Genomic DNA, 56913 nt, shown 5'->3' with positions numbered 1-56913 from the left:
CCGGGACGACCGAGGCCACATGGTCGATGTGGCCATGGGTGAGGACGACCGCGACGGGCTTGAGCCGATGCTTCCTGAGCGCTTCCTCGACTCCCTGGGCGGCCTGATGGCCCGGGTCGATGATCACGCACTCCTCACCGGCGGCGGGGGCGACGAGATAACAGTTCGTCCCCCAGGCCCCGGCGGGGAACCCGGCAATGAGCACGATCGTCCTTCGTTGTGTCGATACGGGTGGGGATAAGGATCCCTGCGTCAGTGGTCAGAGCCTACCGGCGCTGCCGAATCCTCAGCGAACCCATATACGGTACGGGGCACACGCAGGCGGTCGGCTCACAAGACGCACGCGTCCCAGTCGACGTACGAGACGCATGAGGAGAGAATCCGGTGGTCACCCAGGAACAGCGGAAGCGGCAGCTCGCGCGGGAGAAGTTCTTGCGGCAGCAGCAGCGGCGTACGTCCGCTCGACGCAAGGCGCGCATGCGCAACTCGGTGATCGCGTCGGTGCTCGGCGTGATCGTGATCGGAAGTGTCGCGCTCTACACGACCGGCGTCCTGAAGAACGACGACGACAAGTCCAACGCGAGCGCGGCCGTGACGCCCACGCCCAGCGCCTCGGCGACGAAGAAGGCGCCGGACCCGTGCGCGAAGCCGGCGGCCGGCAAGATCAAGACGGAGACCTGGAAGAAGGAGCCGGCGATCACGATCGACAAGTCGGCGAAGTACACGATGAAGCTCGCGACGACCTGCGGTGACATCGACATCGCGCTCAAGACGTCGGCCGCGCCGCACACCGTGAACTCGTTCGACTTCCTTGCCGGCAAGGGCTTCTTCGACCACACGAAGTGCCACCGGCTCACCACCAGCGGCATCTACGTGCTGCAGTGCGGCGACCCGACGGGCGCGGGCAGCGGCGGCCCCGGTTACACGATCCCGGACGAAAACCTGAAGGACACCAGCCTCAAGGGCGGGAACTACCCGGCGGGCACGGTGGCGATGGCGAACACCGGTCAGAAGCACACCGGCGGCAGCCAGTTCTTCCTCGTCTACAAGGACAGCCAGCTCCCGGCCAGTTACACCCCGTTCGGGACCATCTCGGCCTCCGGGATGAAGGTCCTGAACAAGATCGCGGCCGCTGGTGAGAGCACGGGCGCGGGCGACGGAGCACCGAACGCGACGGTCGTGATCAACAAGGCGACCGTCACCAAATCCTGACCGTCAACAGCGAAATTTCGGTCGCGCGGGATGCGGACAGGCAACCCGCCGGTCGCCTATGTTGGCCGTGACGAAACTGTGGACGATGCCCGGGGGCACAGAGGCCCTGTGCAGGCATCATGTGGAGGAGGCGCTGTGAGCAGCGACCCGTGGGGACGCGTCGACGAGACGGGGACCGTGTACGTGCGTACGGCCGACGGCGAGCAGGTCGTCGGTTCCTGGCAGGCCGGCTCCCCCGAGGAGGCGCTGGCCTACTTCGAGCGCAAGTACGAAGGCCTGGTTGTCGAGATCGGCCTCCTCGAAAAGCGCGTGAAGACCACCGACCTGTCGGCGAAGGACGCGCAGGCCGCCGTCGACCATCTCCGTGAGCAGGTCGTCGCCCACCACGCGGTGGGCGACCTGGCGGCGCTGGGCGTCCGGCTGGACAAGCTGGTGGAGACCGTCGAGGCGCGCCGCGAGGAGCGCAAGCAGCAGCGTGCCAAGCAGTCCGACGAGGCCCGGCACTCCAAGGAGGCGCTGGTCGTCGAGGCGGAGGAGCTGGCTCAGTCCGACCAGTGGCGGGCGGCCGGTGAGCGGCTGCGCGCGCTGGTGGACACCTGGAAGGGTCTGCCGCGCCTGGACCGCAAGTCGGACGACGAGCTGTGGCACCGCTTCTCGCACGCTCGGTCGGCCTTCTCCAAGCGCCGCAAGGCGCACTTCGCGTCGCTGGACGCGCAGCGCGAGGACGCCCGCAAGATCAAGGAGAAGCTGGTCGCCGAGGCCGAGGGTCTGTCGGCCTCGACGGACTGGGGTCCCACGGCCGCGCGCTACCGCGAGCTGATGGCCGACTGGAAGGCGGCGGGCCGCGCCCAGCGCGAGCACGAGGACGATCTGTGGAACCGCTTCCGCGGCGCCCAGGACGTCTTCTTCGCCGCCCGCAGCTCGGTCTTCGCCGAGCGGGACGCCGAGCAGACGGAGAACCTGAAGCTCAAGGAGGAGCTGGCCGAGGAGGCCGAGAAGCTCCTGCCGGTCACCGACCTGAAGGCGGCCCGTGCGGCCTTCCGCTCGATCAACGAGCGCTGGGAGGCCATCGGCCATGTGCCGCGTGACTCCCGCCCGAAGGTCGAGGGCCGGATGCACACGATCGAGCGGGCCCTCCAGGAGTCCGAGGAGACCGAGTGGCGCCGGACGAACCCGGAGGCACGCGCGCGTGCCGAGGGTCTGACCGGCCAGCTCCAGGCCGCCGTGGACAAACTCACGGGCCAGATCGAGCAGGCACGCGCGCAGGGCAACACCTCCCGCGCCGACAAGCTCCAGCGCGAGCTGGAGGGCCGCCAGGCCCTGCTGGAGCAGGCCCTGAAGGGCCTCCAGGAGTTCGGCGGCTGACCGGTTGGGCACGCATGCAGAAGGGGCTCCCGTACGCACCGTACGGGAGCCCCTTCTGTATATGCCCTACGTCTTGTTGCGCGCCGACGTCACGCGGTAGACGTCGTAGACCCCCTCGACGCCCCTGACGGCCTTCAGGACGTGGCCCAGGTGCTTGGGGTCGCCCATCTCGAAGGTGAAACGGGAGGTGGCCACGCGGTCGCGGGAGGTCTGGACGGCCGCGGAGAGGATGTTGACGTGCTGGTCGGACAGGACGCGGGTGACGTCCGAGAGGAGCCGGGAGCGGTCCAGGGCCTCCACCTGGATGGCGACCAGGAAGACCGAGGACTGGGTGGGCGCCCACTCGACTTCCAGGATGCGCTCGGGCTCGCGGGACAGTGACTCCACGTTGACGCAGTCGCTGCGGTGAACCGATACACCGCTACCCCGCGTGACGAAACCGATGATGGGGTCGCCGGGGACGGGCGTACAACAGCGGGCCAGTTTGACCCACACATCGTCGACGCCCTTGACGACGACACCGGGGTCGGCGTTCGACCGGCGCTTGCGCCCCCGGCCGTGCGCCGGCGGCACGCTCTCGTCGATCTCCTCGGTGGCCGCCTCCTCGCCGCCGAGCGCCTGCACCAGCTTCTGTACGACGTTCTGCGCGGCGACATGCCCTTCGCCGATCGCCGCGTACAGCGAGGAGATGTCCGGGTAGCGCATCTCGTGCGCGAGCGTGACCAGGGAGTCGCCGGTGAGGATGCGCTGGATCGGCAGGTTCTGTTTGCGCATCGCGCGGGCGATGGCGTCCTTGCCCTGCTCGATCGCCTCGTCCCGGCGTTCCTTGGAGAACCAGGCTCTGATCTTGTTGCGGGCGCGCGGCGACTTCACGAAGCCGAGCCAGTCGCGGGAGGGGCCCGCGCCGGGTGCCTTGGAGGTGAAGACCTCCACCAAGTCGCCGTTGTCCAGGGTGGATTCGAGCGGTACGAGGCGCCCGTTGACCCGTGCTCCTATGGTCCGGTGGCCGACCTCGGTGTGCACCGCGTACGAGAAGTCCACCGGGGTGGCGCCCGCCGGCAGCGCTATCACGTCGCCCTTGGGCGTGAAGACGAAGACCTCGTTGCGGGACAGGTCGAAGCGCAGGGACTCCAGGAACTCGCCCGGGTCCTCGGTCTCCTTCTGCCAGTCGAGCAACTGGCGCAGCCACGCCATGTCGTTGAGGTGGTCGTCCTTGCCGGTGGTCCTGGGCGTCTCCGCGCGCACCTTGGAGGTGCCGGCGACGGCCTCCTGCTTGTACTTCCAGTGCGCGGCGATGCCGTACTCCGCGCGACGGTGCATGTCGAACGTGCGGATCTGGAGCTCAACGGGCTTGCCGTTGGGGCCGATCACCGTGGTGTGGAGCGACTGGTACATGTTGAACTTGGGCATCGCGATGTAGTCCTTGAACCGGCCGGGGACCGGGTTCCATCGCGCGTGCACCGTGCCGAGGGCGGCGTAGCAGTCGCGGACGGTGTCCACGAGGACGCGGATGCCGACCAGGTCGTAGATCTCCGCGAAGTCGCGGCCGCGGACGATCATCTTCTGGTAGACGCTGTAGTAGTGCTTCGGGCGGCCGGTGACGGTCGCCTTGATGCGGGCGGCGCGCAGGTCGGTCTGGACCTCGTCGGTCACTATGGCCAGGTACTCGTCACGCTTCGGTGCCCGCTCGGCCACCAGCCGGACGATCTCGTCGTACATCTTGGGGTAGAGGATCGCGAAGGCGAGGTCCTCCAGTTCCCACTTGATGGTGTTCATGCCCAGGCGATGGGCGAGCGGCGCGTAGATCTCCAGGGTCTCGCGCGCCTTCTTCTCCTGCTTCTCGCGCTTGAGGTAGCGCATGGTGCGCATGTTGTGCAGGCGGTCGGCGAGCTTGATGACCAGGACGCGCGGGTCCTTGGCCATCGCTACGACCATCTTGCGCACGGTCTCGGCCTGCGCGGCCTCGCCGAACTTGACCTTGTCCAGCTTGGTCACGCCGTCGACGAGGAGGGCCACGGAGTCGCCGAAGTCGCGGCGGAGCTGGTCGAGGCCGTACTCGGTGTCCTCGACGGTGTCGTGCAGCAGGCCGGCCATGAGGGTCGCCGGGTCCATGCCGAGTTCGGCAAGGATCGTCGTAACGGCGAGCGGGTGCGTGATGTACGGGTCACCGCTCTTGCGCTTCTGGCCGCGGTGCCAGCGCTCGGCGACCTGATAGGCGCTCTCGACCTGGCGGAGGGTGGCCGTCTCGATCTTCGGGTCGTTGCTGCGCACTATCCGCAGCAGGGGCTCCAGGACCGGGTTGTACGGGTTGGAGCGCTGGACGCCGAGGCGGGCCAGGCGGGCGCGGACGCGGTTGGAGGAGCCGCCCCCGGTGCGAGCGGGCTGGCCGGCCGTGGGACGGGGCGCGGGAGGAGTGGCCGCCGGGCGCTCGGCCGGGGCCGGCTTGGGGCGCGCGGGCTCGGCCGCCTTGTCGGCGGGCGCCGACCGGTCGTGCTCCGTCGCCGGGCGCGGTTCGGCCGGTGCGGTGCTCGCGGCTGCGGTGCTCGCGCTCGTGGCGGGCTCCGCCGCGGGGCCCGGGGTGGGCTCGGGCTTGGCGGCGGTCAGGGGCTGGGCCTCGTCTGCCAAGAGGACTCCTCGTGCGCGATCCGGGTCCCCCGGTCAGGCTCCGGAGTGCCCATGGTAGCGATCCCGGGCTCCGGGCTCGCCTTCAGGCCGATGTGAGGGCCGTCTACGGGTGGAACGCGAGGGGCTGCCGCAGGATTCCGCGGGGCGGCTCCGGGGCGATCAGAGGGTGTCCTGCGGGTGACGGGGCGGGGACGGGCGGCAACAGCGCCGGGCGGACTCCCGTGCCGGTGTCCGGCCGCCGGGGCGGGCTGCGGGTACCGGCGCACCGGGAGGACCGGCGCCACAAGGCCCGCAATGCGCCGACGGCCCGCCCGGTCCCGCCAGGGCGATCTGAAGATGTGCCGCGGATGACGAGGCAGGAACCAGCGGCGACAGCGCCGACCGGACTCCCATGCCGGTGTCCAGACGCCGGCACGGGCTCCAGATACCGACGCACGCGGAGGACCGGCACCACAAGGTCCGCGACGCGCCGACAGCCCAACCGATCCCACCACGGCGATCTGAAGATGTGCCGCGGATGACAAGGCAGGAACCAGCAGCGACAGCGCCGGCCGGACTCCCATGCCGGTGCCCAGGCGCCGGCACGGGCTGTATCGGAAGGGCCGACGCCGCACAGTCCGCGAGGCGCTGTGGCGGCCTGCCCGGGTCTTGGGATGCGATCGCGGTCCGTAGGGCGGTCGCCGCGCGAGCGCGTAGGGCGGTCGCCGCGCGAGCGCGTAGGGCGGTCGCCGCGCGAGCGTTCCCACTGTGTCGCCCCTACGCGAACGGCCGTCCCGGTGAGACCGGGACGGCCGTTCGTGGTGAACATCTGCTGACCTGCTCAGAGCTTGAGCAGCGCCTCCAGGGGAGCGCCTTGGAGGGTCGGCTCCAGCCTTGCCCGGCCGCCCAGGAAACCCAGCTCCATGAGGACGGCGACGCCCGCGATCTCGGCGCCCGCCCTGCGGATCAGCTGGAGGGACGCCTCGGCGGTGCCGCCGGTGGCCAGGACGTCGTCGACGACCAGGACGCGGTCACCGGCGTTCAGGTCCTCGGCGTGCACCTCGATCTCGGCGGAGCCGTACTCCAGGTCGTACGCCTGGCTGAGGGTCGCTCCGGGGAGCTTGCCCGCCTTGCGCACGGGGATGAAGCCGACGCCCGCGCGGACGGCCACCGGGGCGCCGAGGATGAAGCCACGGGCCTCCAGGCCCACGACCTTCGTCGCACCGGTGCTGACGACGATCTCGGCGAGCGCGTCCGTGAGCGCCGTGAACGCGGCCGGGTCCGCCAGGAGCGGGGTGATGTCCTTGAACATCACCCCGGGCTCCGGGTAGTCGGCCACATCGCGGATACGGCTGAGCAGCAGCGCCGTGATGTCTACGAGTTCCGTCATCGGCGCTTCCCCGAAGGACGCCCACGGCCGCGGTTGCGGGACGCCGGCTGGGTGCGCGGGCCCACGACGGCTGCCGCGTCCTCGGGCTCGTCGTCGTAGTCGTCGTCCGAACGGTCGGTGACCTGGGACTCCGCGGGCTCGCCCTGCGCGGCGGCCTGGGCACGCTTGGCGAGGACGCGCTTCTTGAGCGCCTTGATCTGCGGCTCGGCCTCCTTGAGGTCGGCGACGAGCGGCGTGGCGATGAAGATCGAGGAGTACGCACCGGCCGCGAGGCCGACGAACAGCGACAGCGAGATGTCGTTGAGCACACCCGCGCCAAGGAAGCCGCCGCCGATGAACAGCAGGGCCCCGACCGGCAGCAGCGCGACGACCGTGGTGTTGATGGAACGCACCAGGGTGCCGTTGATCGACCGGTTGGCGATGTCGCTGTAGGTCCACCGGGTCTGCTTGGTGATGTCCTTGGTCTGCTCCTTGAGGCTGTCGAAGACGACGACCGTGTCGTAGAGCGAGTAACCGAGGATGGTCAGCAGACCGATCACCGTGCCGGGCGTGACCTCGAAGCCGACGAGGGCGTAGATGCCGATGGTGATGGTGATGTCGTGGATCAGGGCGACGAGCGCGGCCAGGGCCATGCGCCACTCGAAGGCGATCGCCAGATAGATCACGACCAGCACCATGAAGATCGCCAGGCCCTCCCAGGCCTTGTTGGCGACCTGGTCACCCCAGCTGGGACCGACCAGGTCCGCGGCGATGCTCTCGGAGCTGACGTCAAGGTCCTTCGCCAGCTTCGTCTTGATGCTGTCGGACTTGTCGGTGTCGATGCCCGCGATCTGGATGCGCAGGCTGCCGTCGCCCAGCTTCTGGACGACCGCGTCGTGACCCGAGGCGTCCTCGGCGTACTTCTCGGCCTGGGTCACCGAGGCACTCATGCCCTTGGGCGTGGTGAAGGCGGCGCCGCCCTGGAACTCGATGCCCATGTTCAGGCCGCGCACCGTCAGGCCGAGGATGGCCGTGATGGTGATCAGGATCGAGATGCCGTACCAGATCTTGCGATTGCCGACGAAGTCGTACCCGACCTCGCCACGGTGCAGTCGGGCGCCGAGGTTGCCGAGCTTCGACATCTCACGCCTCCTTCGGGTCGACAGGGCCCGCGGCAGAACCGGCGGGGCGGCGGGTGCGGCGCAGCGGCGGCTTGGCGCCCAGCGCCTTCGGGTCGATGCCGGACCACTTGTGGCCGTCCGCGAAGAACTTCCTGCGGGCGAGGATGGTCATCAGCGGCTTGGTGAAGAGGAAGACGACGACCACGTCGAGCACGGTGGTCAGACCGAGGGTGAACGCGAAGCCCTGGACCTTGCCGACGGTGACGATGAACAGCACCGCGGCGGCGAGGAACGACACGAAGTCGGAGACCAGGATGGTGCGCCGGGCGCGGGGCCAGGCCCGCTCGACGGACGGGCGCAGCGAGCGGCCCTCGCGGATCTCGTCCCGGATGCGTTCGAAGAACACGATGAACGAGTCCGCGGTGATACCGATCGCGACGATCGCACCGCAGACGGCCGGCAGGTTCAGCGCGAAGCCGATGCCCGGGCCGAGCAACGCCATGATCACGTAGGTGAGGATCGCGGAGACCAGCAGCGAGGGGATCGCGATGACCGACAGACCGCGGTAGAAGATCAGCAGGTAGAGGACGACCAGCGCGAGGCCGATCGCGCCCGCGATCAGACCGGCGTGCAGCTGCTCACCGCCGAGGGCCGCGGTCACGGTGGTGACGCTGTCCTCCTTGAAGGTCAGCGGCAGGGCGCCGTACGACAGCATGTTGGCGAGGCTCTGGGCCTCTTCCTGGGTGAAGCTGCCGGAGATCTCCGCGCTGCCGCCGGTGATCGACGAGCTGACGGAGGGGCTGGAGACGACCTGGCCGTCGAGGACGATGCCGAACTCGTTCTGCGGGCTGGTGTTCTTCGCCAGTTCACCGGTGACCTTGGCGAACTTGTCGCCGCCCTTGCCGGTGAAGTCCATGGTGACCTGCCAGCCGGCGGCGGTCGTCGTGTTCAGGACGGCCGCGGCCTTCTTGACGTCGGTGCCGTCCACGGCGGCGGGGCCGAGCACGTACTTGTACCAGACGCCCGAGACCTGGCCGCAGGCCACGGTCGCGTCGCCGGCCTTGGCGGTCTTGCCCGCGGTGTTCTGGACCGACTTCTTGGAGCAGTCGAGCGCGGTGTACTGGGCCTCCAGCTTGGCGGCCGCCGCGCTGGCGGCCGCGCTGCTGTCCGCCGACGGGGTGGCGCTGGCCGAGGCGCTGGGGCTCGCCGACGAGGTGGAGTCGGCCTTCAGCGCGTCGCTGGCGGCACGGCCCTGAGAGGTGGCGGTGGCCGTCGGGGTCGCGGAGCCGGTCTTCGACGAGGAGGCGCTCGCCTTGGAGCTGGGCGTGCTCGACGGGCTGCTGGAGGCGCTGCCGGACCCGCTCGGTGACGGGGTCGCCGTCGCGGCGCCCGTGGAGGCCTCCGTGGCCAGGACCGGGCGGAAGTACAGCTTGGCGGTCGTACCGACCTGCTGCCGCGCCTCCTCCGAGTTCGTGCCCTTGGGGATGTTGACGATGATGTTCCTGGAGCCCTGGGTCTGGACCTCGGCCTCCGAGACACCAAGACCATTGACACGGCGGTTCATGATGTCGACCGCGGTGTCCATGTTGGTCTTGTTGATCGACGATGCCTCGCCGGGCTGGGCCACCGCCCGCAGGGTGATGCTCGTGCCGCCGGCCAGGTCGATGCCGAGACGCGGAGTGGTGTGCCCGGATGCGAACATGCCCCCGGTGAGCGCCACGATGGCGATCAGGATGAGGGCCAGCGAGCGCCACGGCTTGCTCTGGGCGCTCGCGCTGCGGCCCCTCTTAGGTGCTGCCACCTTCTCGTACTCCCTCTCGGGCCGCTCCACGCCGGGTCAGCGCGGCTACGGCCATGACATGGTGTCGGGATCCCGTGCGAGCGACGCACGTACCCGGGTGCGCGGGGCGCGAGCGGGTCGCGCCGCGCTCCCGGGACGTTACTACTTCGCGTCGGTGTCGCCGTCGGACTTCTTCGGCTCTTCTTCCGTCTTCGCCTCGGCGGGCTTCGCCGGCTCCTCGGTGGCGTCGGCCGGCTCGTCGGCCGCGTCCTTCTTGCCGAGGTCGATGGGCTTGTCGTCGGAAGAGTCGGCGGCGGGCTCGTCGGTGTCGGTGAGGGAGGAGGCGTCGTCCGGGACGATGTCGGCATCGTCCTTCAGGTCGTGCTCGATGCCGTGGACGATGCGGTTGTACTCGTCGTCGGTGAGGACGGCGCCGATCGCGTTCTTCGCGAAGAGAAGTTCGATGCCCGGGCCGGCGTCGAGGAGAACCGTCTCCTCGTTGACTTCCTTGACCGTCGCGTACACGCCCCCGATCGTGCGGACGCCGGTGCCGGGCTGCATGTCACTACGCATCGACGCGGCCGCCTGCTGCTTGCGCTTGGCAGAGCGGGTCATCAGGAACATGGCCCCGATGAGCACGATGAAGGGGAGAATGGTCACGATATTCACGGGACGGAATTTCCTTCGCACGACCGCGGCGGTGAGCGGCCTGGTGGATGGGGGTGGTCGGCGCCGCCCACAAAGGCGGCATCGGCGGAGTCTAAGCGAGTCCACGCTGATGGAACAACGCTCAGCATGGCACCGGGGTTCCTGACCCGGCCAGTGCCCCCGTCGTCACGCCCCGAACAGGTCCCCTTGTCCGTTTCCCCCGGTTGACGAGCGGGGCGGGGTGAGGCCCAGATGCGCCCACGCGGCGGGGGTGGCGACGCGTCCGCGCGGGGTGCGGGCCAGTAGTCCCTCCCGTACGAGGAAGGGTTCGGCGACCTCTTCGACGGTCTCGCGCTCCTCCCCCACGGCAACGGCGAGCGTGGACAGGCCCACCGGTCCGCCGCCGAACAGCTTGAGCAGGGCTTCGAGGACACCGCGGTCGAGCCGGTCGAGGCCGCGTCCGTCGACCTCGTAGACCTTGAGCGCGGCCCCGGCGATGTCTTGGGTGATGAACCCGTCGGCCTTGACCTGCGCGTAGTCCCGGACGCGGCGCAGCAGCCGGTTGGCGATGCGGGGGGTGCCGCGCGAACGTCCGGCGATCTCGGCGGCGCCGGCGGGGTCGATCTCCACGTCGAGGAGGTTCGCCGAGCGGTGGATGACGCGCTCCAGCTCGGTGGGTTCGTAGAACTCCATGTGCGCGGTGAAGCCGAAGCGGTCGCGCAGCGGGGGTGGCAGCAGTCCCGCGCGCGTGGTGGCGCCGACCAGGGTGAACGGCGGCAGTTCGAGCGGGATCGCGGTGGCGCCGGGGCCCTTGCCGACGATGACGTCGACGCGGAAGTCCTCCATCGCCATGTAGAGCATCTCTTCGGCGGGCCGGGACATGCGGTGGATCTCGTCGAGGAAGAGGACCTCGCCCTCCTGGAGGGAGGAGAGGATCGCGGCGAGGTCTCCGGCGTGCTGGATGGCGGGGCCGCTGGTGATGCGGATCGGGGCTTCCATCTCGGCCGCGATGATCATCGACAGGGTGGTCTTGCCGAGGCCGGGGGCACCGGAGAGCAGCACGTGGTCGGCGGTGGCGCCACGCGCGCGTGCGGCGCGCAGCACCAGGTCGAGCTGCTCGCGGACCTTCTCCTGGCCGATGAACTCGCCCAGGTCCTTGGGGCGCAGGGCGGCCTCTACGGCCTGGTCCTCGCGGTCGGCGACCGAGCCCACCAGCCGCTCGGCGGCGGTCTCGTCGGTCGTGTCGTCCCAGTTCACTGACGGTTCTCCTAGCGGGCGCGGTTCAGGGTCTGGAGGGCCGCCTTCAGCAACTGCCCCACCTGCGGCGCCCCTTCGGCGGCCTCGGCCTGCGGTGCTACTGCGGCCACGGCCTCGTCGGCCTCGCGGGTGGCGTACCCGAGGCCGATGAGCGCGGCGTGCAGCTGATCGCGCCAGCCGCTGGTGACCGGGGCGCCGATCGCCGGAGCGGACCCCACCGGGGCGCCGAGCCGGTCCTTGAACTCCAGCAGCAGCTTCTGCGCGCCCTTCTTGCCGATGCCCGGGACCGCCATGAGCGCCTTCTCGTCCCCGGCGGCCACCGCTCGACGCAGCGCGTCCGGGGTGTGCACCGCGAGCATCGCCTGCGCGAGCCGGGGGCCGACACCGGTCGCGGTCTGGAGCAGCTCGAAGATCTGACGTTCGTCGTCGTCCACGAAGCCGTACAGGGTGAGCGAGTCCTCGCGGACGACGAGCGAGGTGGCGAGCTTGGCGGGCTTGCCGAGGCGGAGCGTGGACAAGGTGTTCGGCGTGCACTGGACGGCCATGCCGACACCGCCGATCTCGACCACCGCGGCATCGGGGGCGAGTGCGGCGACCGTGCCACTGACAAAGGCGATCATGCGGTACGGCCTTTCGATGCGTGCGGGGTCTTCGGTGCTTGAGGGGCTTGCGTGGCCTGCGGTGCTTTGCGTACGCCGGCCGCGTGTTGGGCGACCGCCTGTTGCAACCGGTGCTGGGCGACGGCCTGTTGGAGGCGGTTGGTCGCGGGGCCCCGCCAGATGTGGCAGATGGCGAGCGCGAGGGCGTCGGCCGCGTCGGCGGGCTTCGGGGGCGCGTCGAGCCGGAGCAGCCGGGTGACCATCGCGCCGACCTGGGCCTTGTCGGCGCGGCCACTGCCGGTGACGGCGGCCTTGACCTCGCTGGGCGTGTGCAGGGCGACGGGGATGCCGCGCCGGGCGGCACAGAGCATGGCCACGGCGCTGGCCTGGGCGGTGCCCATCACCGTGCGCACGTTGTGCTGGCTGAACACCCGCTCCACGGCGACGAATTCGGGCCGGTGTTCGTCCAGCCACGCTTCGATGCCCTGCTCGATGGCGACGAGGCGCAGCCCCAACTCGGCGTCCGACGGGGTCCGTACGACACCGACGCCGACCATGGTGAGCGGCCGGCCCGCGACGCCTTCGACCACTCCGACACCACATCGGGTCAGTCCGGGGTCGACACCCAGTACCCGCACTCCAACCCCCTCTTTGCGGCTAGACCGCCGCCGCTCTCGCGGACCTGGCTGAGCACCGTCGGGGTTCCTCAATTGATGATTGCGGTCCGCGGTCGGTGATCTTTGACTTCCGCCAGGCTATCCGCTGCCACCGACAACGGCGGCGGGCCGACGGGACGTGTCCCGTCGGCCCGCTGAAATCCCGCTCAGCTCGCGGCAGCGCTACGCGTCGACCTTCTCCATGACCTCGTCGCTGACGTCGAAGTTGGCGAAGACGTTCTGCACGTCGTCGCTGTCCTCCAGGGCGTCGATCAGCTTGAAGATCTTGCGGGCGCCGTCCTCGTCGAGCTCGACCTGCATGGTCGGGACGAAGTTGGCGTCGGCGGAGTCGTAGTCGATGCCGGCGTCCTGGAGCGCGGTGCGGACCGCGACCAGGTCGGTTGCCTCGGAGACGACCTCGAAGGACTCACCGAGGTCGTTGACCTCTTCGGCGCCCGCGTCGAGCACGGCACCGAGGACGTCGTCCTCGCCCAGCTCGCCCTTGGGGACGATCACGACACCCTTGCGGTGGAAGAGGTACGAGACGGAGCCGGGGTCGGCCATGTTCCCGCCGTTGCGGGTCATGGCGACGCGCACGTCCGAGGCGGCGCGGTTGCGGTTGTCGGTGAGGCACTCGATGAGCACGGCGACACCGTTCGGGCCGTAACCCTCGTACATGATCGTCTCGTAGTCGGCGCCACCGGCTTCGAGACCGGCGCCGCGCTTGACCGCGGAGTCGATGTTCTTGTTCGGGACCGAGCTCTTCTTGGCCTTCTGGATGGCGTCGAACAGCGTCGGGTTGCCGGACACGTCGGCGCCACCGGTTCGGGCCGCGACCTCGATGTTCTTGATCATCTTCGCGAAGAGCTTGCCGCGCTTGGCGTCGATCACGGCCTTCTTGTGCTTCGTCGTAGCCCATTTAGAGTGGCCGGACATCTGCCTGTCTCCTTCGCGTAACCCAACTCTTTACGAACCCCAGAGATCCTACTAGGACCCCGGAGTCAGGTTCGCGCGCACCATGTCGACGAACAGGGAGTGCACGCGGTGGTCGCCGGTCAGTTCCGGGTGGAACGACGTGGCGAGCGCGTTGCCCTGGCGGACCGCGACGATGTGGCCCTCGTGTTCGGCGAGGACCTCGGTCTCGGCACCGACGGACTCGACCCAGGGGGCGCGGATGAAGACGCCCTCCACAGGATCGCCCTCGATGCCCCGGACGTCGACAGCTGCTTCGAAGGACTCGTTCTGACGTCCGAAGGCGTTGCGGCGCACGATCATGTCGATGCCGCCGATCGTCTCCTGACCCGAGCGCGGGTCGAGGATCTTGTCGGCGAGCATGATCAGGCCGGCGCAGGTGCCGTAGACGGGCATTCCGGCACGCACGCGTGTGCGCAGCGGGTCCATCACTCCGAAGAGGACGGCCAGCTTGGAGATGGTGGTCGACTCACCCCCGGGGATGACGAGGCCGTCCACCTCGGCGAGTTCCTCGGGGCGCCTGACCTGCCTGGCCACGGCGTCGGCCGCGGCCAGGGCGATCAGGTGTTCCCGTACGTCGCCCTGGAGGGCCAGGACGCCGATGACAGGGGCTGAAGACACATCCGCCATGGGTGGTTACCAGCCGCGGTTGGCGTAGCGCTCGGTCTCGGGGAGGGTGTCGCAGTTGATGCCGACCATGGCCTCGCCGAGGTTGCGGGACGCGTCCGCGATGATCTTCGGGTCGTCGTAGAAGGTGGTCGCCTTCACGATGGCGGCGGCGCGCTTGGCCGGGTCGCCGGACTTGAAGATGCCGGAGCCGACGAAGACGCCCTCGGCGCCGAGCTGGCGCATCAGCGCGGCGTCGGCGGGGGTCGCGACGCCACCGGCGGAGAACAGCACCACCGGGAGCTTGCCGAGTTCGGCGACCTCGCGGACGATCTCGTACGGGGCGCGCAGCTCCTTGGCGGCGGCGTACAGCTCGTTGTTGTCGAAGCCGCGCAGCTTGGCGATCTCGTTCTTGATCTGACGCAGGTGGCGGACCGCCTCGACGACGTTGCCGGTGCCGGCCTCGCCCTTGGAGCGGATCATCGCGGCGCCCTCGGCGATGCGGCGCAGGGCCTCGCCCAGGTTGGTGGCACCGCAGACGAAGGGGGTCGTGAAGGCCCACTTGTCGGAGTGGTTGACCTCGTCGGCCGGGGTGAGGACCTCGGACTCGTCGATGTAGTCGACGCCGAGGGACTGGAGGACCTGGGCCTCGACGAAGTGGCCGATGCGGGACTTGGCCATGACCGGGATGGAGACCGCCTCGATGATCTCCTCGATCATCGTCGGGTCGGACATCCGGGCCACGCCGCCGTCCTTGCGGATGTCGGCGGGGACCCGCTCCAGGGCCATGACGGCCACGGCACCGGCGTCCTCGGCGATCTTCGCCTGCTCGGCGTTGACCACGTCCATGATCACACCGCCCTTGAGCTGCTCGGCCATACCGCGCTTCACACGCGCGGTGCCGGTCTCGGGAGTCTGGGCGGAGCTGGGGGTGCTGGACACGGGGTGACCTCACTCGGTGAAAGAGGGTTGCTGCACTACCGAGGAAACGTCAGAGATGCAGGCCACAGCAAGGGCCAATGGGTAGGCGGTGGATCGTTTTCGAACCGGTGTGCCTCACGGCTGTGGTCTACGCGGCCCGGTCCACCAGTGCCGCCGGTGGCTCGTCGTCCATCTCGAAGGCCATCGGGAAGGGGGCGTGCCCGGCCAGCCGGAACCAGCGGACCTTGCGGTGCCGGCGCAGGGCGCGGGCGGCGCGTACGGCGTCGTTGTGGAAGCGCCGGGCCATGGGCACCCGCCGTACCGCCTCGGTGAGCTCGTGGGCCGCCGCCTCTCCCCCGGGTGCCTCGCGGACGCCCTCGACCTGTGGGGCCTCCGCGAAGACGGCGCGCAGGGCCTGGCTCAACTCGCTCTCGGCGACCTCCCGTTGCTCCTCCTCGGCCTGCCGGGCGGCGTGTGCGGCCTCGTAGAGGACGATCGAGGCGGCCGGGTCCAGGACGCCGGAGGTGGCCAGTTCCTGGGTCACCGAGGCGCGGCGCAGGAGTTGGGCGTCGAGTGCCGCGCGGGCCGCGTCGATCCGGGCGTGCAGCCGGTCGAGCCGTCCCGCGGTCCAGCTCAGGTACAGGCCGATCGCCACGACGGCGACGAGGATCCAGATCAGGGTTGGCGTCACGGGCGGCAAGCCTACGGGGCCGTTCCACTTGGGTTGACCGAGTCTCGTGCGGGGTGTTGGTGGGGTAGCCGGTGTTGGTGTTCTGGGGGCTGCCGCCCCCAGGCCCCCGCTTCGGCCTGGACGGCCTCGTCCTCAAACGCCGGACGGGCTGGAAATACCCGCCCGCATCAAGAAGTTGGCGCTCCTCAGTCTCGCGCCAGCCCGAACCTCGCCCGCAACCCCGTCCGTTCGTCCGTCGCCACCGCTGCCGCGCCCGCCGTCACCGTCTCGTAGACCGACAGGATGTCCGCGCCGACCGTCGACCAGTCGAAGCGCCGTACGTGGGCGCTCCCGCTCCGCCGCAGCTCCGCCAGCCGCTCGGGGTCACCCAGGAGTCGTACGGCCGCCTCGGCGAGGGCGTCCGCGTCCTCGTTGGGGAACAGCTCGCCGGCGACACCCTGGTCGAGCACCTGGGCGAAGGCGGGGAGGTCGGCGGCGAGGACCGGGGCGCCTGCCGACATGGCCTCCACGAGGATGATGCCGAAGCTCTCGCCGCCGGTGTTGGGGGCTACGTAGAGGTCGATGCTGCGCAGGAAGCGGGCCTTGTCGTCGTCGCTGATCATGCCGAGGAACTCGACGCGTGAACGCAGTTCCTTGGGGAGCGATTCGACGGCCTCCTCCTCGTCGCCGCGACCGGCGACCAGGAGTCGGGCGTTCGGGCGCTCGGCGATGATCTTCGGGAGGGCGTTCATCAGCACCGGGAGACCCTTGCGGGGCTCGTCGATGCGCCCTATGAAGCCGATCGTCTCGCCCTGCCATTCCGGCTTGGGTTCGGCTCGGGCGAAGAAGTCGACGTCGACGCCGTTCGGGATGACGACCGCGTCGCCGCCGAGGTGTTCGACGAGCGTGCGGCGGGCGTACTCGCTCACGGCGATCCGCGCGCTGATCTTCTCCAGGGCGGCCTGGAGGATCGCGTACGCGGCGATCATCGCCCGCGAGCGCGGGTTCGAGGTGTGGAAGGTGGCGACGATCGGGCCCTGCGCGGCCCAGCAGGCGAGCAGGCCCAGGGACGGCGAGGTCGGTTCGTGGATGTGGATGACGTCGAACTCGCCGTCGTGCAGCCAGCGTCGGACCCGGGCGGCGGACAGGAAGCCGAAGTTCAGGCGGGCCACCGAGCCGTTGTACGGCACCGGGACCGCGCGGCCGGCCGAGACGACGTACGGCGGCAGCGGGGTGTCGTCGTCGGCCGGGGCCAGGACGGAGACCTCGTGGCCGAGCCGGATGAAGTACTCGGCGAGGTCTCTGATGTGGAACTGGACGCCGCCAGGGACGTCCCAGGAGTAGGGGCAGACGATGCCGATCCTCACGAGGGCCCCTTCGTGGGGTCGAGATCCGCGAGCCACAAGCGCTGAAGCATGTGCCAGTCCTCCGGGTGGTCGGCGATGCCGGTGGCGAAAGCGTCTGCCAGCGCCTGTGTGATGACAGACGTCTTCTCGGCCCGGTCACCTGACTCGGGTACCTCGACCGGCGGGTGGACCCGGCCCTTCATGACCGGTGAGTCGTCGTACCAGAGGGTCACGGGGAGCAGGAGTGCGCCGGTCTGCTGGGCCAGGAGGGCCGGGCCGGCGGGCATCCTGGTGGTCTCGCCGAAGAACTTGACCTCGACGCCCGAGGCGGACAGGTCGCGTTCGGCGACCAGGCAGACCAGGCCGCCGTCGCGCAGGCGGCGGGCGAGCGTGCCGAAGGCGGTGCCGCCGCTGTGCGGGAGGACCTCCATGCCGAGGCCCTCGCGGTAGGCGACGAAGCGGTCGTAGAGCGTCTCCGGCTTGAGGCGTTCGGCCACCGTGGTGAACGGGGTCGCCAGCTTGGTGGTGACCCAGGCGCCGGCGAGGTCCCAGTTGGCCATGTGGGGCAGCGCGAGGATGACACCGCGGTCGGAGGCGATGCCGTCGATCAGGTGGTGCACGTCCTTGCAGTCGAAGCCCTCCCGGATCCGCTCGGCGCTCCAGGCCGGGAGCCGGAAGGACTCCATCCAGTAGCGCAGGTACGACCGCATGCCCGCGCGCGAGAGCTCGGCGAGCCGCTCGGGGCTCGCGTCGGGCACCACGCGCGCGTAGTTGCTCTCCAGCCGCTGTACGCCCTTGCCGCGCCGTTTCCAGGCGAGGTCGGCGACGGTGCGGCCGAGCCGGACGGCGGCCGGCTCGGGGAGCTTCTTGACGGCGCTCCAGCCGAGGCCGTAGAGCGCGTCCGTCAGCCGCTCCTGGGCACCGCTCACGGAGTCGCCCCGCTGCTGTGCTGTTCCGGGGCCTCCTGGGCCGCCGTGGCGTCGGCCTCCGCGGCCTCCCGGCGGACCGTGACGACCCGCTGGATCAGCGTGACCAGGCTGCCGACGGCGACGATCCACAGGGCGATGGGCAGCAGCCACTGGATGCCCGGGACGCCGAACTTGTGCAGTCCGGCGAGACCGCACGCCACGAGTGAGATCACGAGCCGCTCGGCCCGCTCGACCAGGCCGTTGACGGCGACCGGCAGGCCGATCGACTCGCCGCGCGCCTTGGTGTACGACACGACCTGGCCGCTGGCCAGGCAGAAGATCGAGACGGCGCACAGGGCGATGTTGTCGCCGCCGCCCGCGTACCAGAGGGCCAGGCCGCCGAAGACCGCGCTGTCGGCCACCCGGTCGAGCGTGGAGTCCAGGAAGGCGCCCCAGCGGCTGGAGCGGCCCAGCTGGCGGGCCATGTTGCCGTCGACGAGGTCCGAGAACACGAACAGCGTGATCACGACCGTGCCCCAGAAGAACTCGCCCATGGGATAGAAGACCAGCGCGCCCGCGACCACTCCGGCGGTGCCGAGGAGGGTGACCGTGTCGGGGCTGACGCCCCGGCGGATCAGAAATGCGGCGAACGGCGTGAGGACACGCGTGAAGAATGCACGCGCGTACTTGTTCAGCATGGCCTTCCCGAGGGTCGGTGTCGCCGCGCGGCCCCTGCTGGCCACCGGCTGGCCCATCGTAGCCACGCGCGCGCGTGGGCGACGGCCGGGCACCCGCGTGCCCATGTCTTGAATGGCTGCGGCACGACGCGATGCCATCGGTGTCACGGCCGGATCGCGTCCCGTGTATGGACGCACCGTGACGGGAGTGGAAAGCTCGAACCACCGCGGGCGTCATCGGAGCCGCCACCGCACGCGGCTGCGTGTGTCCGCGCCCACAGTGACCTCACCGTGTACGGGAGGCAAGGCCATGGGCGACAAGGCGAACGCACACCCCGGAGCCGCCGGCAGGGCTACAGCGGCCGACCACCCCGCGTCCATACGGAATGTGGTGCTGGTCGGCCACTCCGGATCGGGCAAGACGACTCTGGTGGAGGCCCTCGCGCTGACCGCGGGGGCGGTGAACCGGGCGGGCCGCGTGGAGGACGGCGGCACCGTCTCCGACTACGACGAGATCGAGCACCGGCAGCAGCGCTCGGTGCAGCTCTCCCTGGTGCCCGTCGACTGGGACGGGTACAAGGTCAATCTTCTCGACACCCCCGGGTACGCCGATTTCGTCGGCGAGTTGAGGGCCGGTCTGCGAGCGGCGGACGCGGCCCTCTTCGTCGTCTCGGCCTCCGACGGCGTGGACGGCTCGACCCGGATGGTGTGGGAGGAGTGCGCGGCGGTCGGCATGCCGCGCGCGATCGTCATCACGCATCTGGAATCGGCGCGCGCGGACTTCGAGTCGATGACCCGGTACTGCGCGGAGGCCTTCGGCGCGGACGACCCCGACGCCGTACTCCCCCTGTATCTGCCGTTGCACGGGTCGCCGGGCCCGGACGGGCACGCGCCCGTGACGGGTCTGGTCGGGCTGCTGTCGCAGAAGGTGTTCGACTACGCGTCCGGGGAGCGCAAGGAGTCGGAGCCCGGGCCCGAGCAGCTGCCGCGGATCGAGGAGGCCCGCAACCGGCTCATCGAGGGGATCATCGCGGAGAGCGAGGACGAGACCCTCATGGACCGCTATCTCGGCGGCGAGGAGATCGACGTCAAGACGCTCATCGGCGACCTGGAGCGGGCCGTCGCACGCGGGGTCTTCTTTCCCGTTCTGGCGGCCGCTCCCGCCGCCGAGGGCGCCCGACAGGGTCTCGGCACCGCCGAGCTCCTGGAGCTGATCACAGGCGGCTTCCCGACCCCGCTGGAGCGCGCGGCGCCCGGGGTCACCACGGTCGACGGCAGGGCGCGGGAGCTCAAGCCGTGCGACCCGAACGGCCCGCTGGTCGCCGAGGTCGTGAAGACCGCCTCCGACCCGTACGTCGGACGCGTCTCCCTGGTGCGCGTCTTCTCCGGGACGCTACGGCCCGACGCGACCGTCCATGTCTCCGGGCACGGGCTCGCCGACCGCGGGCACGAGGACCACGATGTCGACGAACGCGTCGGCGCCCTGTCCGCGCCCTTCGGGAAGCAGCAACGGGCGCTCACGCACTGCATCGCGGGCGACCTCGCGTGCGTGGCGAAGCTGGGCCGCGCGGAGACCGGGGACACGCTTTCGGCCAAGGACGACCCGCTGCTCATGGAGCCCTGGGAGATGCCCGATCCGTTGCTGCCGCTCGCCATCCAGGCGCACAGCAAGGCCGACGAGGACAAGCTCTCGCAGGGCCTGAGCAGGCTCGTCGCCGAGGACCCGACCATGCGCCTGGAGCAGAACCAGGACACCCACCAGGTCGTCCTGTGGTGCCTCGGCGAGGCCCACGCGGACGTCGCCCTGGAACGGCTGCGCAGCCGCTACGGCGTCCAGGTCGACGTCGTCCCGCACAAGGTCTCCCTACGGGAGACGTTCGCCGCCAAGTCGCAGGGGCGCGGCCGGCACGTCAAACAGTCCGGCGGGCACGGGCAGTTCGCGATCTGCGAGATCGAGGTCGAGCCGCTTCCGGGCGGCACGGGCATCGAGTTCGTGGACAAGGTCATCGGCGGCGCGGTACCGCGGCAGTTCATCCCGTCGGTGGAGAAGGGCGTAAGGGCCCAGGCGGCAAGGGGAGTTGCGGCCGGCCATCCGCTTCTCGACGTACGGATCACACTCCTGGACGGCAAGGCGCACTCGGTGGACTCCTCGGACGCCGCGTTCCAGACGGCCGGCGCGCTCGCCCTGCGGGAGGCCGCCATCGACGCGAAGATCCATCTCCTGGAACCGGTGGCCGAGGTGACCGTGCTGGTCGGCGACGACTACGTGGGCGCGGTGATGAGCGACCTGTCCGGGCGGCGCGGCCGGGTGCTCGGCACCGAGCAGACGACCGGCGGGCGCACCCTGATCCGCGCCGAGGTGCCGGAGATCGAGATCGGCCGCTACGCCGTGGACCTCCGCTCCCTCTCGCACGGCACCGCACGCTTCAACCGCACGTACGCCCGCCACGAACCGATGCCTCCGCAGATCGCCGAACGGATCCGCGAAGAGGCGGGCGACGCCTAGCAGTTGATGCCGAGGGGCTCACTTGTGGCGTGCGACGACCCACAAGTGGCTCAAACGGAACGCTTTCCTCCGGGTCGGCGGGCGGCTTCGGTCGTCCGCTGACGAATGTCAGTGGCTGCCGATACGCTGATGACCTGATCAACAGGTGTGCGGAGCACGGAAGTCGGGAAAGCCGCAGAAGCGGGAACAGCGGCGATCGGGGGCGGGAATGACCGTTGACAGCGGTTACGCGGACATCTTCGGACCACAGGTGCCGCGTACCGGCGACGAGGGGCAGACGGCGACCTTCGCGCTGGCCTCGGCGGCCTACCGGGACAACCCGGTGGCCGACATCAAGAAGGCCGACAACGAATGGCACCAGACGGCCGTCAACGAGGGCCGCAAGTGGGCGACGATCTTCCGCCCCAATCTCGGTGAGGCGTTCTCCGGCGCCCTGGTGGCCCGCATGCTCAGCCCCGGACGCAAGCCGCTCATCCAGTCGTTCGGCACCGAACCGCAGTCCGTCGTCGAGCACGCCCTGGCGGCCAACAACATCCGCCGCGCGCGGGACAACAGGCTGTCCATGATCATGGTGCTGTGCGGCCTGCTGTTCCTGCCCGGGCTGATCGTCTGGCTGCTGGTCTTCCAGCTGCGCAGCCTGATCGACAAGCGCACCCAGACGAACAAGAGGGCCGGCGCGATCGCCACGACCCTGCTCGTCGCCGTGGGCGCGGTCGCCGTGATCTTCCTGGTCAAGATGCCCTTCGCGGGCTTCTGGTCCTGGTACGCACGCGCGTGCGTCATCCTCCCCGTGGTCGGCTGGCTGTGGGCCAAGCAGGTCTGCGAGAACACCGCGAAGGATCTGCGCGGGCGCTGGGACAGCCTGCTGTCCGGCAGCAGCGTCGGCGCCAAGGTCCCCGAGGCGGTGCCGACCAGCCCCGGCGAGACCCAGGCCGAGCAGCTCCGCCAGTCCCTGGCCACGCTCAGCGCCGAGCAGCAGTCCAACTCCATCTTCTACGCGGGCCCCAAGGGCATCCTCGGTATGGGCACCCGCTGGGGCAGCTGGCAGCTCGCCGAGGACCTGATCGCGCGGGACGCCAACCGGGAGATCCACCCCTTCCGCAGCTGGGACGTCATCCGCAACATCCACGACGACCTGCGCATGCTGGAGCGGAACACGATCAACACCGGCGGCTTCCCGAAGGCGTCCATACGCCACTGGGTCGTCACGCCGATCGGCGAGGGCGCCAAGGCCGTGTCCCGGCCTGGAGGCACGGACGTCGACGCGTACCAGGTCAAGACGCACGCGATACAGGACATCTGCAACAAGCAGCAGTTCGGCGCCGGCGACCGGCACTACCTGGGCGTCCAATGGACCCTCTGGGAAGGGCAGTTGGTCATCACGATGATGATCACGGTCACCGTGCTGCACAAGACGCTGCGCATCGAGATCACCGGGCACGCCCTGGGTCCTGTGAACTCGCTGTTCACCGGCAAGCCCGAGGCCCCCTCGAAGGACGTCCAGAAGACCCTCAAGCCATGGGAGACCCGCAAGGTCAAGCTCCCGCTCGTCCCCGCCGACGAGGTCGTACGCCTTGCCGTCCGCGCCCCGATCACCTGGTATCCGCCACTGCTGAACTGGCTCGGCGGTTCCATATCCCTGCCCGAGCCGTTCGGCCTGCGGCACGCCTGGGCCGACCAGCCCTGGCGTCACCGCTTCATGGCGGACGACGCGCTCCGCGCCGCGACACCGGTCCTGCGCGTGGTCCACGCCGCCGCGATCCGCGTCCTCGACGAGAACGGCGTGGACACGGAGAAGTTCGGCAACCGCTCGTCGTTCCTCAGCACGAACGTGCAGGACGCGTCACCAAGGAAGGCCGACCTCTACGACGCGTAGGCCTCCGGCGGTTGAGCGGGTCGCGTGCGGGTCGTCGGGGCCGGCCTCTGGGGGCTGCGCCCCCAGACCCCCGCTGTCGGCCTGAACGGCCTCGTCCTCAAGCGCCGGACAGGCTGGATGATGCCGGCCCGAAGGTCAAGCCCCGGAATTCAAGCCCCGTGGCTCACGCCGTGGGCCAAGCGTCGGCGAGCATCTTCCGTGTGTCCGCGAGGAGTTGGGGCAGCACCTTCGTGTGGCCGACCACCGGCATGAAGTTCGTGTCGCCGCCCCAGCGCGGGACGATGTGCTGGTGGAGGTGGGCGGCGATACCCGCGCCCGCCACGCTCCCCTGGTTCATGCCGATGTTGAAGCCGTGGGCGCCGGAAGCGGAACGCAGGGCCGTCATCGCCTGCTTGGTGAGGGCCGCCAGCTCCACGGTCTCCGCGTCCGTCAGGTCGGTGTAGTCCGCGACGTGACGGTAGGGCACGACCATCAGATGGCCGCCGTTGTACGGGTACAGATTGAGCACCCCGTACACCAGCTCACCGCGCCTGACGATCAGCCCGTCCTCGTCCGATTTGGCCGGAATCGAGCAGAAGGGGCAACCGTCGTCGGCCCCGGGGCCGGTCGGCTTGTTCTCGCCCTGGATGTAGGCCATCCGGTGGGGCGTCCAGAGGCGCTGGAACGCGTCCGGCGTGCCCACTCCGATCTGCTGCTCCGGCTCACTCGTCATGCAAGGAAGCATATGGCTTCGCCCGTTCGCGGCGTGTCGCCGGGGTTGCGCGAAACCCCTCCCGCGCCAAGCTGGGCCGATGGACGACGACAGCCGCAAGGCCCGCTGGGAGCAGCGCACGGAGGTCCCCCTCGCCATGGCGTCCCTGGTCTTCCTCGCCGCGTACGCGGTCCGCATCCTGGCCCACGGCCTGCCGGACACCTGCCAGGACCTCTGCCTCGCCGTGCTGTTCGCCGCCTGGGCCCTCTTCGCCGTCGACTACGCGGTCCGCTGGCGACTGAGCCGCCAAGGGCTGCGCTTCGTCCGCACGCACTGGCTGGACACGCTGGTCCTGCTCCTGCCCCTGCTGCGACCGCTGCGCGTCGTCAGGGTCTACGAGGCCGTGCAGCGACGGCACGGACAGCCCCGACTCGCCCTGCACGCGCGCGTGATCGTCTACGCCGGCCTGTCCACCGTCCTGCTGGGCTTCGCCGGCGCCCTCTCCGTCTACCACGAGGAACACGCGGCCCCGGGCGCGACGATAAGGACGTTCGGCGACGCCGTGTGGTGGACCTGCGCGACCTTCGCGACCGTCGGCTACGGCGACGTCGCCCCCGTCACCCCGCTCGGCCGCCTGATCGCCGTAGGCATGATGGCCATCGGCCTGGCCCTGCTCGGCGCGGTCACCGGAACCTTCGCCTCCTGGCTCCTCCAGGTCTTCACGCGGGAGGACGACGAGAGGCCCCCGGGGATCTGAACTCCCCGAGGGCCTCCCGAACGACAACAGACTCAGACCTGCGCCCGATCCGCCACGACCTGCTCGATCTTCGCGATGGCGTCGTCGAACGCGATGCCGTTCTCCTGCGAGCCGTCGCGGTAACGGAAGGACACCGTCCCGCCGTTCATGTCCTCGTCGCCGACGATGACCATGAACGGGACCTTCTGCTTCTGCGCGTTGCGGATCTTCTTCTGCATACGGTCCGAGGACGAGTCGACCTCGACGCGCAGCCCCTTCTTCTTCGCCGCCACGGCGAACTTCTCCAGGTACTCGACGTGCCCGTCCCCGATCGGGATACCGACCGCCTGCACCGGCGCCAGCCACGCCGGGAACGCACCCGCGTAGTGCTCAAGCAGCACCGCGAAGAACCGCTCGATGGACCCGAACAGCGCCCGGTGGATCATGACCGGCCGCTGCTTGGAACCGTCAGGACCGGTGTACTCCAGGTCGAACCGCTCCGGCAGGTTGAAGTCCAGCTGGACCGTGGACATCTGCCAGGTCCGCCCGATCGCGTCCTTCGTCTGGACGGAGATCTTCGGCCCGTAGAACGCGGCGCCACCCGGGTCCGGAACGAGCGGCAGCCCCTGCTTCTCGGCGACCTGGCGCAGCGTCTCGGTGGCCTCTTCCCAGACCTCGTCCGAGCCGACGAACTTCTCCGGGTCCTTGGTCGACAGCTCCAGGTAGAAGTCCGTCAGGCCGTAGTCCCGCAGCAGGTTGAGGACGAAGGTGAGCGTCTTGTCCAGCTCGTCGGCCATCTGCTCGCGCGTGCAGTAGATGTGCGCGTCGTCCTGCGTGAAGCCCCGCGCACGGGTCAACCCGTGCACGACGCCCGACTTCTCGTACCGGTACACGGTCCCGAACTCGAAGAGGCGCAGCGGCAGTTCACGGTACGAGCGGCCGCGCGCGTCGAAGATCAGGTTGTGCATCGGGCAGTTCATGGGCTTGAGGTAGTAGTCCACGCCCTCGTCGAGCTGCATGGGCGGGTACATGCCGTCGGCGTACCAGTCCAGGTGCCCGGACGTCTCGAAGAGCTTCCCCTTCGTCGCGTGCGGGGTGTAGACGAACTCGTAGCCCTCCTCCTCGTGCCGGCGCCGCGAGTAGTCCTCCATGACCCGGCGGACGACGCCGCCCTTGGGGTGGAAGACGGCCAGGCCGGAGCCGATCTGCTCCGGGATGGAGAACAGGTCCAGCTCGCTGCCCAGCTTGCGGTGGTCGCGCTTCTCGGCCTCGACCAGGAAGTCGAGGTGCGCCTTCAGCTCCTCCTTCGAGGGCCAGGCGGTGCCGTAGATGCGCTGGAGCATGGGGTTCTTCTCGCTGCCGCGCCAGTAGGCGGCCGCGTTGCGCATCAGCTTGAACGCCGGGATGTTGCGCGTGGTGGGCAGGTGCGGGCCTCGGCAGAGGTCCTTCCAGCACAGGTCGCCGGTCTTGGCGTCGAGGTTGTCGTAGATCGTCAGCTCGCCGCCGCCGACCTCGACGTCCGCGCCGTCGTCGGTGGACGCGGAGCCCTTGATGCCGATGAGTTCGAGCTTGTACGGCTCGTCCGCCAACTCCTCGCGGGCGTCCTCGTCGGTGACGACACGGCGCGAGAACTTCTGCCCCCGCTTCTGGATCTCCTGCATCTTCTTCTCGATGGCCTTGAGATCCTCGGGCGTGAACGGCCGCTCGACGTCGAAGTCGTAGTAGAAGCCGTCCTTGACCGGCGGGCCGATGCCGAGCTTGGCCTCGGGGAACAGCTCCTGCACGGCCTGCGCCATGACGTGCGCGGTGGAGTGGCGCAGGATGTTGAGGCCGTCGGTGGAGGAGATCTCGACGGGCTCGACCGCCTCCCCGTCCTTCACCTCGTACGCCAGGTCCTTCAGCTCCCCGGCCACGCGCGCGGCGATGATCGAGCGCTCGCCGGCGAAGAGCTCCGCGGCCGTGGTGCCCGTCGTCACCGTGCGCTCTTCCCGCTCGGAATCGCGTTGGATGATCACACGGACGTCTGACACGGGTCTCTCCTGACTACAGGGTGGATGCGGCGCCATACCGTGAGCGCGCGCAATAGGGGATCGTACCGACCCTAAGGGGCCCACCGCGAAACGGTTGCCGCACTCCCCCTCCCTCAGTCCTCCTCCCCGCTGCACGCCTCCTCGAAGAAGTCGAGATTCTCCTGGAGGGACTTCATCAGCCGGTCCCGCTCCGCCTCGTCCACCTGCACGGGTACGACCCCGGAGGCGCCGGTGAGCCGACGGAACCCGCCCCGGCTCTCCAGCCGCCCGTGCACCCGCACCGGCAGCCCGACGAGGTGGGCGTGCCCCGCTATCCGGTACGACTCCTCGTCCAGGGTCATCCGGACGTGCCCGACCTCGGCACCGGCGATCACCTGCATCCGTACCGTGCCCTCACCGCGCGGCCCCGACCTGCGCATCCGCACCACCGAGCCGGTGATCCGCACGGGCATGGCCGGTTCCTCGCGCAGATAGCGGGCCCCGGCCGCGCGCAGCACGGGCAGGTCGCCCGGCGAGAACTCGACGGCCTCGGCGGGCGCGGCACACCCCTCGGGGACACCCGCGCCGGGCGCCCACTCGACGGCGATCCGGGCACCCTCGGTGCCGCGCACGAGCGCGACGACGGCTTCGGTCAACTCCCGGCTGACGCCCGCTTCTACGGCCCCGTCGAAGGCGTCCATGCCGCCGGTGGCCCGCTCGTAGTCGATGGCCTCGCGGGTGGCGTAGAGGGCCTGGTGGAGGCGTACGGCGAGGGCGCGGCCGGTGTCGACGGGAACGAACGCGGTGAGTTGACGGCCGCCGGGTGCCGAGCCGACGAGGACGTGTTCCAGGGACGCGGCGGCGGGGCGGCGGTGGCGGGCGCCGTAGTAGCCGGCACGCGCGCGGGTGGCGAGTGCGGCGGCGAGCAGCATCTGGCGGGCGGCGGCGCGGAGTTGCTCTTCCACGGTCCAGGACGCGGCCCCTGCCGGTCCGGTCGGGATGTCGCGCCACCAGCGGATCTCGTCGCTCGGTACGGCGAGGCCGACGAGGACCTCGCGGGCGGAGGGGGTGTTGCTGCGGGCGAGCGCGTCGAGCGCCTCGCCGAGGAGGTCGTCGCTGTCGGGGAAGGCCCGGCTCTCGGGGACCAGCAGGCTGGTCCCCGAGCCGCCGGGCCCGGGTGGGGTCCAGCGGCCGTACCGTCCGGGCGCTCCGCCGCGCCGCTGCCAGCCGTGCCGGCGCAGCAGGGCGCCGAGGACGGCGGGGTCGACCTGGTCGGGCTCGGGGGGCCGTTCCCATGAGGTGGGGTCCTCGGGATGCGGTCGTACCGTCCGCAGGTGTTCCTCGACCGAGCGGTGCCTCATGGCCTGCCTCCCGTCCCGACCCGCGTCATGATCTCGCACAGCGCCCGGTCGTCGAAGATGCGCGAGGTCGGTATCCGCACGGTGGTCCGGGTCCTGCCGGTGATCGCGTGACCGGCGAGGTTGACCCAGTAGCAGCAGTGCCGCAGATCGAGCCGGTCGTGGCTGGCGCGCAGCCAGTCGTCCTGGGAACGCGGGACGAGCATCACGACCAGGATCTTGTGCACCGAGACCGGTGTGCGGGCGAGCTTGCGCAGATGGTCGTTGTCGAGCGTGAAGGAGAAGGAACGTCCCGGTGGATTCGGCGGGATCTGGTAAGTGCACTTGAGCTGCACCTTTATCGTGACCTCGTCGTCCACCGTGTGGCCGGGCGAGCCGTGACTGACGTGCCAGTCGATGCCGTTGTCCGGAAAGGGTTGCGACAGCGAGCAGCCGGCCGCGGCGGCGACGGCGTGCAGATAGCCCACCTGCAGTGTCTCCATGCAGGCGGTGGTGGCGAGCGATCCGCGCTGGGGTGCCGTCCGTTCGGGCAGCAGCCCGCCCCGCTCGGGCTGCGCTATCACCATGGCCAACAGCCTTCCAAGTTCAGGTGAATTGCTGTGCTGAATGCCTGATCGGGTCGCTGAACTGCAAAGACCCGCACTCCTGTTGTGTCCTTCCGGCGTACGGCGCAAACAGCCCGGGTATCACCAAACAGGCAGAAGACGGTACGTCAGCTGCCGTGGGTGAACGAGGAGTTGTGTACGTATGACGTGCTGGTACGAGGGCCCGTTGGCCGCGTTCGACACGGAGACCACGGGCGTGGATGTGGAGACCGACCGGATCGTGTCGGCCGCGATCGTCGTCCAGGACGCCCCCGGTACCCGTCCCCGGGTGGCCCGGTGGCTGGTGAACCCGGGGGTGCCGGTGCCCGCCGGGGCGACGGCGATCCATGGACTGACGGATGAGCATCTTCAGCGCAACGGCCGCTGGCCTGCGCCGGTGATGCACGAGATAGCCGACGAGCTGGCCGAACAGGCCGCGATGGGACGCCCGTTGGTGGTCATGAACGCACCGTTCGACCTGACCCTGCTGGACCGCGAACTGCGCCGCCACCGCGCGTGCTCGCTGGACCACTGGTTCGAGTCGACGGTGCTACAGATCCTGGACCCCCGGGTCCTGGACAAACACCTGGACCGCTACCGCAAGGGCCGCCGCACCCTCACCGACCTGTGCGCGCACTACGGCGTCACGCTGGACGGCGCCCACGACGCGGGCGCGGACGCGCTGGCCTCCCTGGAGGTCGTACGGGCCCTGGGCCGCCGCTTCGCCACCCGCCTGGAACGCCTGACCCCGGCCGAGCTGCACACCCTGCAGTCGACGTGGCACGCGGCCCAAGCACGCGGCCTCCAGGCGTGGTTCGCGCGCAGCGGCACCCCGGAGTCGGTGGACCAGTCCTGGCCACTGCGCCCGGGCCTGACGGCGGAGGCCGCATAAGCGGTCGGCACGTCGGCGCACAAAAAAGCCGGTCCGCTGCTGCGGACCGGCCTTTCCCGGTGGGCGATACTGGGTTCGAACCAGTGACCTCTTCGGTGTGAACGAAGCGCTCTCCCACTGAGCTAATCGCCCGGGAACGCACCGAACAATACAGGCCCCCGCCGGTTTCCTTCAAACCGCTTCCGTCAGACCGCTGCCAGGTGTGCGAGGAGCCCGCGCCGTCCGGCCCGCATCATCAGCGCGTGGTTGACACGGAACACCGGCCGCCCGGGTACGGCGAACCGCCTGAGCGACGGCCGGTTCAGGTCGACCTCCTGGTCGTAGCGGGCGAGCGTGCCGGGGCCGTCGGCCGTGAGCGTCCACCGCGCCCAGCCCACCAGGTCACCGGTCATCGCGATCTCCAGGACCCCGGCGGCCGGGTCGCGGCGCACTGCGCGCGCGGTGAAGGTCAAGACGTACGGCAGGCTCGCGCGGATGCGGATGACGCCGGTCGTGTCGTCGATCCGCTCGACCTCGCGCACCTGCGGCCACCAGCGGGGATAGTCCTCGGCCCGTTCCAGGAACGGGTACACGACGGCGGGCGGCGCGGGCAGGGACCACCGGGCGCGGAAGCGGTAATGGGTCCAGTCCATGGCGGGAGTCTGCCCGGTCAGGGGGCCGTCTCCCGATACCTGAGTACGTTTTGAGTACGTGCGCTCATGTCGTACCGCGTGACGGGCAGCACACTCCGAGACATGACCCACATCCCGCCTCCGGCCGTCGAGTTGCGGATCCTGGACGCCGAGCTGCACCAACTGGACGCCCGCCGCGCGCAGTTGCTGCACCGGCGCGCCTGGCTGCTGACCGTGCTCCAGCCGGCCCGGCCCGCGCCCATGACACCGGCGTTCGCCGCACCGCCCCGGCGTGAGGCCACCGCACCGAGCGTGCAGAACGTGCTGCTCCTGCTCGGCGCCACCCTGCTCACCCTCGCGGCGATCGCGTTCACGCTGGTCAGTTGGGGGAGCATGGGGATCGCGGGCCGGGCGCTGGTGCTCGGCGGGGTGACCCTGGCGACGCTCGGCGCACCCGTCGCGATGCTGCGCCGGGGCCTGCGCTCCACGGCCGAGTCGCTCGCGGGCCTCGGTCTCGTCCTGACGGTGCTGGACGCGTACGCGCTGCACGAGGTCGCCTTCCCCGACGGGGACGGCACGACGTTCGCGGCAGCGGCGACGACCCTGCTGGCCGCGCTGTGGGCGGCGTACGGCATCGGCGTGGCGGCGCTCCCGAGCCCGGCCGTCACCCGCACGGAGCCGACCACCGCGCGCACGCTCCTTCTGCCTCTCCCCTCGGCGCTCGTGGTCGCCCAACTCCCCTTGCTTCTCTGGGTGGTGGCGGCCGGTGGGGGCATCCGCACGGTCACGGCCGCGATGCTGGTGACCGCCGTGATGGACATGATGATCGCGCTCCGGGTCTCCCCGAAGGCCGTGCGCTTCGTCGCCGTCGGCGGAGCGTTCGGTCTGGGCGGCCTGGGCGTGCTGACGGCCGGCCTGATCTCCTTGTCCGCGGCCGGCCCGGGCGCCGCCGCCCGTGCGACGGCGCTCCTGGTGCTCGCGGCGGCGAGTGCGTTCGCCGCCGCGTGGCTCGTCCCGGGCCCGGGGCTGCGGACGGGTGCGGCCACGACGGGCGGCCTGCTCGTGGTCGCCACGCTCGGTGGCGTGCTCCGGGTTCCGTTGTCCTACGACTGGGCGGTTCTGGGCTATCTGGCCTGCGGGATGGGCCTGTTGGCGCTCCGCCGGGGCTCGCTGCCCGAGCCGGTGCGCCGCGGACTCGGCCTGGCCTCCGTCGGCGTACAGGGGATCGCGCTGCTGTTGACCCTGCCGGCCGTCGTCACCACCCTGTTCGGCCCGGCCGCGTGGGTCTCCCGCATCTGGTCCGGCGCGCCGGACGACGCGCGTGCCGCGGCGACGGTGGACATCCCGTGGCCGATGCACGAGACCACCGCTCCCCTGGTGCTCATCGCGGTCGCCGCGGTGCTGGCCCTCGCGGTCCGCAACACCGCGTGGCGGCCCCGGGCCCTGACCGCCGCCCTGTCCCTGGCGTGGGTGACGGCGATGATCGTCCCGACCGCACTGCAACTTCCTTACTCTGTCGGCCTGTTGGTGGACGGGCTCATCGTGGTGGCCCTGCTCTCGCTCACGCACCGCATCGCCACCGCCCTCGCTCTGTTCACCTCCCTCGTTCTCGCCGCCCTCGCACTTGCCTCCGAACCGGCCACGCTCGCCGTACTCGCCTCGCTGACCGCCCTGTTGGCGGGTGCGGCCCGGCGCGGGCGCCTCGCGCCGGTCTCCGCCGGCTTCTCCCTGGGCTACGCAACTGCCCTCGCCTGCGCGGCGGGTGCCGCCCTCGACTGGCAGCCGCAGCACATCGCGTTGCTGGTGCTCGCCGTACCGGTGACGGCCGCCCTGCTGGCCTCGCGCCTCACCGATCCGGTGACGACGCTGGTGGTCGAGATCTCGGGTGCCGTCGCGGGCGTACTGGCGATCGGTCTCGCGGGTGCCGAACTGCCCGTCCTGGCCCTGGTGTTGGCCCTCTGCGGAGTGATCGCGGCGGGCACGGCGCTACGGCCCGAGCGCAGGGGCGTCGGCTACGCGTCCGCCGCCCTGTTCGTCCTCGCCACCTGGGTACGGCTGTCCACGTGCAACGTCGGCAGCCCGGAGGCGTACACGCTGGCCGTGACCGTCCCGGCGCTGCTGGTGGGCGTGCTGCGCAGGCACCGCGACCCGAACGCCTCGTCCTGGACGGCCTACGGCCCCGGGCTCGCCGCCACGCTCGTCCCGAGCCTCCTCGCGGCCTGGGCCGACGCGCACTGGACCCGCCCACTGCTGCTGGGCGCAGCCGCCCTGCTGGTCACACTGATCGGCGCGCGGCACCGCCTCCAGGCACCGCTCCTCCTCGGCGGCGGCACCCTCGTGCTGGACACCCTGCACGAACTCGCCCCGTACCTCGCCCAGGCCGTCGGCGCCCTGCCCCGCTGGGCACCGCCCGCCCTCGCCGGAGTCCTACTGCTCGCACTCGGCGCGACGTACGAGCAGCGGATCCGGGACGCCCGGCGCGTGCGGGAGGTGCTGGGAAAGATGAACTAGCCCTGCGCTAGGGCATCTTGTCGCCGAGCAACGCCAGGTTCTCGATGGCGGCGAGGCCGTACAGCGCGGTGTCGTTCGAGGACACCCACGCGGCCTCGCTGCCCGGGACGAGCGTCACCGGGCCGGTCAGCGGCTCCGTCTTCCACGGGGACGACTCCATGTAACCGTCGGAGCTGTAGAACTTCGTCCAGGCCCGCTTGGCGAGCGTGGCGTCGTCGAGTTGTACGGCGGCGTAGGCGTCGAGGCGTGAGTGGCCCTGGAAGAGCAGCAGGGTGCCGAAGTTGGAGCCGTAGCGTGCCGCCTGTTCCGTCTTGGAGGCGTTGAAGTAGCGGCAGTAATCCATGTACACCTCCTTGAACTTGGGCATGTCGACGAGGTGAATCAGCTCCGCGCACAGCTCGTTGAGGCCGAAGACCGCCGAGAGGTGCGAGACGGAGACGACGGGCGCGGAGGCGACGGCGAACTTGCCGGTGTCGAGGTCGTACAGCCCGCTCCCCTGCACAAATCCGTTGGGCTGGGCGGCGATTGTCTCCATGGTCGACAGGACGCGCGCCTTGGCCTTCTCCCATTTCGGCCCCCTGCGCTCCCACTCGGTCAGCCACGCCGACACCAACCCGCTCCAGTCCGTGCCGAATCCGATCGACAGGGCGTGCCGGTCGGGGGTGTACGGCTCGGTGCGGATCTTGCGGATCGGGTCGAGGACGAGGAACGTCTCGTCGGAGTCGACGTTCGCCGCCATGAGGTCACCGACGCGTTCGTCGGCGGTGAGGAAGTAGTAGTAGCGCCGGTAGGTGGTGTTGGCGATGCGCTGCTGCTTGGCGCTGTCGGCGTAGTGCTGGACGCCGTGCCGGGTGCCCAGGCCGGCCCATTCGCCGAGGTGGTAGACGTCGACCTCGCCGGTGTGCCGGGTGAGCGACTCGGCGAAGCGGAAGATGTCCGAGCGGCCCGAGCGGATGTACGCGAACCAGAGCCAGATGTCCGGCGACAGCTCGGAGTTGTCCCAGGCGTAGCCGCCGACGTCGTACCGCCACTGGTGCCGCACGGTGTCGTAGGAGTGCATGAAGTCGCCGTAGTCCCAGAAGCCGTACCAACGGCGCTGAGCCACCTGGTCCTTGTAGTAGCCGAAGAGGAAGTCGAGGTGGTCCTCGATCTTCGCCTTGGCGGTGGTGGAGCGGTCGGGCTCGGAGTAGAGGCCTGGACCGAACACCTTGGACTTGATCAACTGCTGCGGTGGGGCGGCGAGTTGCGGCAACACCCGTACCGCTTCGACCTGTTGGGCGAGGGTCTCCGGTGTCGGCGTCGACTCGTCGGCCCAGAAGAGGAGTTCGGAGGTGCGGGCGATGCCGTACGGGGTGCCGAACTCGGGTTCGTAGTCCTCGTAGGTGATTTCGAGGCCTTCGAGCTGCTTGGCGTACGTGTCCTGGCCCATGCCGTCGTGGTAGAAGCGCAGGTCCATCGGCTGGGCCTCGGGCGACCAGAGCCAGAGGGTGACCTCGGCCTCGTCGGTGTGGGCGTCGCGGATGTCGAGCTGCGCGGGGAACTTCTCCCAGAAGTCCCGCAGCCCGAAGGAGAATCCGCCGCTGGCCCCGCCGACGTACCCGAATCCGGAGGCGTGTCCGCCACCGCCGGCGGGGATCCAGCCGTAGCCCTTCGTGGTGCGCTTGCGCAGGGTGAAGCCGTCGGCGGAGAGCTGGGCGAGGGTGTAGTCGCCCCACTTGGGGATGTACTGGAGGCGGCTCGTGACGCGCTGGTCCCAGGTCGACGGGTCGGCCAGTTTCCGGCCCGCGTACTGGGCCGCCTGGACGGTCGCGCCCGGGTCACGACGCAGGCCCGTGATGCCCTGAACCGCCTCGCGCAGCAGGCCGGTTCCTTCGCCGCCGATGCGGACGTGCCGGTCGTAGGCCGCGTCCCGCATCGGCACGGTGAAGCGGACGCCGAGCCCGCGGATGAAGTCGCCGCTCGCCTTGCCCGGTTCCACCGTGCCGTCGAAGGTGATCGTGTGGACCATGCGAAAGGAGTCGGCGCCCGCGTAGAAGTAGAGGCGGATCGAGAACGGCAGCCAACTCCGGCCGCCCTTGCGGTGTTTGCCGTCGATGCGGACGACGGCACGGACCGGCCCGTCCTGTTCGACGGTGACCTCGCCGATCACCCCGTCGAAGCGCTCGGTCTTCACCGCGCCCTGGTCCTCGTCCTCCATCTCGGGCTGGCGGATGAGGACGAGTCGGCCGTTCTTGGCGATCTCCGTGCCGCCCCGGGTGACCGACTTGATGAGGGTGGAGCCGTTCTTGCCGATCTTCGCGGTGATGACCCCGGTCGAGATGTCGATGGTGCCGCCGCTCTTGTCGACGGTGACCTTCTTGGCGGGGTCGGCCGCGTCCCCAGCGGTGAGGGTGAGCTTGCCGGAGCCCGAACTCACCGCGTGCGCCGTCCACTTGAGCGATCCGTCCGGCCAGTACGCGATCGGCCAGGACTGCACCGGCACGGCCGTACCCTCGGCGTCCGTCAGCGCGAAGGTCTGGTCCTCCTGGTAGGTGCCCATCGGCCACGGCACCCCGACCGTCGAACCGGGCGCGGCGCCGAGACCGCCGTCCTCCAGCCAGTCGAGGGTCACCGGGTCGCCGTCGGCCGCGACGGCTCTGGGTGCGGCCTGGGCATCCTTCGCTCCTAGCGCCCAGCTGAACTGCGCGGCGGCTCCGGCGACGGCGGCCGCCTTGAGCAGGGACCTGCGGGGAATGGGAGACATGACCTGTCCTTTCCGTGCGGGAAGCTTTCTTCAAATCCGTCTGGTCAGGGGCATGACAGATGGAGGTGCGACGCCGGAAGCGCGCCGACCTGATGCGAGGACACCGCCCGTCAGCGGTGCCGGTACCGCTCCTCCACGGCGACGGCCGCGGCGGCGACGGCTCCCAGCACGGGGACCGCCAACGGTGCGATGAGCAGGGCGGAACAGCCGACGAGGACCAGCCCGCCGACGAGCAGGAAGGAACCGGCGGGGTCGAGCACCGTACGGCGGCCGGCCTCGGCGAGCAGCGCCCGCCAGGTGTCCCCCGGCACCCAGACCGCCGCCGCCCGCATCCCGGCGACGACGGTCCCGAGCAACGCGAACACCCCGACGGCACCGACGAGTTGCCCACCGGGCAGCCCGGCGCGCACGGCCTGGACGTCCACCCATACGGCGGCCACCGCACCCCACCCGGTCACCCCGACGACCCACCCCCGGCGCACCGCCACCCGGAAGTCCGCGACGAACTCCCGCCAGCCTCCGCCCACATGACCGGTGCGTCGCCTCAAGTGCCGCGCCCCGGCGGCGAAGGCGGCGGGATAGGTGACAACTCCCGCCGACGCGACGGCGATCCACACCCCGGTGAGCAGACATTCGGCGAAGACCCCGAACCGCTCGGCGAAGACCGACTCCCTGCGTGCCTTCACGCGTGCTTCGGCCACCGTCTCAGCCCTTCAGTCCGGAGGTCGCCATACCGTCGATCAGGTACCGCTGGAAGGCGAGGAAGAACAGCAGCACCGGTAGCAGCGCGACGAGGGACATGGCGATCATGCCGCCGTAGTTCGCGGCCACGCCGTCGGAGTCGCGGAACATCATCAGGCCCAGTGAAACGGTGTATTTTCCGGGCTCGTTGAGGTAGATCAGCGGGCCCATGAAGTCGTTCCAGGCGTTGATGAAGGTGAAGATCGCGCTGGTGATGAGCGCGGGCCGGCACAGCGGCAGCACGATCGACCAGTAGATGCGCAGGTGCCCGCAGCCGTCGAGCCGGGCTGCCTCGTCCAGTTCCTTCGGCAGGTTGCGCATGAACTGCACCATGAGGAAGACGAAGAAGGCCTCGGTCGCCAGGTACTTGCCGAGCAGCAACGGGACGTAGGTGTTGACCAGTTGGAGCTTCTGGAACATCACGTACTGCGGGATCAGCAGCACGTGGTACGGCAGCAGGAGTGTGCCGATCATGAGGGAGAAGAGCAGGTTGCGGCCCGCGAACCGGATGCGGGCGAAGGCGTAGGCCGTCAGGGAGCAGGAGATGAGGATGCCGAGGACCGAACCGAGGGCGTAGAAAAGGGAGTTCTGGAAGAACGTCCAGATCGAGATGTCGGCGATGCCCTTGGCCAGGCCCTTGAAGTTGGCGAGGATCGGGTGCCCGGGGAAGAGTTGCAGGCTGTTGATGACGTCCTTGCTCGGCTTGAACGAGGCGCCGATGACCCAGACGACCGGGTAGAGGACGACGGCGAGGACGGCCAGCGCACCCACGTGCCAGACGAGCGAGCCGGTGCGCTTGCGGCCCAGCCCCGGGGACTTCGGGACAACGGTGGCACTCATGGAACGGCTCATCGGACGTCCTCCTCGTAGTGCACCCACTTCTTCTGCGACCAGAAGAGAACGGCCGTCACGAGCGCCACGGCGAGCAGCAGCATCCAGGCCATCGCGGACGCGAAGCCCATCTGGGCGTTCTTGAAGCCCTGTTGGTAGAGGTAACAGGTGTAGACGAGCGTGGCGTCGGCCGGTCCGCACTGGGAGTTGGAGACGACGTACGCGGAGCCGAAGATCTGGAAGGAGTGGATGGCCTCAAGGAGCACGTTGAAGAACAGCACCGGGGAGATCATCGGCAGCGTGATGTTCCAGAACCGGCGGAAGGGCCCGGCCCCGTCCATCGCGGCGGCTTCGTACAGCTCCCTCGGTACCTGCTTGAGCCCGGCGAGGAAGATGACCATCGGTGCGCCGAACTGCCAGACGGTGAGCGCGACCAGGGAGTAGAGGATCCAGTCGGGGTCACCGACCCAGCCGCCGACATGGGAGCCGAACAACGACTGCGTACGGTCCACGACGGCGCCGTCGGAGAAGAGCGTCCGCCAGACGAAGCCGATCGAGACGCTCGCGCCGATGAGCGAGGGGGCGTAGAAGGCGGCCCGGTAGAGGGCCTGGCCCCGGCGGCTCTGGGCGAGCAGCATGGCGACGCCGAGGGCGAGGAGCAGTTTCAGCGGGGTGCCGATGACGACGTATTTGGCCGTCACCTCGACCGACTTCTGCCACCTCGGGTCGTCGAACATCCGGGTGAAGTTGTCGAAGCCGATCCACTTCGGGCTGTCGAAGAGGTTGTAGTCGGTGAACGCGAAGTAGAGGGAGGCGACCATGGGGCCGGCGGTCAGCAGCAGGAAGCCGGCGATCCACGGGGACATGAAGAGGTAGCCGGCGAGGTTCTCGTGGCGCCCCCGCCGCTTCTTGGCGGCGGGGGTGGCGGAGCGGGTCTGCCGGGTGGCGGGCGGAGCGTCGTCGACGAGCGTCACGGCGGTTCCCATCAGGCGGAGAAGGCGGCCTGCGCCTCGGAGAAGAACTGCTTCACCGCGTCGGCGACCTTGGTCTTGCCCAGCGCCATGTCCCCGCCGATGCGGAGGAAGGCGGACTCGGCGGTGTCGGCGCCGGACGGGTGCGGGGTGATCGTCCCGAGGACACCGGCCTTGGCGGTGTCCACCTCGTACTGGGCGATCTCCTTCTGGACCGTGTCGGTCGGCTTGAACGCGTCGTACTGGTCGGTGGTCGCGAGGATGCCCCGGTCGTAGCCCATGATCTTGCCGACCGAGGGGTCATGGACCATGAAGTCGATGAACTGGGCGACTTCCTTCGGGTGCTTGGTGCGCGCGGAGCCGCTGAGCATCAGGGAGGCGAGGTACTGGCCGGTGTCCTTGCCGTCGGTGGTGGGGATCGGCGCGAGGCCGTAGTCGCTGGTGCCCTCCGCCGTGTAGCGGACGGTGAAGTTGTCCCAGGTGAATTCCGAGGCGCCGTGTCCGGCCGAGAGTGAGGACTTGGGGGTGTCCTGGGCGACGACCTTCGGGGAGGTGACGATGCCGGCCTTCACCCGGCCGTATCCGTCCGTCCACCACTCCGTCAGGTCCGACTCCTCGAAACCGAGGCCGTCCTTGGTGAAGAACGCCTTGCCGTTCTGCCGGAGGTAGAGGTCGTACAGGTACATGATGCTGAAGTAGCCCGTGTCCCCGGGGACTCCGGTCTTGTCGTGGATCGTCTTGAGGGCCTTGAAGTACTCGTCCCAGGTCCAGCCCGCCGCGGGGTCGACGCCCGCCTTCGCGTAGACCTTCTTGTCGATGACCAGCGCCATGGTGTTCGAACCGACCGGAACACCGAGCTGCTTGCCGTCGACCTCGCCGACCTTCACTACGCCCGCGCGGAAGTGATCGAGGCTCAGATTTCCCGCGTCGATCTGTGACCTGAGATCGAGCAGGACGCCTCTCTTGTCGTACTTCCGAAGAAATCCCACGGCGTTCTGGAATACGTCCGGTGGATTTCCGCCCGCGGCCTGCGTCTGGAACTTCTCCCAGAAAGAGGGATAGTCCTGAAAGTCCGTCTTCACCTTGATCTTCGGATACTTCTTCTCGAAGAGCGCGATGGACTGATTGATCTTTTTCGCCCGTTCCTCGGCACCCCACCACGAGTAACGGATCGTCACATTCCCGTCCGCGGACGTGCCGTCGCTCCCGCCGCATCCCGTCGCGGCCACCCCCAGCGTGACCGCCGAGACTCCGGCGGCCTTCAGGACCGTACGCCTCTCCACATTCGTGCGGGTTCCCATGATGGGCCCTCCCCGTAGCGTCGTTGCCACCTGCATGAATCGTTTCAAGTAAGCGCTTGCTGGCACAAGGTACGGAGGCCCTCGGGGTGCGTCAATGATTCGGACAGGATTTTCTTGTGAACCGGCTGAGCGCTACGACGGCCCCGCCGGACACGTTGCGGAAGCGACGGGACGGACACCGCAGGTGAGGCACGCGTGACCGGCCGGCCGAACAGGAAGCGGCCCGCCGCGCTCGGCTGCCGGGCGGCCGAAAAACGCCTGGGCGGCGGGGAGTCGACGGCGCGAACCGCTGACCGAACGACGACGGCCCGCCTGTGTGATCACAGGCGGGCCGTCGGTCCGGGTGGGCGATACTGGGTTCGAACCAGTGACCTCTTCGGTGTGAACGAAGCGCTCTCCCACTGAGCTAATCGCCCGGGCGCACGGAGAACATTACCCCATGTCAGCGGGTGCCCCGACCAGCGCCGGAAGGCCCCCAGAGGCCGTCAGCGGGTCACTGGTCCTTGATCTTCCAGGGCATCACGACGCCGAACTTCCAGATATAGATGCCGACCAGGGCGATCACGATCACCAGGCCGATCGAGGTCAGGACGATGTTGCGGCGGCGTACGGCCGGGTCGAGTGCGCGCTGTGCCGCCTCGGTGACCTTGCGTTTCGTCCAGCGGAGCACCAGCTGGGCCCAGACGAACTCGGTCGCCCAGATCGCCATGCCGCCGAAGATCACGACCCAGCCGGGTCCCGGCAGCGGCAGCATGATGATGCCGGCGACCACGACCGCGAGGCCGATGACGAAGACGCCGACCTGCCAGCTCAGGTGCAGCGCACGGCGTGCCTTGATGAATTCCGGCGCCTTGGAACCGAGCCCCTGCCCGTCCCGCGCCCCGTCCGCCCGCGTCTCGTCGGCCGCCCCGTCCGACGCCACGACAACCTCACCCGGCTCGTCACTCCCCGTATTCATACGGACAAACCCTACCCGAGGGAAACCAGTCACCGGAATGGCCCCACGGACCGATCGAGCCCTCGGCCGGAAGAGTTACGTAAAGGCACGCAAAACACTCAGAGGGGTTTACAACGGCACCGTAGGTGGCATGTCGATTTCGCCGACGTGCGAATCCCCGAGCGCACACTGAGCGAAAGGCCCTGGCGCTTATGAACACCACGGTCAGCTGCGAGCTGCACCTGCGCCTCGTTGTGTCGAGCGAGTCATCCCTGCCTGTCCCCGCAGGCCTGAGGTACGACACGGCCGACCCCTACGCCGTGCACGCCACCTTCCACACCGGAGCCGAGGAGACCGTCGAGTGGGTGTTCGCCCGCGACCTTCTCGCGGAGGGCCTCCACCGGCCCACCGGTACCGGCGACGTCCGTGTCTGGCCATCCCGTAGTCACGGTCAGGGCGTCGTCTGCATCGCACTGAGTTCTCCCGAGGGCGAAGCCCTGCTGGAGGCTCCCGCGCGGGCCCTGGAGTCCTTCCTGAAGCGGACGGACGCCGCTGTGCCACCTGGCACGGAGCATCGGCACTTCGACCTGGATCAGGAGCTGTCGCACATCCTGGCGGAGAGCTAGAGCTAGGTCCCACCAAGCCGCCCGGCGCCGTCCGAACTCGGGGAGACGGCTCGGGCACAGACAACCGCATAGGGCATACACCGGCGCCGTCGCCGCGATTCGTCGCGGGGGCGGCGCCGGTGCGCGTGGCACCCGCTCGCGCGACCTTCCGTGCTCCCGGCCGCGCGACTCTCCGTGGTCACGTCCGGGAGCACTCTCCCCGGTCCGGGGAACCGTGAGGGGCACCGTCCCGTTCTTAGAGACAGGGGGCCGCCCTCCGGGAAGCCACTACCATCGGCCAGCATCGGCGGGCGCCCGCCCGACCCCCAGGCCAGGGAGCGAAACGTGCTGATCACCCACGACACCCGGTGCGCCCTCGACACCGTGGTCGATCTGGTGAACACCGCACCGGAGGACGCCGCGGCGCCGGACGGACTGCAGGATGTCGCGCTGCTCGCGGATTTCGTACGAAACCACGAGATCAGCGATGTCGGGGCGCTGTCGGAGTTCGACCTCTCCGCCGTGCGCAAGATCCGCGGCCGGTTCACCGCGGTCTTCTCGGCCCCGGACCCCCGGACCGCCGCCGGGCTGATCAACGACCTGATCGCCGCCGCGGGCACCACACCCCGGCTCACGGACCACGACGGCTACGACTGGCACGTGCACTACTTCGCGCCCGGTGCCTCGGTCGCCGACCATCTCGCCGCCGACTGCGGGATGGCGCTCGCGTTCTTCGTGGTGGCCGGCGAGGAGGAGCGGCTGCGCCGCTGCGAGGCCCCCGACTGTCGGCGCGCCTTCGTCGACCTCTCCCGGAACCGCTCCCGCAGGTACTGCGACAGCCGGACCTGCGGGAACAGGCTGCACGTGGCCGCGTACCGGGCACGGCGCAAGGAAGCGGCAGGCTGACGCCCGGCACGAAGGAATCAGCGCGGAGGAATCGATGAGTTCGTGGCCCCCGGCGGGTGACGTCGGGGACCACGAGTACGGCTCACAGCATCAGCAGGTCGTGCAGCGAGGCCATGAGCAGCAGACACCCGATCACCGCTAGGAAGATCATCAGCGGTGGCTGGGAAAGGGCGAAAAGGCACCCGCGCGGCTCGTCCTTCGGCGGCGCGGCGTCGCTCTGTGTCGTGTCCAGCATCTCGCCGCGATGATGACGCAGCGGAGACCCCCGACGCGATCAACACGCCCGATAAGAGAGGGAGTTCGCCGAATTCCGTGTTGTCCGTTTCGGGTCGCGTCGAGTCCTGAACGCTTACCGGCGGACCCGGCTCACTCTGTGTCGTTTCAGTCCCGGTCCCGTCCGACCGTCATATGCCGTGCTTCTTGAGGATGGCCTCGATGTCGCTGAAGTCCTCCCCGCTCTGCGCACGGGGCGCGGCCGCGGGGCGGGTCGCCGGACGCTTGGCCGGTCCCAGGGAGGGTGCGGAGGCCGCCGGAGCCACCGCGTCCGCCTGTGTGGAGCCTCGGGCCGCCTTGCGTTCCTTGCGGGTGCCCCCACCGCCACGCCGGCGCTCCACGGCACGCGTGCCCGTGAAGAGTAGCCAGGCGCCACCCAGCACCACGAAACCCGCCCAGGCCGTAGGACTGAACGCGGTGTCGGCCGCCCAGCCGACGACCCCGGTCATCACCAGGCCGACCGGCACCAGCGAATACGCGGCGATACGGGCGGCGGAGAGAAAACGCTTCCGATACGCCGTGACCGCCGCGATGCCCAGGCCGGCCGCGGAGACGGCGGAACAGACGGTCTCGGCAATCATCCGGTCCTCCAGGCATCGTTCGGTCGGCAGATCTCGGTCGCGCCCGGTCCGGTCGGGCACGCTCGCTTCATGCAGGCGCCGGTCGGGCACGTTTCAGGTCGGGCAGCGTGCGGTCGATCGGGCAGCGTGCACTTCGTCCCTTCCATCCTGCACCGTCCGGTCCCCGGGAGGCCATGCCCCGGTAGGACATCAGGGACATCTCCGGGTCGCATCCTCCCCAGGTGCCGGTCGGCGTCGTACGGATGCGGCCCCTAGGTGACGGTCGGTGTCGTCCGCGCACGGCCCGTGGTCCCGGTTGGGAGAGGTGCGGCCGGGCTGGGAGACTGGGCGCATGAGTGACCTCCCCTCCGTGCGCACCCCCGTCCTCGACGTCTGGTGCGAGCTCCAGTGCCCGGACTGCGACACCGCCCTGGACGATGTACGCGCCCTGCGGGCCCGCTACGGCGACCGGCTGGAGGTACGGCTGCGGCACTTCCCGCTGGAGAAGCACAAGCACGCCTTCGCCGCCGCGCAGGCCGCCGAGGAGGCCGTAGAGCAGGGGCGGGGCTGGGACTACGTCGAGGCCGTGCTCGGCCGGGTCGCGGAGCTGGACCGTAGGGGAGAACCCTTCCTGGTCGAGGTGGCCGGTGAACTCGGTCTGGACGCCGAGGAGTTCGACACCGCCCTGATCGACGGCCGGCACATCCTGATCGTCGACGCGGACCAGGCCGAGGGCAAGGCCATCGGTGTCACCGGCACCCCGACGTACGTCATCGGCGGCGAGCTTCTCGACGGCGGCAAGAGCCAGGAAGGGCTCCGCGCCCGCATCGAGGAGATCGCCGACCGGTTGCTCGCCGGGGGTGAGTGAGCCTCGGAGAAGAGACGCTCAGAGCAGGCTCTTGTACAGGTGGTGGGTGACCGCCTCGTAGCCGAGTGACTCGTAGAGCCGCTCGGCCGGGGTGTTGCCCGCGAAGACGTTCAGCCGGATCGTCGGCAGACCCAGCGCGATGCCTTGTGCCTCGGCCAGGAGCATCAGGGTGCGGCCGTGGCCCCTGCCCCGATGGCGCGCGTCGGCCTCGACCTTGTAGACGAAGGCCTTGCCGTCACGGGGGCCCGTCCAGAGCGTGCCCACCACCTCCCCTTCGTGCTCCAGGACGCGGAAGGCCATGTTCGCGGTGGCGAGTCCGTCGGGCAGCAAGGCGGCGTTGCCCTCCACGGCCCTGGTCCGGGCCGCGGCCTCGGGTACCCCGCGCTCGACCAGGCTCCGCACGACGGACTCCCTGTCCGCCGCCTGCCAGGGGGCGAACTCGTCCTCGGTCATCGGCAGTGCCCGACTCCCCGCGGGCAGTTCGGGCGCGGTGTCACCGAGGGACTTCTCCATGTGGCGGTTGCGGACGACGTAGCCGAGGTTGGTCGCCATCTTTAGCGCCACCTCTGCCGCCGCGGGCACGGATGCCTCGATCCGCTCACAGCCCCAGCCCCGCGCCACCTCCTCGGCGGCGAGTGCGGCCACGGTGCCCCGGCCGCGCCGACCGTCCTGCTCTTCGATACGCAGGTCCAGGATCTGAGCCACCGAGTCGCCGAAGAACGGACTCGTGCCGAGGTGTATCGAGCCGACGGGACGGCTGTTCACACACACCTGGTAGCGGCGTGAACGTGTCCCGTCGGCCTCGCGCTGAAGCGGCTCGGTCGGCCGCAGGGTCGTGGTCATCAGGTGTGTTCTACCCGACTCCGAGCCCCGGGTCAGCCTCTTAAAAGAGGCCTTTATGGATCAAGGTCGTCGCCCGACCGCTCGTCGAACACGCGCATGGCCTTGGCGGTCACCGGCCCTGCCGCGCCCGGGAGTTGACGCTCGTCGACCAGGTCAACGGCCTGTACGTCCCGCAGCGAGGACGTCAGGAAGACCTCGTCGGCGCGTTCCAGGACGTCCAGCGGCAGGTCGGTCTCCTTGGCGCCGGTCCAATCGACGGTCAGGGCGCGGGTGATGCCGGCGAGGCAGCCGGAGGTGACCGGCGGGGTGTGGATCTCGCCGTCCAGGACGACGAAGACGTTCGACCCTGTGCCCTCGCAGAGTTGGCCGACCGTGTTGGCGAACAGGGCCTCGGAGGCGCCGTGTTGGTGGGCGCGGGCGAGGGCGACGACGTTCTCGGCGTAGGACGTCGTCTTGAGGCCGGTGAGGGCGCCGCGTTCGTTGCGGGTCCAGGGAACCGTGACGGCGGCCGTGGAGTCGGGTCGGCGCTTCGCCTCGCCGAGGGCGACCACGAGGGTCGGGCCGTGCTCGCCGCGGTCGGAGCCGAGGGGGCCGTGGCCGCCGGTGTACGTGATGCGGAGCCGGCCGAGCGGCATCGGGTTGGCGTCGAGGACGGCCGCGCAGCCGCGGCGGACCTCGTCCAGGTCGGGGTCGGGCAGCCCCAGGCCACGCGCGGAGCGGGTCAGCCGGTCGAGATGGCGGGTCAGCGCGAACGTCCTGCCGTCCGTCGCCTTCACCGTCTCGAAAATGCCGTCGCCCACGGTCAGTCCGTGGTCGAAGACGGAGACACGGGCGGACTCGGTGTCCTGCAACCCGCCGTCGAGCCAGATCTTCATGAAAGAGCCTCTCCGCTCACCTCGTACGCGCCCGACGCTATCGCGAGCAGCCGTGACGCCTTCAGCTCGGTCTCCCGCCACTCGCCCTCGGGGTCCGAGCCCCAGGTGATGCCCGCGCCGGTGCCGAAGCGGAGCGTGCCGTCGGAGCGGTCGATCCAGAAGGTGCGGATGCCGACGGCCAGTTCGCCGGTCCCCCGGTCCGCGTCGACCCAGCCGATGCCTCCGCAGTAGGGGCCCCGGGGCGCGGTCTCCAGGGCGTCGATGATGCGCAGCGCACTGGACTTGGGCGCGCCGGTGACACTCCCGGGCGGGAAAGTGGCGGCGAGCAGCTCCGGCCAACCGGCAGCGGCGGGCAGCTCACCTCGTACCGTCGACACGAGGTGGACCAGCCCCGGATGCTTCTCCACCACGCACAGGTCCGGGACGGTCACCGTTCCCGTGGCGCAGACGCGGCCGAGGTCGTTGCGGACCAGGTCCACGATCATCACGTTCTCGGCGTAGTCCTTCTGCAACAGGTCCGCCTCCGTCCGCCCGGTGCCCTTGATCGGGCCCGACTCGACGACCTGGCGGGTGCGGCGCAGGAAGAGTTCGGGGGAGGCGGTGGCTGTCTCGACGCCGTGGTCGGGCAAGCGGATCGTTCCTGCGTAGGGCGCCGGGTTACCGCGTGCGAGCAGGGCGGTGAGGGCGTCCACGTCGGCGTCGGGGGCGACCGGTGCGGACAGGACGCGGCACAGGTTGGCCTGGTAGACCTCGCCGGCCGCGATGTGGTCCCGGATGCGGCGGACGCCGGCGGTGTAGGCGGCGCGGTCGAGGGAGGAGGTCCAGGCCTCGGTTGCGGGGGCGTGCCAGGCGCCGGGGACGGGTGCCGGGACCGGTTCGTGTCGTACGTCGCGGAAGCGCGCGCAGGTCAGACGGCCCTCGAAGTCGGCCGCGACCGCCCAGAAGCCGGTGGAGTCCAGGGCCGCGGGATCGCTGGTGACGTCGAGGAGACCGGTGGCGACACGGTCGCCGAAACGGGCGAGAGGGGTGAGGCGGGACACGCCGTCGAGTCTATGGCGGGTGTCTCACAGGTTGCCCGGCCATGTCACCGCGGGTGCCCTGACCGTGTGTTCCCGTAGTCGCAGGCCAGCACGCTGCACAAACGCGTTTTTGTGCTGGCCCGGGAATCCGCTAGAGTTCAACTCGTCGCCGCGACGCGCAAGCCGAGCGGAAACGACAAGCGGACGTAGCTCAGTTGGTAGAGCGCAACCTTGCCAAGGTTGAGGTCGCCAGTTCGAACCTGGTCGTCCGCTCGCAGGAACGTGGGGGATCTTCCCGAACCCCCGCACTCCTGGTGGAGTGGCCGAGAGGCGAGGCAACGGCCTGCAAAGCCGTCTACACGGGTTCAAATCCCGTCTCCACCTCCAAGGACGATTAGCTCAGCGGGAGAGCGCTTCCCTGACACGGAAGAGGTCACTGGTTCAATCCCAGTATCGTCCACTGGTCCGCAAGGATCCCCGCGCGATTAGCTCAGCGGGAGAGCGCTTCCCTGACACGGAAGAGGTCACTGGTTCAATCCCAGTATCGCGCACGCAGCACCACCCATGATCTTCGGATCGTGGTCCCGAGGACGATTAGCTCAGCGGGAGAGCGCTTCCCTGACACGGAAGAGGTCACTGGTTCAATCCCAGTATCGTCCACACACCGAAGCCCCCGGCGCTCACCGCGTCCGGGGGCTTCTTCGTGGGCCAGTGCGTACCGGTCAGCTGGAGAACAGCATGTGGCCGAAGCTCTTGTGCCGGTTGTGGCCGCCGTGACCGCCGTAGTGGCCACCGCCGTGACCGCCGCCGTGCGGGGCGCCCCAGGCGGGCGCGGGCGGGGCGGGGTAGGCCTGCGGAGCGGGGTAGGCCTGCGGGCCCGGAGGCGGCGGGGCGGGCTGCTGCCACTGGGACTCCACGCGGGTCAGCGCCTCCAGCTCGCCGTAGTCGAGGAAGATCCCACGGCAGTTGCTGCACTGCTCGATCTGAACGCCGTTGCGATTGTACGTCTGCATCTGCGCGTGACACTTCGGACACTGCATGCTCGGCTCAACTCCTCGCCCGTTGGTGCTTCTTCGTGTTTCCCCAGGACAGACTCCGTCCGACCCCGGTCGGTTGCACCCTACTTCGCGGATCCGGGCGCCAACTCGGCCGGTACGGAACCCATTCGGTCACACGCGTCCACGACGGCCCGCTCCACCTCGTCCAGCGGGCGGTCCGCCGTGACCGCCTTGACGATCGCCAGGGCGGCGGTCTGGACGGTGAGCGCGCGGGCCGGGACGTCCAGGGCGGGCCAGGGGTCGCCGTCCGCGGGGACGGCCGGGCCGCCCGCCTCGCGGTACGCGGTCAGGAAGCGGGTCCACTCGTCCGGCGGGAGCAGGCCGCAGGCGTACCAGGCGGCGGGGCGGGCGAGGTCCCAGCCGGGGACTCCTACGCCCATGTCGTCGACGTCGATCAGCAGCCAGGGGCCGTCGGGGGCCGGGTGGCGGACGAGTTGGCCGAGGTGCAGGTCGCCGTGGCAGAGGGTGGTGGTGTCGGGCTGGGGGGCCTCCGCGCGGGCCCAGGCGGGGAGCCACGTCCACGCGCGGAGGACGGAGGCGGCTGCGGGGTGCGGGCCGGCCTCGCGGAGCCGGGTGATCGCTCGGACGGCCTTGAGAGGGCCTCGCATGGGTGGGAGCGGGATGGGGGGTGGGGTGCGGTGGAGGTGGGCGAGGAGGGTGGCCGCCGCTTCCCAGGGTGCCGCGTCCGGGTCGTCCGGGTCTACGGGGGTGCCGTACGGCCAGCACGTCACCAGGCGGTCGTGCAGGTGGAGGGGGGTGGGGTCGAGTGGGGGCAGGAGGATGCCGGGGAGCCGGTCGGCCGTGGTGAGGCGGGCGGTGAGGTCGGTGGGGTCCGTGTGCGGGGCGTGGGCCTTGGCGACGGTGTCCTCGTGGCGGACGACTGTGCCGTCGGGGCGGTCCGTGAGGGTGGTGGTCGCTCCGCAGGGGCAGGGGGTGGTTCGCGCGTGGGCCGTGGTCCTGGCTCGGGCGGTGAGGTCGGAGAGCAAGGGGGTGGCGGTCACGGGGCTTCCTGGGGGCGGGCGATGAGTCTCGGCGCGAGCGTACGCGGGGGTGGGGTTCTACGGCGGGTTCGGGCGGCCTGTGCGGGTGGGTGGGCCGAGGGGTTTTCGCCCCCGCCGCCCCTACCCGTCCCATCCTCCAGGGGCTGCCGCCCCTTCGACCCCGCCTGGGGCTGCGCCCCAGACCCCCTTCGGCCTGAACGGCCTCGTCCTCAGACGCCGGACGGGCTGGGGTGGCGGCCTGCGCTGAAAAGTGGACGCCGGACGGGCTGGCTGAGGGCGCCGACCGGCACCGGGAAGGATCCGGCAAAAGGGCAAAGCAAAGCCGGCGCAGCTCCCCAGCTGCGCCGGCTTTTTTTGCCGTCCGCCGCACCCCCGTCCCCACGGGGTTTCATGGGTTGATGTCCCCGCCCGGACCGCTCTTCCGGGCCTGGGGTCGCCGCTCAGCGCCCCAGCATCACTCCCACGGACGACGCCTGTGTGGCCACGGTCTCCCAGCCGTCGAAGACGACGAGGAGCAGGACCGCCAGGGGAAGTGCCATCAAGGTCGCCACCAGTGGGTGGCGACGGCCCGTGCGGCGGGTGCGGAACGCCGCGTTGTACGCCTTGCGTCCCTCTTCGCGGATCAATGCCCGCGGTGCCGTATGGGCCATGGTCCCTCTCCTGACCGTGCTCCGTTGACCTAGCTCAGTTGTCGTTGGCAGCGGCGGGTGTCTGACCTCGGGGGACGAGTGCTGCACCCGCCGCTTGACCTCAAATCTAGGCGTGCGGCGGGTGCGGGTCGTCATGCCCTCGTACCGATTGGCGGGCCTCCCGGAGGATGAGCGATGACCTGCGGAGTACTCCCCTGGGTGGAGACCGGGTCCTACGTCTCGGGGTCTTCCCGGAGGGGTAGTCCGGTGTGCCCCGCTTTCTCTGAGCTGTCCTCGCGCGGGACCGGCTGCTCGACCAGGGCGAGGACCCTGGTCGCCATGAAGCGGGCGGTGCGGACGACGGAGCCACTGCGGGTGACTTCGCTCACTTCTACGACACCTCGTCGTACCGCTGTCTCCACCCGACGGCCCGCCCTGCTCGCCACCACCTCGTAGGTACGTGTTGTGTCGCCGGCGTCCACCACTATCTCGACGCGATCACCCTTCACGCGCTCAATCCCCCTTCTGTGATGGTTGGTTGGGGTCCGAGGTGATGTGAAGTCCTGCTGCTCGCAACGCCTCTGACCACTCTTCAAGTTTCCCACCCGGCACTGACAATCCGTCGGTTCGAGAGGGCGCGGCCTTTGCGCGCGGGCGCCCGTGGAAACGTAAGCTGTCGCTCGTCACACGGACCGGGCAGCGGGGATGAACATGGCGATGATGCGCCTGAGGCGCGAGGACCCGCGCGTCGTCGGCTCGTTCAGGCTTCACAGACGGCTCGGCGCGGGCGGAATGGGTGTCGTCTATCTGGGCTCCGACCGCAAGGGTCAGCGGGTCGCACTGAAGGTCATCCGGCCGGATCTGGCGGAGGACCAGGAGTTCCGTTCACGGTTCGCGCGCGAGGTCGGGGCCGCCCGGCGGATTCGCGGTGGGTGCACCGCTCGGCTGGTAGCCGCGGATCTTGAGGCTGATCGGCCGTGGTTCGCCACTCAGTACGTGCCCGGGCCGTCCCTGCATGACAAGGTCGCCGACGAGGGGGCACTCGGTGCGGCCGAGGTCGCCGCCATCGGGGCCGCTCTGTCCGAGGGGCTCGTCGCCGTCCACGAGGCCGGGGTCGTCCACCGGGATCTCAAGCCGTCGAACATCCTCCTCTCCCCCAAGGGTCCGCGGATCATCGACTTCGGTATCGCCTGGGCGACCGGGGCGTCGACGCTCACGCATGTCGGTACGGCGGTCGGTTCGCCCGGGTTCCTCGCGCCCGAGCAGGTGCGGGGGGCCGCGGTCACTCCGGCCACCGATGTGTTCTCGCTCGGGGCCACGCTCGCTTACGCCTCGACCTCCGACTCGCCTTTCGGGCACGGCAGTTCCGAGGTGATGCTGTACCGCGTGGTGCACGAGGAGGCGCAGCTGCACGGGGTGCCGGACGCGCTCGCGCCGCTCGTCCGCGCGTGCCTCGCCAAGGACCCCGAGGAGCGGCCCAGCACGCTCCAACTGTCCTTGCGGCTCAAGGAGATCGCCGCGCGCGAGGCTCAGGGGATGGCCGACGTCCGGCCGCCGGGGCCGCGTGCCGCGGAGGCGGATCGGCCTACCGGGCGGCTCACCGACAGCTATCCGGAGCAGCAGCGCACCCAGAGCCAGCGGCGTCCGCAGAGTCCTCAGGGTTCTCAGGGGACGCCGGCGCCTCGTGGTGCCGCGCCGTCGTCCCGGGGTGGCGGTGGTCCGTCGCGGGGCGGTGGTAGTCCGTCGCGTGGGGGTGGGGTGCCGTCCCGGGCCGGTCAGGCGCGGCCGACTCCGGCCGGGCGGAACAACACCCGGTCCGGCAGCGGGAGTCGTCCCGCGCCTCGCAGTGGTGCCGGGCGGTCGGGGCCGCGGACCACGGGGACCGGGCGGCGGCCCGCGAATCCGCGGTTGCTGCGGCAGCGGTTGTTCGTGTTCGTCGTGGTGACGTTGCTGGTCGCGCTGGGGATCGCGGTGGCTCAGGGGTGTTCGGGGCCGGCTCATGGGCTTGGGCGTACGGGGCACGGGAGTGTCGTAGGGGTGGATGGTTCGGTTTCGGACGGGTTGTACGGGGTCACCGAGTAGCGGGGGTGGTGGTGGTTTTTTCGCCCCCGCCGCCCCTACCCGTCCCATCCCCAGGGGCTGCCGCCCCTTCCGCCCCGTCTGGGGGCTGCGCCCCCAGACCCCGCTTCGGCCTGAACGGCCTCGTCCTCAAACGCCGGACGGGCTGGATATTGCCGGCCTGCGCTGGATGGTGGACGCCCTCGGTGTTGCACCGGCCCCCAGCGTCGTGCCTACAAACCCGGCAACACGTCCTCGAAGAACTCCCTGTCCGCGTCGAACGCCGGGCTCATCGTCAGGAACTCCTCCGGCGTCACCCAGCGGACCTCAGACACCTCGCCCGGGTCCGGGACGATCACGCCGTTGCCCGTTTCCGTGGCGGTCCACCAGTGGAGGCGGAAGGTGCCGTCGGCCGCGTCGGACTGCCAGACCTTGGCGAGGGGGGAGACCGTGAGGCCCACCTCCTCCTTCACCTCTCTGACCAGGGCCTCTTCCTGGGTTTCGCCTGGTTCCAGTTTGCCGCTCAGGGGTGCCCAGTAGCCGGCGCGGGCCGAGTCGGGGCCTCGGCGGATGACCAGGACCCGGTCCGCTCGTCGGAGGACGGCGACGATCGCCTCGCGCGGGGCCAAGCGGGCTCCTAGAGTTCGGGGCGGCCGGTGGCCACCGCGTAGAAGGCGACCGCGGCCGCGGCGCCCACGTTGAGGGAGTCGACGCCGTGGGCCATGGGGATGCGGACCCATTCGTCGGCGGCCACCAGGGCCTGGGTCGACAGGCCGTCGCCCTCCGCGCCCAGCATCAGGGCCACCCGGTCCATGCGGTGCGGGGCCGCCTCGTCGAGACTCTTCGCCTTTTCGTCGGGGGTGAGGGCCAACAGCGTGAAGCCCGCCTCTCGGACCGACTCCAAGCCCTTGGGCCAGCTGTCCAGGCGGGCGTACGGGACCGAGAAGACCGCGCCCATCGAGACCTTCACGCTGCGGCGGTAGAGAGGGTCCGCGCAGTCGGGAGACAGCAGGACCGCGTCCATGCCCAGTGCCGCCGCCGAGCGGAAGATCGCGCCGATGTTGGTGTGGTCGTTGACCGACTCCATGACGACGACCCGGCGGGTGGTCTGGAGGAGTTCGTCCGCCGTGGGGAGCGGCTTGCGTTGCATGGAGGCGAGTGCGCCCCGGTGGACGTGGTAGCCCGTGACGCGTTCGGCCAGTTCCGGGCTCACCGCGTAGACCGGGGCCGGGAGTTCGTCTATGACGTCCCGCATGACGTCGACCCACTTCGCGGACAGCAGCATCGAACGCATCTCGTAGCCCGCGTCCTTGGCCCGTCTGATGACCTTCTCGCCCTCGGCGATGAACAGGCCCTCGGCCGGTTCACGCTTGCGGCGCAGCTCTACGTCGGTCAGGCCCGTGTAGTCACGCAGGCGCGGGTCGTCGGGATCCTCAACGGTGATGAGATCGGCCACAGGGTGATACTGCCTTGTCCTGGGTGTGGTGCCAACGGCTGGGAACGGGTTGTGTTACCCGGGGTTACGTGAGGGCCTTCGGGCCTACGGTGACCACCGCGCCGATGACGATCACCGCCGGCGGCTTCACGTCCTCGGCGCGGGCCGTCTCGCCGACCGTCGCGAGCGTCGCGTCCACGCGGCGCTGGGCGGCTGTTGTGCCCTCCTGGATCAGGGCGACGGGAGTGTCTGCCGGTTTTCCGTGCGCGATAAGGGTTTCGGCGATCTTGCCGATCTTGTCGACGCCCATGAGGACCACCAGCGTGCCGGTGAGCTTGGCGAGGGACGGCCAGTCGACGAGGGAACGCTCGTCGTCAGGGGCCACATGGCCGCTGACCACCGTGAACTCGTGTGCGACACCCCTGTGGGTGACGGGGATTCCGGCCGCGCCCGGTACCGAGATCGAGCTGGAGATGCCGGGTACGACCGTGCACGGGATACCGGCCTCGGCGAGCGCCTGGACCTCCTCCATGCCACGGCCGTAGACGAAGGGGTCGCCGCCCTTGAGGCGGACCACTGACTTGCCCTGTTTGGCGTGTTCGATCAGGGCGTTGTTGATGGCCTCCTGCGCCATGTAACGGCCGTACGGGATCTTCGCCGCGTCGATCACCTCGACGTGCGGGGGGAGTTCGGCGAGGAGGTCGCGGGGGCCGAGGCGGTCGGCGATGACGACGTCGGCCTCGGCGAGGAGGCGGCGGCCGCGGACCGTGATCAGGTCCGGGTCGCCGGGGCCGCCGCCGACCAGGGCGACGCCCGCGGTGCGGGTGCGGTGGTGGGGGGCGACGAGGGTGCCGTCGCGCAGGCCCGCGACTACCGCGTCACGGATCGCGGCGGTGTGGCGGGGGTCCCGGCCGCGGGCGTCCGTGGTGAGTACGGCGACCGTCACGCCCTCGCTGTGGCCCGTCGCCGGGGTCCATGCGGTGGCCTGGTCGGCGTCGTCGGAGCGGACGCACCAGACGCGGTGCGCCTCCGCCTCGGCGGACGCTTGGTTGTTCGCTTCCGGGTCCGTGGTGGCGATCAGGGCGTACCAGGCGTTCGCGAGGTCGCCTTCCGCGTACGGGCGGCGCTCCCAGGTGATCTCGCCCGCGTCCGCCATCGCCTCCACGGAGGGGGTCGCCTCGGGGGATACGAGGGTGACGTCCGCGCCCGCCGCGATCAGCGCGGGGAGGCGGCGCTGGGCGACCTGGCCGCCGCCGAGGACGACGACCCTGCGGCCGGTGAGGCGGAGGCCTACGGGGTAGGCGGGGTTTTCGGCCATGAGGGTGCGGCTCCTCTTTTACGGCGGGTCTCCCCCGCGTGCTTTCACGGCGTGCGGTGGCCCTGACGTGCAGATTTTAAGGGCAGGGCATCAGGGCGGCCCAGCCGGTCCACCGGCTGGGCCGCGTCGCCGACTGCGGGCGCCTACTTTTCCGTCACCCCTGCGGAATCGAACGTCGCCACCTCGTGCATCGCCCGCGCCGTGCTCTGTACCAGCGGCAGGGCCAGCAGCGCGCCCGTGCCCTCGCCGAGGCGGAGGTCCAGGTCGACCAAGGGGCGCAGGCCGAGCTTGTTCAAGGCCGCCACGTGACCCGGTTCGGCGCTGCGGTGGCCCGCGATGCAGGCCGCGAGGACCTCGGGCGCGATCGCGCGGGCCACGAGAGCCGCCGCGCCGGCGCTGACGCCGTCCAGGATCACCGGCGTACGCAGGGACGCGCCGCCGAGCAACAGGCCCACCATCGCCGCGTGTTCGAAGCCGCCGACCGCGGCGAGGACGCCGATGGGGTCGGCCGGGTCCGGCTGGTGGAGTTCGATCGCGCGGCGCACGACCTCCGTCTTGCGGGCCAGGGTCTCGTCGTTGATGCCCGTGCCGCGTCCCGTCACCTCCGCCGGGTCGGTGTCCGTGAAGACCGAGATCAGGGCCGCCGACGCGGTCGTGTTCGCGATGCCCATCTCGCCCGTGAGCAAAGCCTTGTTGCCGGCCGCCACCAGATCGCGGGCCGTCTCGATGCCCACCTCGATGGCCTGCTTGGCCTCCTCGCGGGACATCGCCGGGCCGGTCGTCATGTCGGACGTACCGGCGCGGATCTTGCGGGGCAACAGGCCTGGCGTGGCCGGGAGTTCGGAGGCCACGCCGACATCCACGACGCACACCTCGGCGCCCACCTGGCTCGCGAAGGCGTTGCAAACCGCCCCGCCGCCAAGGAAGTTGGCGACCATCTGGGCCGTGACCTCCTGCGGCCAGGGCGTGACTCCCTGCGCGTGCACACCGTGGTCACCCGCGAAGATCGCGACGGCCGCGGGCTCCGGGATCGGCGGCGGGCACTGCCGGGAAAGACCGGACAGCTGCGCGGAGATGATCTCCAGCATGCCGAGCGAACCCGGCGGCTTCGTCATCCGCTTCTGCCGCTCCCACGCCTCGCCGAGCGCCTTCGCGTCCAGCGGGCGGATCCCGGCGACGGTCTCGGCGAGCAGGTCGTGCGGGTCCTCGCCGGGCAGCGCCCGACGGCCGTAGGTCTCCTCGTGCACGACCCACGACAGCGGGCGGCGCTTGGACCAGCCGGCCTGCATCAGTTCGGGCTCGTCCGGGAACTCGTCGACGTAGCCGACGCAGAGGTACGCGATGACCTCAAGGTGCTCCGGCAGCCCGAGCGCGCGGACCATCTCGCGCTCGTCGAAGAAACTGACCCAGCCGACGCCGAGGCCCTCGGCGCGCGCGGCGAGCCAGAGGTTCTCGACGGCGAGGGCGGCGGAGTACGGCGCCATCTGCGGCTGCGTGTGCCGGCCCAGCGTGTGGCGGCCGCCGCGGGTCGGGTCCGCGGTGACGACGATGTTCACCGGGGTGTCGAGGATCGCCTCGATCTTCAGTTCCTTGAACTGCTTCGCCCTGCCCTTCGGCAGCGACTTCGCGTACGCCTCGCGCTGGCTCTGGGCCAGTTCGTGCATGTTCCGGCGGGTGTCGGCGGACCGAATGACGACGAAGTCCCAGGGCTGCGAGTGCCCGACGGACGGCGCGGTGTGCGCCGCCTCCAGCACCCGCAACAGCACGTCGTGCGGGATCGGATCGCTGCGGAAGCCGTTGCGAATGTCCCGACGCTCTCGCATCACCTTGAGCACGGCCTCGCGCTCGGCGTCGTTGTAGGCGGGCGCGGCAGGGCCGGTGGACTCTCGTACGTCTTCCACTACGGCCGTGCTCTCTTCTTCCTGATCAGCGGCCCGGGTGTCCAGGTCGTCCGCGTGCTGTACGAGTTCCGGTTCGAGGTCCGAGCCTGGGTCCGCCTCGCGGGGCGCGGGGACTGCGGCGAAGGCGTCCTCTGTGCCGCCCGGTTGCTGCGCCGGTTGCTCCTCCGCGGGGAGGACGAGCGGGTGCGGCGGGGTCGGTGCGAGGTGGGGGGTGGTGGGCACGACTCCCTCCACCGGGACGAAACGGCCGAGGGAGTCGTCCGGGTGGGGCTGCGGCTGGGGCTGCAACTCCGGCTGCGGCTCGGGCTCCGGCGGGGCTTCGGCTGAGAGGGGGGCTTCCTCGGGGGCCGGTGTCGCTTCGGCCTCGGGCTCGGCGAGAGGTGTCTCAACCTCCTGGAAAGCGGCCGGAGTTGGCTCGGCTTCCTGGATGACCGCCGTCTCGCCGACCGGGGTGGTCTCGGGGGCGTGAGGGGCTTCGAGAACCTGGTCGGGGGCGGGGGCGTACACGACGTCCTCTGCCTGGACCGGCTCCGGGGCGGCTACGGCCTCGGGCTCCCGCACGGCGTCCTGAACCAACACCGGCTCGGGGGCGGCTTCTTGCGCGAGCACCTCTTCGGGACCCTGAGCGAGTACGGGCTGGGCAACCTGCTCGTCAGCGGCAGCGAACCCGGCGTCGAAGCCCTCTTCGGCTCCCGCCACATCAACGGCCTCCGGCAACACGGCACCCTCAGAAGGGAACGCCTCCTCGGGAACCGGCACGGCTTCGGGCTCCGGCACGACATCGGCACCGAAACTCGGCGCGGGAACCGGAACAGCGACCTGCTCCGGCTCCAACTCCTGACCGGCGTCCACGACAAACGCGGCCTCGGGAACCGGCACAGCCTCGAAGGCACCCACACCCTCCGGCACGTACCCGGCATCACCACCGTGCCCGTCACCGCCAGGCACGAACCCGGCATCGGAGCCCGGCACCTCCGCCTGCACCGGAGCCTGCGCCTGATCCTGTACCTCGGCCAGCACCGGTGCCTGCACCTGGGCCTGCTCGGCAACCAACCCCTCGGTGCCCTCCGGCAGTTGACCCACCTCGGCGACACCGACACCGGCGTGCCCGGAACCCTCCGTGCTCACGTGGGCGAAAGCGGCCGCGGGCTCACCGTTGAACGACTGCCCATGCCCCTGCCACGCCCCGCCGGCGTCGGGAGCCTGCGCCAGGTCGGCGTCCTTGCCGGTGCTCGCACCCGCGACCATGACCGGACCCGGCTCGGGCTCCGGCACGACCACCCCGGCGTCCAGGGCCATGGCGATCCCGCCGCCGACGGACTCACCGACGAGCTGACCCTCCGGTTTGCCAACCGGAACAACCGTTTCCGCTGTCTGCACCCCCGCGCCCACCGGAACCTGGGCGCCCCAGGGAGCCGCGCCCTGCGGGGGCAGGTCACGGAGTTGGGGTGCGTCGAAGTACTCGGGGCCGGTCGTCGGCGGGCCCGCCTGCCGTAGCGGCGCGCCTGCGGGGCCGCGGTCGGCGAGGGAACGGACCGGGCTCGCGGAGGTGTCG

51 protein-coding genes and 7 tRNA genes (2 of these 58 running past the window's edge) are annotated in these 56913 nt (G+C 70.2%); 16 read left to right on the top strand and 42 right to left on the bottom strand.

The genetic code is table 11. The features are described from left to right. Positions 1-205 carry the 5' portion of an MBL fold metallo-hydrolase gene (locus OG194_RS38870; protein ID WP_327405414.1) on the bottom strand. It extends 506 nt beyond the left edge of the window, so the window shows 205 of its 711 coding nt (coding positions 1-205); its start codon is at positions 203-205; its stop codon lies beyond the left edge, outside the window. A 179-nt stretch (positions 206-384) separates the two neighbouring features. On the opposite strand from OG194_RS38870, the gene OG194_RS38865 reads away from it, so the two are divergent. Continuing rightward, complete coding sequence (locus OG194_RS38865; protein ID WP_327405413.1) at positions 385-1212, top strand: peptidylprolyl isomerase; 828 nt, start codon at positions 385-387, stop codon at positions 1210-1212. A gap of 135 nt (positions 1213-1347) precedes the next feature. Then, positions 1348-2577 (top strand): DUF349 domain-containing protein, encoded by a 1230-nt coding sequence (locus tag OG194_RS38860; protein ID WP_327405412.1) that lies wholly within the window; start codon positions 1348-1350, stop codon positions 2575-2577. Positions 2578-2643: 66 nt separating this feature from the next. Here the strand turns inward: OG194_RS38860 and OG194_RS38855 are convergent, their stop codons facing one another. The 15 genes from OG194_RS38855 to pgsA all read right to left on the bottom strand — a co-directional run bounded on the left by OG194_RS38855 (position 2644) and on the right by pgsA (position 18789). Next, positions 2644-5202: a RelA/SpoT family protein gene (locus OG194_RS38855; RefSeq protein WP_327405411.1), complete on the bottom strand. Its 2559-nt coding sequence runs from the start codon at positions 5200-5202 to the stop codon at positions 2644-2646. An 820-nt stretch (positions 5203-6022) separates the two neighbouring features. Further along, positions 6023-6571, bottom strand: coding sequence for an adenine phosphoribosyltransferase (locus OG194_RS38850; RefSeq protein WP_327405410.1), 549 nt, complete (start codon positions 6569-6571; stop codon positions 6023-6025). After that, entirely contained in the window at positions 6568-7692 is a 1125-nt protein-coding gene (secF, locus tag OG194_RS38845; protein ID WP_327405409.1) for a protein translocase subunit SecF, read from the bottom strand. Before secF ends, OG194_RS38850 begins: the two co-directional genes overlap by 4 nt. A 1-nt stretch (position 7693) precedes the next feature. Continuing rightward, entirely contained in the window at positions 7694-9472 is a 1779-nt protein-coding gene (secD, locus tag OG194_RS38840; protein WP_327405408.1) for a protein translocase subunit SecD, read from the bottom strand. Positions 9473-9613: 141 nt separating this feature from the next. Continuing rightward, the gene (gene yajC, locus OG194_RS38835; RefSeq protein WP_327405407.1) at positions 9614-10120 is read right to left on the bottom strand and encodes a preprotein translocase subunit YajC; all 507 of its coding nucleotides are present in this window, start codon (positions 10118-10120) and stop codon (positions 9614-9616) included. 165 nt (positions 10121-10285) lie between these two features. Next, positions 10286-11356, bottom strand: a complete 1071-nt coding sequence (gene ruvB, locus OG194_RS38830; RefSeq protein WP_019059776.1) for a Holliday junction branch migration DNA helicase RuvB — start codon at positions 11354-11356, stop codon at positions 10286-10288. Between the two features lie 11 nt (positions 11357-11367). Then, the gene (gene ruvA / locus OG194_RS38825) at positions 11368-11976 is read right to left on the bottom strand and encodes a Holliday junction branch migration protein RuvA (RefSeq protein ID WP_327405406.1); all 609 of its coding nucleotides are present in this window, start codon (positions 11974-11976) and stop codon (positions 11368-11370) included. Beyond that, a complete protein-coding gene (gene ruvC, locus OG194_RS38820; RefSeq protein WP_327405405.1) occupies positions 11973-12593 on the bottom strand; it encodes a crossover junction endodeoxyribonuclease RuvC in 621 nt (206 codons plus the stop codon). The genes ruvA and ruvC overlap by 4 nt, the downstream gene beginning before the upstream one ends. A gap of 201 nt (positions 12594-12794) precedes the next feature. Beyond that, positions 12795-13547 (bottom strand): YebC/PmpR family DNA-binding transcriptional regulator, encoded by a 753-nt coding sequence (locus OG194_RS38815; protein WP_317774760.1) that lies wholly within the window; start codon positions 13545-13547, stop codon positions 12795-12797. Positions 13548-13598: 51 nt separating this feature from the next. Further along, complete coding sequence (pdxT, locus tag OG194_RS38810) at positions 13599-14204, bottom strand: pyridoxal 5'-phosphate synthase glutaminase subunit PdxT (protein ID WP_442811695.1); 606 nt, start codon at positions 14202-14204, stop codon at positions 13599-13601. Positions 14205-14219: 15 nt separating this feature from the next. Beyond that, positions 14220-15131 (bottom strand): pyridoxal 5'-phosphate synthase lyase subunit PdxS, encoded by a 912-nt coding sequence (gene pdxS / locus OG194_RS38805; RefSeq protein WP_200686525.1) that lies wholly within the window; start codon positions 15129-15131, stop codon positions 14220-14222. 127 nt (positions 15132-15258) lie between these two features. Then, a complete protein-coding gene (locus tag OG194_RS38800) occupies positions 15259-15801 on the bottom strand; it encodes a hypothetical protein (protein ID WP_327405403.1) in 543 nt (180 codons plus the stop codon). A 185-nt stretch (positions 15802-15986) separates the two neighbouring features. Continuing rightward, a complete protein-coding gene (locus tag OG194_RS38795) occupies positions 15987-17147 on the bottom strand; it encodes a glycosyltransferase family 4 protein (protein WP_327405402.1) in 1161 nt (386 codons plus the stop codon). Then, positions 17144-18055, bottom strand: a complete 912-nt coding sequence (locus OG194_RS38790; protein ID WP_327405401.1) for a phosphatidylinositol mannoside acyltransferase — start codon at positions 18053-18055, stop codon at positions 17144-17146. The genes OG194_RS38795 and OG194_RS38790 overlap by 4 nt, the downstream gene beginning before the upstream one ends. Further along, positions 18052-18789, bottom strand: a complete 738-nt coding sequence (gene pgsA, locus OG194_RS38785) for a phosphatidylinositol phosphate synthase (RefSeq protein WP_266878583.1) — start codon at positions 18787-18789, stop codon at positions 18052-18054. The genes OG194_RS38790 and pgsA overlap by 4 nt, the downstream gene beginning before the upstream one ends. A gap of 232 nt (positions 18790-19021) precedes the next feature. Here pgsA and OG194_RS38780 point away from each other — a divergent pair, with 232 nt between their 5' ends. Together OG194_RS38780 and OG194_RS38775 are read left to right on the top strand one after the other, a co-directional pair. Then, the gene (locus tag OG194_RS38780; protein ID WP_327405400.1) at positions 19022-21217 is read left to right on the top strand and encodes an elongation factor G-like protein EF-G2; all 2196 of its coding nucleotides are present in this window, start codon (positions 19022-19024) and stop codon (positions 21215-21217) included. A gap of 208 nt (positions 21218-21425) precedes the next feature. Next, a complete protein-coding gene (locus OG194_RS38775; protein ID WP_327405399.1) occupies positions 21426-23093 on the top strand; it encodes a hypothetical protein in 1668 nt (555 codons plus the stop codon). Positions 23094-23256: 163 nt separating this feature from the next. Here the strand turns inward: OG194_RS38775 and OG194_RS38770 are convergent, their stop codons facing one another. Next, on the bottom strand, positions 23257-23817 hold the full coding sequence (locus tag OG194_RS38770) for an HIT family protein (RefSeq protein WP_327405398.1): 561 nt from the start codon (positions 23815-23817) through the stop codon (positions 23257-23259). Positions 23818-23884: 67 nt separating this feature from the next. On the opposite strand from OG194_RS38770, the gene OG194_RS38765 reads away from it, so the two are divergent. Next, positions 23885-24541: a potassium channel family protein gene (locus tag OG194_RS38765; protein WP_327405397.1), complete on the top strand. Its 657-nt coding sequence runs from the start codon at positions 23885-23887 to the stop codon at positions 24539-24541. Positions 24542-24573: 32 nt separating this feature from the next. Here the strand turns inward: OG194_RS38765 and thrS are convergent, their stop codons facing one another. The 3 genes from thrS to OG194_RS38750 form a co-directional block, all read right to left on the bottom strand. Next, entirely contained in the window at positions 24574-26550 is a 1977-nt protein-coding gene (gene thrS / locus OG194_RS38760) for a threonine--tRNA ligase (protein ID WP_327405396.1), read from the bottom strand. A gap of 113 nt (positions 26551-26663) precedes the next feature. Beyond that, positions 26664-27890, bottom strand: coding sequence for a hypothetical protein (locus OG194_RS38755; RefSeq protein WP_327405395.1), 1227 nt, complete (start codon positions 27888-27890; stop codon positions 26664-26666). After that, positions 27887-28453, bottom strand: coding sequence for a DUF4365 domain-containing protein (locus OG194_RS38750; protein ID WP_019059792.1), 567 nt, complete (start codon positions 28451-28453; stop codon positions 27887-27889). Before OG194_RS38750 ends, OG194_RS38755 begins: the two co-directional genes overlap by 4 nt. A 181-nt stretch (positions 28454-28634) precedes the next feature. On the opposite strand from OG194_RS38750, the gene OG194_RS38745 reads away from it, so the two are divergent. Then, on the top strand, positions 28635-29363 hold the full coding sequence (locus tag OG194_RS38745) for a 3'-5' exonuclease (RefSeq protein WP_327405394.1): 729 nt from the start codon (positions 28635-28637) through the stop codon (positions 29361-29363). A gap of 60 nt (positions 29364-29423) precedes the next feature. Here the strand turns inward: OG194_RS38745 and OG194_RS38740 are convergent. Beyond that, positions 29424-29495 (bottom strand) — tRNA-Val (locus OG194_RS38740). Between the two features lie 53 nt (positions 29496-29548). Then, on the bottom strand, positions 29549-29995 hold the full coding sequence (locus OG194_RS38735) for an SRPBCC family protein (RefSeq protein ID WP_327405393.1): 447 nt from the start codon (positions 29993-29995) through the stop codon (positions 29549-29551). Positions 29996-30097: 102 nt separating this feature from the next. Here OG194_RS38735 and OG194_RS38730 point away from each other — a divergent pair, with 102 nt between their 5' ends. Beyond that, positions 30098-32485: an SCO7613 C-terminal domain-containing membrane protein gene (locus tag OG194_RS38730; protein WP_442811694.1), complete on the top strand. Its 2388-nt coding sequence runs from the start codon at positions 30098-30100 to the stop codon at positions 32483-32485. Positions 32486-32492: 7 nt separating this feature from the next. Here the strand turns inward: OG194_RS38730 and OG194_RS38725 are convergent, their stop codons facing one another. From OG194_RS38725 to OG194_RS38695, 7 genes are all read right to left on the bottom strand, one after another. Beyond that, positions 32493-35228 (bottom strand): exo-rhamnogalacturonan lyase family protein, encoded by a 2736-nt coding sequence (locus tag OG194_RS38725; protein WP_327405391.1) that lies wholly within the window; start codon positions 35226-35228, stop codon positions 32493-32495. A gap of 110 nt (positions 35229-35338) precedes the next feature. Continuing rightward, positions 35339-35929, bottom strand: coding sequence for a hypothetical protein (locus tag OG194_RS38720; RefSeq protein ID WP_327405390.1), 591 nt, complete (start codon positions 35927-35929; stop codon positions 35339-35341). 4 nt (positions 35930-35933) lie between these two features. Next, complete coding sequence (locus tag OG194_RS38715) at positions 35934-36809, bottom strand: carbohydrate ABC transporter permease (RefSeq protein WP_327405389.1); 876 nt, start codon at positions 36807-36809, stop codon at positions 35934-35936. 8 nt (positions 36810-36817) lie between these two features. Next, complete coding sequence (locus OG194_RS38710; RefSeq protein ID WP_442811693.1) at positions 36818-37786, bottom strand: carbohydrate ABC transporter permease; 969 nt, start codon at positions 37784-37786, stop codon at positions 36818-36820. Next, positions 37786-39072, bottom strand: coding sequence for an ABC transporter substrate-binding protein (locus OG194_RS38705; RefSeq protein ID WP_327405388.1), 1287 nt, complete (start codon positions 39070-39072; stop codon positions 37786-37788). The genes OG194_RS38710 and OG194_RS38705 overlap by 1 nt, the downstream gene beginning before the upstream one ends. A gap of 344 nt (positions 39073-39416) precedes the next feature. Continuing rightward, positions 39417-39488 (bottom strand) — tRNA-Val (locus OG194_RS38700). A 77-nt stretch (positions 39489-39565) separates the two neighbouring features. Further along, positions 39566-40030, bottom strand: a complete 465-nt coding sequence (locus OG194_RS38695) for a TIGR02611 family protein (protein ID WP_327405387.1) — start codon at positions 40028-40030, stop codon at positions 39566-39568. A 191-nt stretch (positions 40031-40221) separates the two neighbouring features. Here OG194_RS38695 and OG194_RS38690 point away from each other — a divergent pair, with 191 nt between their 5' ends. Both OG194_RS38690 and OG194_RS38685 read left to right on the top strand, forming a co-directional pair. Next, positions 40222-40635, top strand: coding sequence for an SsgA family sporulation/cell division regulator (locus OG194_RS38690; protein ID WP_004002642.1), 414 nt, complete (start codon positions 40222-40224; stop codon positions 40633-40635). 324 nt (positions 40636-40959) lie between these two features. Further along, positions 40960-41520 carry a CGNR zinc finger domain-containing protein gene (locus OG194_RS38685; protein ID WP_327405386.1) on the top strand — a complete coding sequence of 187 codons (561 nt, stop codon included), beginning with the start codon at positions 40960-40962 and terminating at the stop codon, positions 41518-41520. Between the two features lie 82 nt (positions 41521-41602). Here the strand turns inward: OG194_RS38685 and OG194_RS38680 are convergent, their stop codons facing one another. Then, a complete protein-coding gene (locus OG194_RS38680; RefSeq protein WP_019059824.1) occupies positions 41603-41755 on the bottom strand; it encodes a hypothetical protein in 153 nt (50 codons plus the stop codon). Positions 41756-41924: 169 nt separating this feature from the next. Then, complete coding sequence (locus OG194_RS38675; RefSeq protein ID WP_327405385.1) at positions 41925-42374, bottom strand: hypothetical protein; 450 nt, start codon at positions 42372-42374, stop codon at positions 41925-41927. Positions 42375-42705: 331 nt separating this feature from the next. Between OG194_RS38675 and OG194_RS38670 the strand changes: the two genes are divergently transcribed. After that, entirely contained in the window at positions 42706-43221 is a 516-nt protein-coding gene (locus OG194_RS38670) for a DsbA family protein (protein ID WP_327405384.1), read from the top strand. An 18-nt stretch (positions 43222-43239) separates the two neighbouring features. Here the strand turns inward: OG194_RS38670 and OG194_RS38665 are convergent, their stop codons facing one another. The 3 genes from OG194_RS38665 to OG194_RS38655 are packed head-to-tail and all read right to left on the bottom strand — an operon-like array spanning position 43240 to position 45979. Next, positions 43240-44064, bottom strand: coding sequence for a GNAT family N-acetyltransferase (locus OG194_RS38665; RefSeq protein WP_327405383.1), 825 nt, complete (start codon positions 44062-44064; stop codon positions 43240-43242). A gap of 53 nt (positions 44065-44117) precedes the next feature. Next, positions 44118-44939: an aminotransferase class IV gene (locus OG194_RS38660; RefSeq protein WP_327405382.1), complete on the bottom strand. Its 822-nt coding sequence runs from the start codon at positions 44937-44939 to the stop codon at positions 44118-44120. Next, on the bottom strand, positions 44936-45979 hold the full coding sequence (locus OG194_RS38655) for a chorismate-binding protein (RefSeq protein WP_327405381.1): 1044 nt from the start codon (positions 45977-45979) through the stop codon (positions 44936-44938). The genes OG194_RS38660 and OG194_RS38655 overlap by 4 nt, the downstream gene beginning before the upstream one ends. 179 nt (positions 45980-46158) lie before the next feature. Here OG194_RS38655 and OG194_RS38650 point away from each other — a divergent pair. The 5 genes from OG194_RS38650 (at position 46159) to OG194_RS38630 (ending at position 46618) form a co-directional block, all read left to right on the top strand. Further along, positions 46159-46231, top strand: a tRNA-Gly gene (locus tag OG194_RS38650). A gap of 40 nt (positions 46232-46271) precedes the next feature. Further along, a tRNA-Cys gene (locus OG194_RS38645) sits at positions 46272-46345 on the top strand. Between the two features lies 1 nt (position 46346). Continuing rightward, positions 46347-46418: transfer RNA gene (locus tag OG194_RS38640), tRNA-Val, on the top strand. Positions 46419-46437: 19 nt separating this feature from the next. Beyond that, positions 46438-46509 (top strand) — tRNA-Val (locus OG194_RS38635). 37 nt (positions 46510-46546) lie between these two features. Further along, a tRNA-Val gene (locus OG194_RS38630) sits at positions 46547-46618 on the top strand. Between the two features lie 62 nt (positions 46619-46680). Here OG194_RS38630 and OG194_RS38625 read toward each other — a convergent pair. The 4 genes from OG194_RS38625 to OG194_RS38610 all read right to left on the bottom strand — a co-directional run bounded on the left by OG194_RS38625 (position 46681) and on the right by OG194_RS38610 (position 49155). Beyond that, positions 46681-46998 (bottom strand): TFIIB-type zinc ribbon-containing protein, encoded by a 318-nt coding sequence (locus OG194_RS38625; protein WP_327405380.1) that lies wholly within the window; start codon positions 46996-46998, stop codon positions 46681-46683. Positions 46999-47078: 80 nt separating this feature from the next. Continuing rightward, positions 47079-48017, bottom strand: coding sequence for a phosphotransferase family protein (locus tag OG194_RS38620; RefSeq protein ID WP_327405379.1), 939 nt, complete (start codon positions 48015-48017; stop codon positions 47079-47081). Between the two features lie 440 nt (positions 48018-48457). Beyond that, a complete protein-coding gene (locus OG194_RS38615; protein ID WP_026178166.1) occupies positions 48458-48667 on the bottom strand; it encodes a hypothetical protein in 210 nt (69 codons plus the stop codon). Between the two features lie 212 nt (positions 48668-48879). Beyond that, entirely contained in the window at positions 48880-49155 is a 276-nt protein-coding gene (locus tag OG194_RS38610; protein ID WP_033282228.1) for a hypothetical protein, read from the bottom strand. 196 nt (positions 49156-49351) lie between these two features. Between OG194_RS38610 and OG194_RS38605 the strand changes: the two genes are divergently transcribed. Further along, positions 49352-50728: a serine/threonine-protein kinase gene (locus OG194_RS38605; protein WP_327405378.1), complete on the top strand. Its 1377-nt coding sequence runs from the start codon at positions 49352-49354 to the stop codon at positions 50726-50728. A 209-nt stretch (positions 50729-50937) separates the two neighbouring features. On the opposite strand, the gene OG194_RS38600 is transcribed toward OG194_RS38605, so the two are convergent. The 4 genes from OG194_RS38600 to cobT form a co-directional block, all read right to left on the bottom strand. Next, positions 50938-51333, bottom strand: coding sequence for an NUDIX hydrolase (locus tag OG194_RS38600; RefSeq protein WP_327405377.1), 396 nt, complete (start codon positions 51331-51333; stop codon positions 50938-50940). Between the two features lie 8 nt (positions 51334-51341). After that, entirely contained in the window at positions 51342-52160 is an 819-nt protein-coding gene (locus tag OG194_RS38595; RefSeq protein ID WP_019059837.1) for a TrmH family RNA methyltransferase, read from the bottom strand. 64 nt (positions 52161-52224) lie between these two features. Then, positions 52225-53457, bottom strand: coding sequence for a uroporphyrinogen-III C-methyltransferase (cobA, locus tag OG194_RS38590; protein WP_327405376.1), 1233 nt, complete (start codon positions 53455-53457; stop codon positions 52225-52227). Positions 53458-53600: 143 nt separating this feature from the next. Then, positions 53601-56913 carry the 3' portion of a nicotinate-nucleotide--dimethylbenzimidazole phosphoribosyltransferase gene (gene cobT, locus OG194_RS38585; protein ID WP_327405375.1) on the bottom strand. The gene runs 506 nt beyond the window's last position, so the window shows 3313 of its 3819 coding nt (coding positions 507-3819); the start codon falls outside the window, past its right edge; the stop codon is at positions 53601-53603.

Source organism: Streptomyces sp. NBC_01288, assembly GCF_035982055.1.
Classification (GTDB): Bacteria; Actinomycetota; Actinomycetes; order Streptomycetales; family Streptomycetaceae; genus Streptomyces.
The sequence above is the reverse complement of the archived record's forward strand: the minus strand, read 5'-3'. Positions and strand labels throughout refer to the sequence as shown.

Excerpts from the sequence above, each read along its gene's own strand:
- OG194_RS38850 (WP_327405410.1), bottom strand. The coding sequence starts at position 6,571 with ATGACGGAACTCGTAGACATCACGGCGCTGCTGCTCAGCCGTATCCGC.
- secF (WP_327405409.1), bottom strand. The coding sequence starts at position 7,692 with ATGTCGAAGCTCGGCAACCTCGGCGCCCGACTGCACCGTGGCGAGGTC.
- ruvA (WP_327405406.1), bottom strand. The coding sequence starts at position 11,976 with ATGATCGCCTTTGTCAGTGGCACGGTCGCCGCACTCGCCCCCGATGCC.
- OG194_RS38815 (WP_317774760.1), bottom strand. The coding sequence starts at position 13,547 with ATGTCCGGCCACTCTAAATGGGCTACGACGAAGCACAAGAAGGCCGTG.
- pgsA (WP_266878583.1), bottom strand. The coding sequence starts at position 18,789 with ATGGGCCAGCCGGTGGCCAGCAGGGGCCGCGCGGCGACACCGACCCTC.
- OG194_RS38780 (WP_327405400.1), top strand. The coding sequence starts at position 19,022 with ATGGGCGACAAGGCGAACGCACACCCCGGAGCCGCCGGCAGGGCTACA.
- OG194_RS38775 (WP_327405399.1), top strand. The coding sequence starts at position 21,426 with ATGACCGTTGACAGCGGTTACGCGGACATCTTCGGACCACAGGTGCCG.
- OG194_RS38770 (WP_327405398.1), bottom strand. The coding sequence starts at position 23,817 with ATGCTTCCTTGCATGACGAGTGAGCCGGAGCAGCAGATCGGAGTGGGC.
- OG194_RS38765 (WP_327405397.1), top strand. The coding sequence starts at position 23,885 with ATGGACGACGACAGCCGCAAGGCCCGCTGGGAGCAGCGCACGGAGGTC.
- OG194_RS38755 (WP_327405395.1), bottom strand. The coding sequence starts at position 27,890 with ATGAGGCACCGCTCGGTCGAGGAACACCTGCGGACGGTACGACCGCAT.
- OG194_RS38750 (WP_019059792.1), bottom strand. The coding sequence starts at position 28,453 with ATGGTGATAGCGCAGCCCGAGCGGGGCGGGCTGCTGCCCGAACGGACG.
- OG194_RS38745 (WP_327405394.1), top strand. The coding sequence starts at position 28,635 with ATGACGTGCTGGTACGAGGGCCCGTTGGCCGCGTTCGACACGGAGACC.
- OG194_RS38735 (WP_327405393.1), bottom strand. The coding sequence starts at position 29,995 with ATGGACTGGACCCATTACCGCTTCCGCGCCCGGTGGTCCCTGCCCGCG.
- OG194_RS38730 (WP_442811694.1), top strand. The coding sequence starts at position 30,098 with ATGACCCACATCCCGCCTCCGGCCGTCGAGTTGCGGATCCTGGACGCC.
- OG194_RS38725 (WP_327405391.1), bottom strand. The coding sequence starts at position 35,228 with ATGTCTCCCATTCCCCGCAGGTCCCTGCTCAAGGCGGCCGCCGTCGCC.
- OG194_RS38715 (WP_327405389.1), bottom strand. The coding sequence starts at position 36,809 with ATGAGTGCCACCGTTGTCCCGAAGTCCCCGGGGCTGGGCCGCAAGCGC.
- OG194_RS38710 (WP_442811693.1), bottom strand. The coding sequence starts at position 37,786 with ATGGGAACCGCCGTGACGCTCGTCGACGACGCTCCGCCCGCCACCCGG.
- OG194_RS38705 (WP_327405388.1), bottom strand. The coding sequence starts at position 39,072 with ATGGGAACCCGCACGAATGTGGAGAGGCGTACGGTCCTGAAGGCCGCC.
- OG194_RS38695 (WP_327405387.1), bottom strand. The coding sequence starts at position 40,030 with ATGAATACGGGGAGTGACGAGCCGGGTGAGGTTGTCGTGGCGTCGGAC.
- OG194_RS38690 (WP_004002642.1), top strand. The coding sequence starts at position 40,222 with ATGAACACCACGGTCAGCTGCGAGCTGCACCTGCGCCTCGTTGTGTCG.
- OG194_RS38680 (WP_019059824.1), bottom strand. The coding sequence starts at position 41,755 with ATGCTGGACACGACACAGAGCGACGCCGCGCCGCCGAAGGACGAGCCG.
- OG194_RS38675 (WP_327405385.1), bottom strand. The coding sequence starts at position 42,374 with ATGATTGCCGAGACCGTCTGTTCCGCCGTCTCCGCGGCCGGCCTGGGC.
- OG194_RS38670 (WP_327405384.1), top strand. The coding sequence starts at position 42,706 with ATGAGTGACCTCCCCTCCGTGCGCACCCCCGTCCTCGACGTCTGGTGC.
- OG194_RS38665 (WP_327405383.1), bottom strand. The coding sequence starts at position 44,064 with ATGACCACGACCCTGCGGCCGACCGAGCCGCTTCAGCGCGAGGCCGAC.
- OG194_RS38660 (WP_327405382.1), bottom strand. The coding sequence starts at position 44,939 with ATGAAGATCTGGCTCGACGGCGGGTTGCAGGACACCGAGTCCGCCCGT.
- OG194_RS38625 (WP_327405380.1), bottom strand. The coding sequence starts at position 46,998 with ATGCAGTGTCCGAAGTGTCACGCGCAGATGCAGACGTACAATCGCAAC.
- OG194_RS38615 (WP_026178166.1), bottom strand. The coding sequence starts at position 48,667 with ATGGCCCATACGGCACCGCGGGCATTGATCCGCGAAGAGGGACGCAAG.
- OG194_RS38605 (WP_327405378.1), top strand. The coding sequence starts at position 49,352 with ATGAACATGGCGATGATGCGCCTGAGGCGCGAGGACCCGCGCGTCGTC.
- cobA (WP_327405376.1), bottom strand. The coding sequence starts at position 53,457 with ATGGCCGAAAACCCCGCCTACCCCGTAGGCCTCCGCCTCACCGGCCGC.